Source organism: Tenacibaculum finnmarkense (assembly GCF_900239185.1).
GTDB classification, from domain to species: Bacteria; Bacteroidota; Bacteroidia; order Flavobacteriales; family Flavobacteriaceae; genus Polaribacter; species Polaribacter finnmarkensis.
This window is the reverse complement of the sequence record NZ_OENA01000054.1, coordinates 1-57,671: the sequence shown is the minus strand read 5'-3', so window position 1 is coordinate 57,671 and position 57,671 is coordinate 1. Positions and strand designations below refer to the sequence as shown.

At 31.7% G+C, this 57,671-nt stretch carries 54 protein-coding genes and 3 tRNA genes (1 of these 57 running past the window's edge); 33 read left to right on the top strand and 24 right to left on the bottom strand.

The window, feature by feature from the left end:
• Positions 1 to 1,010, bottom strand: the 5' end (the start) of a protein-coding gene (locus tag AQ1689_RS07800) for a TonB-dependent receptor (RefSeq protein WP_101955718.1). The gene continues 1,324 nt to the left of window position 1, outside the view; 1,010 of the gene's 2,334 nt are visible here — the first part of the coding sequence; it begins with the start codon at positions 1,008 to 1,010; its stop codon lies beyond the left edge, outside the window.
• Between the two features lie 140 nt (positions 1,011 to 1,150).
• On the opposite strand from AQ1689_RS07800, the gene AQ1689_RS07795 reads away from it, so the two are divergent.
• From AQ1689_RS07795 to AQ1689_RS07745, 11 genes are all read left to right on the top strand, one after another.
• Complete coding sequence (locus AQ1689_RS07795) at positions 1,151 to 1,807, top strand: metal-dependent transcriptional regulator (protein WP_101914606.1); 657 nt, start codon at positions 1,151 to 1,153, stop codon at positions 1,805 to 1,807.
• 1 nt (position 1,808) lies between these two features.
• Positions 1,809 to 2,720, top strand: a complete 912-nt coding sequence (locus AQ1689_RS07790) for a metal ABC transporter solute-binding protein, Zn/Mn family (protein WP_101955717.1) — start codon at positions 1,809 to 1,811, stop codon at positions 2,718 to 2,720.
• Positions 2,721 to 2,756: 36 nt separating this feature from the next.
• Positions 2,757 to 3,497: a metal ABC transporter ATP-binding protein gene (locus AQ1689_RS07785; RefSeq protein ID WP_058884152.1), complete on the top strand. Its 741-nt coding sequence runs from the start codon at positions 2,757 to 2,759 to the stop codon at positions 3,495 to 3,497.
• Positions 3,497 to 4,618, top strand: coding sequence for a metal ABC transporter permease (locus AQ1689_RS07780; RefSeq protein WP_101955716.1), 1,122 nt, complete (start codon positions 3,497 to 3,499; stop codon positions 4,616 to 4,618). The genes AQ1689_RS07785 and AQ1689_RS07780 overlap by 1 nt, the downstream gene beginning before the upstream one ends.
• Positions 4,619 to 4,622: 4 nt before the next feature.
• Positions 4,623 to 5,783, top strand: a complete 1,161-nt coding sequence (locus AQ1689_RS07775) for a metal ABC transporter permease (RefSeq protein ID WP_101955715.1) — start codon at positions 4,623 to 4,625, stop codon at positions 5,781 to 5,783.
• 378 nt (positions 5,784 to 6,161) lie between these two features.
• Positions 6,162 to 9,287, top strand: a complete 3,126-nt coding sequence (locus AQ1689_RS07770) for a UvrD-helicase domain-containing protein (protein WP_101955714.1) — start codon at positions 6,162 to 6,164, stop codon at positions 9,285 to 9,287.
• Between the two features lie 113 nt (positions 9,288 to 9,400).
• Positions 9,401 to 10,594, top strand: coding sequence for a glycine C-acetyltransferase (gene kbl, locus AQ1689_RS07765; protein ID WP_101955713.1), 1,194 nt, complete (start codon positions 9,401 to 9,403; stop codon positions 10,592 to 10,594).
• A 122-nt stretch (positions 10,595 to 10,716) separates the two neighbouring features.
• Positions 10,717 to 12,090, top strand: a complete 1,374-nt coding sequence (locus AQ1689_RS07760) for an OmpA family protein (protein ID WP_101914599.1) — start codon at positions 10,717 to 10,719, stop codon at positions 12,088 to 12,090.
• 180 nt (positions 12,091 to 12,270) lie between these two features.
• Positions 12,271 to 13,782 carry a F0F1 ATP synthase subunit beta gene (atpD, locus tag AQ1689_RS07755; RefSeq protein WP_101914598.1) on the top strand — a complete coding sequence of 504 codons (1,512 nt, stop codon included), beginning with the start codon at positions 12,271 to 12,273 and terminating at the stop codon, positions 13,780 to 13,782.
• Positions 13,783 to 13,815: 33 nt separating this feature from the next.
• Positions 13,816 to 14,109 (top strand): FoF1 ATP synthase subunit delta/epsilon, encoded by a 294-nt coding sequence (locus tag AQ1689_RS07750; protein ID WP_058884159.1) that lies wholly within the window; start codon positions 13,816 to 13,818, stop codon positions 14,107 to 14,109.
• A 74-nt stretch (positions 14,110 to 14,183) separates the two neighbouring features.
• Positions 14,184 to 14,465 carry a Sec-independent protein translocase subunit TatA/TatB gene (locus tag AQ1689_RS07745; protein ID WP_058884160.1) on the top strand — a complete coding sequence of 94 codons (282 nt, stop codon included), beginning with the start codon at positions 14,184 to 14,186 and terminating at the stop codon, positions 14,463 to 14,465.
• A 3-nt stretch (positions 14,466 to 14,468) separates the two neighbouring features.
• Here AQ1689_RS07745 and AQ1689_RS07740 read toward each other — a convergent pair whose 3' ends face one another.
• The gene (locus tag AQ1689_RS07740; RefSeq protein WP_101914597.1) at positions 14,469 to 15,110 is read right to left on the bottom strand and encodes an O-methyltransferase; all 642 of its coding nucleotides are present in this window, start codon (positions 15,108 to 15,110) and stop codon (positions 14,469 to 14,471) included.
• A gap of 572 nt (positions 15,111 to 15,682) precedes the next feature.
• Here AQ1689_RS07740 and panB point away from each other — a divergent pair.
• The 3 genes from panB to AQ1689_RS07725 all read left to right on the top strand — a co-directional run bounded on the left by panB (position 15,683) and on the right by AQ1689_RS07725 (position 18,000).
• Positions 15,683 to 16,501 (top strand): 3-methyl-2-oxobutanoate hydroxymethyltransferase, encoded by an 819-nt coding sequence (gene panB, locus AQ1689_RS07735; protein ID WP_058884162.1) that lies wholly within the window; start codon positions 15,683 to 15,685, stop codon positions 16,499 to 16,501.
• 45 nt (positions 16,502 to 16,546) lie between these two features.
• Positions 16,547 to 17,485 (top strand): 2-hydroxyacid dehydrogenase, encoded by a 939-nt coding sequence (locus AQ1689_RS07730; RefSeq protein WP_101955712.1) that lies wholly within the window; start codon positions 16,547 to 16,549, stop codon positions 17,483 to 17,485.
• Positions 17,486 to 17,607: 122 nt separating this feature from the next.
• Complete coding sequence (locus tag AQ1689_RS07725) at positions 17,608 to 18,000, top strand: hypothetical protein (protein WP_101914595.1); 393 nt, start codon at positions 17,608 to 17,610, stop codon at positions 17,998 to 18,000.
• 71 nt (positions 18,001 to 18,071) lie between these two features.
• On the opposite strand, the gene bioB is transcribed toward AQ1689_RS07725, so the two are convergent.
• Positions 18,072 to 19,172, bottom strand: a complete 1,101-nt coding sequence (bioB, locus tag AQ1689_RS07720; protein WP_101914594.1) for a biotin synthase BioB — start codon at positions 19,170 to 19,172, stop codon at positions 18,072 to 18,074.
• Positions 19,173 to 19,672: 500 nt separating this feature from the next.
• On the opposite strand from bioB, the gene AQ1689_RS07715 reads away from it, so the two are divergent.
• Positions 19,673 to 19,975, top strand: coding sequence for a hypothetical protein (locus tag AQ1689_RS07715; RefSeq protein WP_058884166.1), 303 nt, complete (start codon positions 19,673 to 19,675; stop codon positions 19,973 to 19,975).
• Positions 19,976 to 20,030: 55 nt separating this feature from the next.
• On the opposite strand, the gene AQ1689_RS07710 is transcribed toward AQ1689_RS07715, so the two are convergent.
• The 6 genes from AQ1689_RS07710 to AQ1689_RS07685 form a co-directional block, all read right to left on the bottom strand.
• On the bottom strand, positions 20,031 to 21,173 hold the full coding sequence (locus AQ1689_RS07710; RefSeq protein WP_101955711.1) for a beta-ketoacyl synthase N-terminal-like domain-containing protein: 1,143 nt from the start codon (positions 21,171 to 21,173) through the stop codon (positions 20,031 to 20,033).
• 54 nt (positions 21,174 to 21,227) lie between these two features.
• Complete coding sequence (gene bioA, locus AQ1689_RS07705; RefSeq protein WP_101955710.1) at positions 21,228 to 22,493, bottom strand: adenosylmethionine--8-amino-7-oxononanoate transaminase; 1,266 nt, start codon at positions 22,491 to 22,493, stop codon at positions 21,228 to 21,230.
• Between the two features lie 4 nt (positions 22,494 to 22,497).
• Positions 22,498 to 23,118 (bottom strand): dethiobiotin synthase, encoded by a 621-nt coding sequence (gene bioD, locus AQ1689_RS07700; RefSeq protein ID WP_101955709.1) that lies wholly within the window; start codon positions 23,116 to 23,118, stop codon positions 22,498 to 22,500.
• A 17-nt stretch (positions 23,119 to 23,135) separates the two neighbouring features.
• Positions 23,136 to 24,269 (bottom strand): aminotransferase class I/II-fold pyridoxal phosphate-dependent enzyme, encoded by a 1,134-nt coding sequence (locus tag AQ1689_RS07695; RefSeq protein ID WP_101955708.1) that lies wholly within the window; start codon positions 24,267 to 24,269, stop codon positions 23,136 to 23,138.
• 54 nt (positions 24,270 to 24,323) lie between these two features.
• Positions 24,324 to 24,397: transfer RNA gene (locus AQ1689_RS07690), tRNA-Asn, on the bottom strand.
• A 67-nt stretch (positions 24,398 to 24,464) separates the two neighbouring features.
• Positions 24,465 to 24,538: transfer RNA gene (locus tag AQ1689_RS07685), tRNA-Asn, on the bottom strand.
• Positions 24,539 to 24,792: 254 nt separating this feature from the next.
• Between AQ1689_RS07685 and AQ1689_RS07680 the strand changes: the two genes are divergently transcribed.
• Entirely contained in the window at positions 24,793 to 27,546 is a 2,754-nt protein-coding gene (locus AQ1689_RS07680; RefSeq protein ID WP_256444631.1) for a 2-oxoglutarate dehydrogenase E1 component, read from the top strand.
• Positions 27,547 to 27,667: 121 nt separating this feature from the next.
• Positions 27,668 to 28,879, top strand: a complete 1,212-nt coding sequence (odhB, locus tag AQ1689_RS07675; RefSeq protein ID WP_180947556.1) for a 2-oxoglutarate dehydrogenase complex dihydrolipoyllysine-residue succinyltransferase — start codon at positions 27,668 to 27,670, stop codon at positions 28,877 to 28,879.
• A 69-nt stretch (positions 28,880 to 28,948) separates the two neighbouring features.
• Here odhB and AQ1689_RS07670 read toward each other — a convergent pair whose 3' ends face one another.
• The 4 genes from AQ1689_RS07670 to AQ1689_RS07655 all read right to left on the bottom strand — a co-directional run bounded on the left by AQ1689_RS07670 (position 28,949) and on the right by AQ1689_RS07655 (position 32,503).
• On the bottom strand, positions 28,949 to 30,325 hold the full coding sequence (locus AQ1689_RS07670; protein ID WP_101955706.1) for an aldehyde dehydrogenase: 1,377 nt from the start codon (positions 30,323 to 30,325) through the stop codon (positions 28,949 to 28,951).
• A 63-nt stretch (positions 30,326 to 30,388) separates the two neighbouring features.
• Positions 30,389 to 31,075 carry an RluA family pseudouridine synthase gene (locus AQ1689_RS07665; protein ID WP_101955705.1) on the bottom strand — a complete coding sequence of 229 codons (687 nt, stop codon included), beginning with the start codon at positions 31,073 to 31,075 and terminating at the stop codon, positions 30,389 to 30,391.
• Between the two features lie 34 nt (positions 31,076 to 31,109).
• Positions 31,110 to 31,721 (bottom strand): ribosome biogenesis GTP-binding protein YihA/YsxC, encoded by a 612-nt coding sequence (gene yihA / locus AQ1689_RS07660; RefSeq protein WP_101955704.1) that lies wholly within the window; start codon positions 31,719 to 31,721, stop codon positions 31,110 to 31,112.
• Positions 31,722 to 31,738: 17 nt separating this feature from the next.
• Entirely contained in the window at positions 31,739 to 32,503 is a 765-nt protein-coding gene (locus tag AQ1689_RS07655; RefSeq protein ID WP_058884176.1) for an alpha/beta fold hydrolase, read from the bottom strand.
• A 203-nt stretch (positions 32,504 to 32,706) separates the two neighbouring features.
• On the opposite strand from AQ1689_RS07655, the gene mraZ reads away from it, so the two are divergent.
• The 15 genes from mraZ to AQ1689_RS07580 all read left to right on the top strand — a co-directional run bounded on the left by mraZ (position 32,707) and on the right by AQ1689_RS07580 (position 48,754).
• Positions 32,707 to 33,177 (top strand): division/cell wall cluster transcriptional repressor MraZ, encoded by a 471-nt coding sequence (mraZ, locus tag AQ1689_RS07650; protein WP_101914612.1) that lies wholly within the window; start codon positions 32,707 to 32,709, stop codon positions 33,175 to 33,177.
• Complete coding sequence (rsmH, locus tag AQ1689_RS07645) at positions 33,164 to 34,060, top strand: 16S rRNA (cytosine(1402)-N(4))-methyltransferase RsmH (RefSeq protein WP_101914585.1); 897 nt, start codon at positions 33,164 to 33,166, stop codon at positions 34,058 to 34,060. The genes mraZ and rsmH overlap by 14 nt, the downstream gene beginning before the upstream one ends.
• Positions 34,060 to 34,386 (top strand): FtsL-like putative cell division protein, encoded by a 327-nt coding sequence (locus AQ1689_RS07640; protein WP_058884179.1) that lies wholly within the window; start codon positions 34,060 to 34,062, stop codon positions 34,384 to 34,386. The genes rsmH and AQ1689_RS07640 overlap by 1 nt, the downstream gene beginning before the upstream one ends.
• A gap of 10 nt (positions 34,387 to 34,396) precedes the next feature.
• The gene (locus AQ1689_RS07635; RefSeq protein ID WP_239759761.1) at positions 34,397 to 36,409 is read left to right on the top strand and encodes a penicillin-binding protein; all 2,013 of its coding nucleotides are present in this window, start codon (positions 34,397 to 34,399) and stop codon (positions 36,407 to 36,409) included.
• A complete protein-coding gene (locus AQ1689_RS07630; RefSeq protein WP_101914583.1) occupies positions 36,410 to 37,876 on the top strand; it encodes a UDP-N-acetylmuramoyl-L-alanyl-D-glutamate--2,6-diaminopimelate ligase in 1,467 nt (488 codons plus the stop codon). It begins immediately after the preceding gene.
• Positions 37,877 to 39,103 carry a phospho-N-acetylmuramoyl-pentapeptide-transferase gene (mraY, locus tag AQ1689_RS07625; protein ID WP_058884182.1) on the top strand — a complete coding sequence of 409 codons (1,227 nt, stop codon included), beginning with the start codon at positions 37,877 to 37,879 and terminating at the stop codon, positions 39,101 to 39,103.
• A 1-nt stretch (position 39,104) separates the two neighbouring features.
• Complete coding sequence (gene murD / locus AQ1689_RS07620) at positions 39,105 to 40,460, top strand: UDP-N-acetylmuramoyl-L-alanine--D-glutamate ligase (RefSeq protein ID WP_101955702.1); 1,356 nt, start codon at positions 39,105 to 39,107, stop codon at positions 40,458 to 40,460.
• 14 nt (positions 40,461 to 40,474) lie between these two features.
• On the top strand, positions 40,475 to 41,665 hold the full coding sequence (locus AQ1689_RS07615; RefSeq protein WP_101914611.1) for an FtsW/RodA/SpoVE family cell cycle protein: 1,191 nt from the start codon (positions 40,475 to 40,477) through the stop codon (positions 41,663 to 41,665).
• Positions 41,649 to 42,740 (top strand): undecaprenyldiphospho-muramoylpentapeptide beta-N-acetylglucosaminyltransferase, encoded by a 1,092-nt coding sequence (gene murG, locus AQ1689_RS07610; RefSeq protein WP_101955701.1) that lies wholly within the window; start codon positions 41,649 to 41,651, stop codon positions 42,738 to 42,740. The genes AQ1689_RS07615 and murG overlap by 17 nt, the downstream gene beginning before the upstream one ends.
• Entirely contained in the window at positions 42,740 to 44,086 is a 1,347-nt protein-coding gene (murC, locus tag AQ1689_RS07605) for a UDP-N-acetylmuramate--L-alanine ligase (protein ID WP_101955700.1), read from the top strand. The genes murG and murC overlap by 1 nt, the downstream gene beginning before the upstream one ends.
• Before the next feature lie 2 nt (positions 44,087 to 44,088).
• Complete coding sequence (locus tag AQ1689_RS07600) at positions 44,089 to 44,832, top strand: cell division protein FtsQ/DivIB (RefSeq protein ID WP_101914578.1); 744 nt, start codon at positions 44,089 to 44,091, stop codon at positions 44,830 to 44,832.
• Positions 44,819 to 46,168 carry a cell division protein FtsA gene (gene ftsA / locus AQ1689_RS07595; RefSeq protein ID WP_101914577.1) on the top strand — a complete coding sequence of 450 codons (1,350 nt, stop codon included), beginning with the start codon at positions 44,819 to 44,821 and terminating at the stop codon, positions 46,166 to 46,168. The genes AQ1689_RS07600 and ftsA overlap by 14 nt, the downstream gene beginning before the upstream one ends.
• An 85-nt stretch (positions 46,169 to 46,253) precedes the next feature.
• Positions 46,254 to 48,140 carry a cell division protein FtsZ gene (ftsZ, locus tag AQ1689_RS07590; RefSeq protein WP_101955699.1) on the top strand — a complete coding sequence of 629 codons (1,887 nt, stop codon included), beginning with the start codon at positions 46,254 to 46,256 and terminating at the stop codon, positions 48,138 to 48,140.
• Positions 48,141 to 48,212: 72 nt separating this feature from the next.
• A complete protein-coding gene (locus tag AQ1689_RS07585) occupies positions 48,213 to 48,662 on the top strand; it encodes a GatB/YqeY domain-containing protein (protein ID WP_101955698.1) in 450 nt (149 codons plus the stop codon).
• Between the two features lie 15 nt (positions 48,663 to 48,677).
• Positions 48,678 to 48,754 (top strand) — tRNA-Arg (locus AQ1689_RS07580).
• 828 nt (positions 48,755 to 49,582) lie between these two features.
• Here AQ1689_RS07580 and AQ1689_RS07575 read toward each other — a convergent pair.
• The 9 genes from AQ1689_RS07575 to AQ1689_RS07535 form a co-directional block, all read right to left on the bottom strand.
• On the bottom strand, positions 49,583 to 49,948 hold the full coding sequence (locus AQ1689_RS07575; protein ID WP_101955697.1) for a hypothetical protein: 366 nt from the start codon (positions 49,946 to 49,948) through the stop codon (positions 49,583 to 49,585).
• Positions 49,949 to 49,977: 29 nt separating this feature from the next.
• A complete protein-coding gene (locus AQ1689_RS07570; protein ID WP_101955696.1) occupies positions 49,978 to 50,238 on the bottom strand; it encodes a hypothetical protein in 261 nt (86 codons plus the stop codon).
• Positions 50,228 to 51,718: a hypothetical protein gene (locus tag AQ1689_RS07565; RefSeq protein WP_101955695.1), complete on the bottom strand. Its 1,491-nt coding sequence runs from the start codon at positions 51,716 to 51,718 to the stop codon at positions 50,228 to 50,230. The genes AQ1689_RS07570 and AQ1689_RS07565 overlap by 11 nt, the downstream gene beginning before the upstream one ends.
• Before the next feature lie 100 nt (positions 51,719 to 51,818).
• Entirely contained in the window at positions 51,819 to 52,154 is a 336-nt protein-coding gene (locus tag AQ1689_RS07560) for a hypothetical protein (protein ID WP_145993741.1), read from the bottom strand.
• Complete coding sequence (locus tag AQ1689_RS07555; RefSeq protein ID WP_101955693.1) at positions 52,151 to 52,426, bottom strand: MerR family transcriptional regulator; 276 nt, start codon at positions 52,424 to 52,426, stop codon at positions 52,151 to 52,153. The genes AQ1689_RS07560 and AQ1689_RS07555 overlap by 4 nt, the downstream gene beginning before the upstream one ends.
• Before the next feature lie 123 nt (positions 52,427 to 52,549).
• On the bottom strand, positions 52,550 to 53,248 hold the full coding sequence (locus AQ1689_RS07550) for a hypothetical protein (RefSeq protein ID WP_101955692.1): 699 nt from the start codon (positions 53,246 to 53,248) through the stop codon (positions 52,550 to 52,552).
• 181 nt (positions 53,249 to 53,429) lie between these two features.
• Positions 53,430 to 53,801, bottom strand: coding sequence for a hypothetical protein (locus tag AQ1689_RS07545; RefSeq protein WP_219618439.1), 372 nt, complete (start codon positions 53,799 to 53,801; stop codon positions 53,430 to 53,432).
• A gap of 24 nt (positions 53,802 to 53,825) precedes the next feature.
• Entirely contained in the window at positions 53,826 to 54,005 is a 180-nt protein-coding gene (locus tag AQ1689_RS07540) for a hypothetical protein (RefSeq protein ID WP_101955690.1), read from the bottom strand.
• 2 nt (positions 54,006 to 54,007) lie between these two features.
• A complete protein-coding gene (locus tag AQ1689_RS07535; protein WP_180947555.1) occupies positions 54,008 to 54,145 on the bottom strand; it encodes a hypothetical protein in 138 nt (45 codons plus the stop codon).
• A gap of 154 nt (positions 54,146 to 54,299) precedes the next feature.
• Between AQ1689_RS07535 and AQ1689_RS07530 the strand changes: the two genes are divergently transcribed.
• Positions 54,300 to 54,587, top strand: coding sequence for a helix-turn-helix transcriptional regulator (locus AQ1689_RS07530; protein WP_101955689.1), 288 nt, complete (start codon positions 54,300 to 54,302; stop codon positions 54,585 to 54,587).
• 681 nt (positions 54,588 to 55,268) lie between these two features.
• On the opposite strand, the gene AQ1689_RS07525 is transcribed toward AQ1689_RS07530, so the two are convergent.
• Positions 55,269 to 56,549 (bottom strand): tyrosine-type recombinase/integrase, encoded by a 1,281-nt coding sequence (locus AQ1689_RS07525; RefSeq protein ID WP_172505598.1) that lies wholly within the window; start codon positions 56,547 to 56,549, stop codon positions 55,269 to 55,271.
• 297 nt (positions 56,550 to 56,846) lie between these two features.
• On the bottom strand, positions 56,847 to 57,479 hold the full coding sequence (locus AQ1689_RS07520; RefSeq protein WP_101955687.1) for a Crp/Fnr family transcriptional regulator: 633 nt from the start codon (positions 57,477 to 57,479) through the stop codon (positions 56,847 to 56,849).
• Positions 57,480 to 57,671: the final 192 nt, after the last annotated feature.

The following is a 57,671-nucleotide window of genomic DNA, read 5'->3' as shown; positions in this document are numbered from 1 at the left end:
TGTAGGGCGAAATGTGGTGCGTTTTCAATCATTTCACCACCATAACGGTATTCGTTCATTTTACTGAAATTAACTTCTATTTTTTGATTATCCGTAGGTAAAAAAAACAAGTTTGTACCAAATGAATTGTTTTTCAATTCTGGAAGTTCTGAATAATTATCGCCATTATGATCGTAAATTTCACGAGTTCTGTTGTTGATAAAAAAAGAAACTCCTGCATTTTTTTCTTCATTTACAACGGTTGCATTTCCTGCGATAATATGGTCGGAAGCGCCTTTAAAATTTTGATAGGTATAGCCAATGCTATAATTGTTTTTCTTCGGAATATTGGTAATTACATTGACTGTTCCACCAATAGCGCTCGAACCATACAATGCCGAACCACCGCCACGAACTACTTCAATTCTGTCAATCATATTGGTAGGGATTTGCTCTAAGCCATACAAACCTGTTAGCGGGCTAAAAATCGGACGACCGTTAATTAATATTTGTGAATATCCGCCAGATAAACCATTCATTCTAAGTTGTGTGTAATTACAGGTTTGACAATCAGTTTCTACTCGTAAACCTGTTTGAAATTTTAATCCTTCCGATAAATTACACGCTTGTACATCGGCTAAAGTTTGGCTGTTAATTACGTTTACAATTACAGGATTTTTGGTGCTTCGTCTGTCGGTTCGTGTTCCTGTTACGGTAATTTGATCTAGTAATTCGGCGTGTTCTGTTAGGGTAAAATTTACAGTGTTTTTTTTATCCTTAGAAATAGTTATTCTTTTTTGAGAAGACATAAACCCGATAGAAGAAGCAATTAAGGTAACTTTTTTTTGCTTGATATTCTCTAAAATAAAAACGCCATTTTCATCGGAAGTGATTCCTGTGCTGCTATTTTTTATCAAAATATTGGTAAAAGGAAGTACTGCACCTTTCGAGGTGGTTACTTTTCCGGTTATAGTTTGTGCTTTACTAAAGGCTGATAGTAGTAAAAGTGTAAATAATAGTAATTTTTTCATCACTCTGTGGTTATTTTTTTAGTTTAGACTTGTTCTAAATTTAATGCAAACATAAAATAATTTTTAGACTTGTCTAAAGATTATTTTATATAAATGAAAATACATATCTTTGTAGTATCAAAAAATACGATCAAAAAAAGATGTTTAGTCAATCCGAAGAAAATTATATAAAAACAATTTATCATTTAGCCTTAGTATCTGATAAAGGAATTACCACTAATGCGATTGCCAAAATGCTGGTTACAAAAGCATCATCAGTAACCGATATGATTAAAAAATTATCGGATAAAGAGGTGGTTATCTATAAAAAATACCAAGGAGTTACTTTAACAGAATTTGGACAGAAAACTGCCGCAAATATTATTCGTAAACATCGTTTATGGGAAGTTTTTTTAGTAGAAAAGCTTAATTTTTCTTGGGATGAGGTGCATGAGGTTGCCGAGCAATTGGAACATATTCAATCGCCAAAATTAATTGATGAGTTAGCTGCTTTTTTAGGACATCCGAAAACAGATCCACATGGTGATCCGATACCTGATAAAGAAGGGAATTTACCTCAAATCCAAAAAAGTTTATTAGCAACATTACAAAAATCAGAACAAGGAGTTTGTGTTGGTGTTAATGATACTTCTTCGGAGTTTTTACGCTTTTTAGATAAGCAAGAAATCGGTTTAGGACAGCATATTGAAGTGTTAGACAAAGAACCTTTTGATGATTCTTTTTTAGTTCGAATCAATGCTAAAGAAATGACGATTTCAAATAAAGTAGCCAATAATATTTATATCCAAAAAAAATAATATGAAAAAAGTAATGCTATTATTACTTGTTTTAATAACGGTAAGTTGTAAAACATCTGAGAAAAAAACAAATGGGAAATTAAACGTAGTTACCACCACAACGATGGTTACCGATTTGGTAAAAAATATTGGTGGAGATAAAATTGATATAAATGGTTTAATGGGCGCAGGTGTTGACCCGCATTTATACAAAGCTAGCGAGGGCGATGTTGCTAAATTATTTAATGCCGATGTTATCATTTACAGTGGCTTGCATTTAGAAGGAAAGTTGGTGGAAGTTTTTGAAAAAATGGAACATCAAAATAAAAAAACCATTGAAATTTCAGATGTTATTGCTAAAGATAATTTAATTGGCTCAGCACTTTTTGCTTCAAATTACGATCCGCATATTTGGTTTGATATTACTAATTGGACAAAAATGATGGTTTATGTTGCCGATAAATTAGCTGAAATAGATGTTAAAAATGCCGATTTCTATAAAAATAATGCCAAAATATACTTAGAAAAATTGCAAGTTTTAAACAAAGAAGTTGCTCAGAAAATAAATGAATTATCCGAAGAAAAAAGAATTTTAGTAACCGCTCACGATGCGTTTAATTACTTCGGAAGACAACACAAATTTAATGTTGTTGGCTTACAAGGTTTATCAACAGCCACGGAAGCGGGGGTTCAGGATGTTCAAAAATTGGCAAAGTTTATTATTGATAACAAAGTGAAAGCGATTTTTGTAGAAAGTTCAGTACCTAAACGAACTATTGAAGCGTTACAAGAAGCCGTAAAATCGAAAGGACACGAAGTTGTTATTGGCGGAACGTTATATTCTGATGCTTTAGGAAGCGCAGGAACAATTGAAGGAACGTATATCGGGATGTACAAAGCAAACGTAAATACGATTGTAAACGCCTTAAAATAAACAGGTAAAACTTACATAATAAAAAAAAAGCTATTAATGAGTGATATAAAATACGCAGTAACCGTAGACGATTTAACGGTTGCCTATAATTATAAACCCGTACTTTGGGATATCGATTTAGCCATACCTGAAGGTGTTTTAATGGCTATTGTTGGGCCAAATGGCGCAGGGAAATCTACCTTGATAAAATCTATTTTAGGGATTATAAAACCCATTGCAGGAAGTGTTTCTATCTTTGGTAAATCGTATGAAAAACAACGTAAATTAGTAGCCTATGTTCCACAAAAAGGAAGTGTAGATTGGGATTTTCCGACCACTGCTTTAGATGTTGTATTAATGGGAACCTACGGAAGTTTAGGATGGATTAAAAGACCAGGAAGAGCTCAGAAAAAAGTCGCCTTAGAATCTTTGGAAAAAGTAGGAATGTTAGCCTTTAAAAACCGTCAAATTTCGCAACTTTCAGGAGGACAGCAACAGCGTGTTTTTTTAGCGAGAGCTTTGGCGCAAAATGCAGCTATTTATTTTATGGATGAACCTTTTCAGGGAGTAGATGCAACTACTGAAATAACTATTATCAATATTTTAAAAGAACTTCGAAAAGCAGGGAAAACAGTAATTGTAGTGCATCACGATTTACAAACTGTTCCAGAATATTTTGATTGGGTAACTTTTTTAAATGTGAAAAAAATAGCTACAGGTCCTGTTAAAGAAATTTTTAATGATGATAATTTAACCAAAACTTACGGAATTAATTATAAAGTAAGTGTGCAACAATAATGGATTTACAAGAATATTTTAAACTCGTTTTTTCAGACTATACCCTTCGAACCATTACTATTGGAACAGCAATTTTAGGTGCTATCTGTGGAATGTTAGGGAGTTTTGCAGTTTTAAGAAAACAAAGTTTACTCGGCGATGCTATTTCACACGCTTCACTTCCTGGAATTGCGATTGCATTTTTAATTACAGGAACAAAAGATACGAATGTTTTATTATTAGGTGCTTTAATTAGCGGATTAATCGGTGCTTTTTGGATTCGTGGAATTGTAAAAAATACACATTTAAAAACTGATACCGCTTTAGGATTGATTCTTTCTGTTTTCTTCGGATTTGGAATGTTACTTTTAACCTTTATTCAAAAGCAACCCAATGCAAATCAATCAGGGTTGGATAAGTTTTTATTCGGTCAGGCAGCAACTTTATTAGCCAAAGATGTTTGGTTTATGGCAATTGTAACTGCTGTTTGTTTGGGAGTATTATTGCTTTTTTGGAAAGAATTTAAACTCTTATTATTTGATGCCGATTATGCCAAAACTTTAGGTTTCAATGTTAAATTTATCGATGGATTAATTACCAGTTTTATTGTATTAGCAATTGTTCTAGGATTGCAAACCGTTGGTGTTGTATTGATGAGTGCCATGTTATTAGCACCCGCAGCGGCAGCTCGTCAATGGACAAATAGTTTGAGTACCATGGTTGTTTTAGCGGCAATTTTTGGTGCGTTTGCTGGTGTTGTTGGAACAGGAATTAGTGCAAGTCAATCAAATTTATCGACAGGACCTGTAATTGTATTAGTTGCGGCTGTGTTTGTGGTGTTTTCTTTTATTTTTTCGCCATCAAGAGGTTTGCTTTTTAGTCAGATACGTTTTTTAAAGAATCGTAGAGATTTGAAATTACATAAAACCTTATCTTTTATGTTTGACCTTGTTAAAACACATGAAGATAAATCGCATCCGCATGCGATAAAAATTTTAAATAATTTTCAAGGATATACCAAAGGAACTTTAAAAAAGTTAGAAGAAAAAAAATATATCAAATTACAGGGCAGAATGTGGTCGATGACCGAAGAAGGATATCAATTTGCAGGTAATTTATACAATCAAAATATAGAAAAATAAAAAAATGAGTAGTGCTCAAATTGAAATACAATTAATTGCAAGCCTAGTGGCAATAGCTTGTGCAATACCTGGCGTATTTTTGGTCTTGCGAAAAATGGCGTTAATTAGTGATGCCATTAGTCATTCTATTTTACCAGGTTTGGTAATTGGTTTTTTTATTACGCACGATTTAAATTCGCCTTTATTAATTTTAATGGGGGCTTTATCAGGAATTTTAACCGTTGTTTTGGTGGAGTATATCCAAAAAACAAAATTAGTAAAAGAAGATACTGCAATCGGATTGGTATTTCCTGCTTTGTTTAGTATCGGGGTGCTTTTAATTGCCAAAAATGCCAATGATATTCATTTAGATGTTGATGCCGTTTTATTAGGAGAATTGGCATTTGCTCCGTTTGATAGATTGTTAATTAATGGAATTGATATAGGACCGAAATCACTGTGGATTATTGGGGTTATTTTACTAATTACCCTAAGTCTTTTAATAGCCTTTTTTAAAGAATTAAAAGTAAGTACGTTTGACTCAGGCTTGGCAACGGCTTTAGGGTTTTCGCCAATGCTAATTCATTACGGGTTAATGAGTATTGCCTCGGTAACAACGGTGGGCGCTTTTGATGCGGTGGGCGCTATTTTGGTGGTTGCTTTAATGATTGCACCCGCTGCTACGGCATATATATTGACAAATGACTTGAAGAAAATGTTGGTTTATTCGATGTTTTTTGGTGTTTTTTCGGCAATTTCAGGGTATTGGCTAGCGCATTATTTAGACGCTTCTATTTCGGGGTCGATGACAACGATGCTTGGTTTTGTGTTTTTCTTGGTGTATTTATTTGCGCCAAATAGTGGTTTAATTGCGGTTTTATATCGAAACAGGCAGCAGCAAAAAGAAGTGCAATTATTAACTTTTTTATTGCATTTAAATAATCATAAAGAAGAAAGAGAACGTCATATTAATCATTTAAATGAACATATTAATTGGCATAAAATAAAAGCTAAATCTATTGTTGAATTGGCGGATAAAAATAATCTTATTTTTATTGATAATAATATTATATCGCTTACCGAAAAAGGAAAAACATTTACCCAAAAAGCAATCGATTATATTATTACTAATGATGATTCTGAAATTGAATCAATGAAAAAAGACTTCTTTTTGTTTAGAGGATAGATTATTTTTTTTAAAAAAATCTTAAATAATAAGAGCCTGTTTAGACCTCACAGGTTTTAAAAACCTGTGAGGTCTGAGTTTAACGAAATAATTTATGTGTTTAATTCTTAAATTATTTTATACGAAAAGAGCGTAATGCTGTTAATAATCTTCGAAATTATAATTGATTTATAAAATTATCAAAAAGAGTAAAAATGCCTAGCCCCGATTGTAGCAATTGTTTGAGCTCTTTTTTGTTTTTCTTTTTAAAAAACAAAAAAAGCGAGTGCGGAAAGCGGGAAATTGCTTCAAAATATTTTTATTCTTATTAATTATATTGTTACACTTCTATCTTGTTTGATGTGCTTTAAAAAGGTATTTTGCATTAAAAACTAGGCTGTGCAAAATCCATCAAATTTTCAAGTATATAATGCCTCGGCAGGTAGTGGAAAAACGTTTACTTTAGTAAAGGAATATCTTAAAGTTTTATTGAACTCGGAAGATATTTTTAGGTTTCAAAAAATATTAGCCATCACTTTTACCAACAAAGCTGCTGGTGAAATGAAAGAGCGTGTTTTAGAAAATTTACAAGAATTTTCAGAAGGAAAAGAAAATGATTTGTTTCAAATTATTATCAAAGAAATTTCGATTGATAAAGAAAAGGTACAAGAACGAAGTCAGAAAATATTAGATGCCGTTTTACAAAATTATTCGGCTTTTTCAATTACTACGATTGACAGTTTTACACATCGAATTATTAAAAGTTTTGCCTACGATTTAGGATTACCGCTAAATTTTGAGGTAGAAATGGATGCAATTTCATTATTAAATGAAGCGGTGGATGTGTTAATTTCTAAAATTGGTACAGACACTGATTTGACTAAATTATTAATAGATTTTTCTTTAGATAAAACAGATGATGATACTTCTTGGGATATTTCGGTTGAATTAAATGAGTTTTCAAGAATTTTATTAAATGAAGATGATACCGAACATTTTAGAGCACTTGAAGATAAAAAATTAAGTGATTTTACAAATTTAAAAAGTAAATTATTTAAAAATCAACGACAAATTAAAACGCGGTTTTCAGAAATTGGAAAGAAAGGTTTAGTAATAATAGAAACGGCACAATTAGATGCTAAAGATTTTTACTATTCGATGTTGCCAAAGCATTTTTTGGCGTTGTCTGAAAATTTTTCAAAAGCAAAGTTTTTTGATGAAAATAAACTTCGAGAACATATCGAAGAAAATAATTTTTATTCAAAATCGAAATCTAACGATATAAAAAGTGCAATTGAAGGAATTTTGCCAGAACTTTTAACTTTATATATGGAATCTGAAAAACTGTATCAGCAGTTTTTAATGAATAGATTGGCTTTAAAAAGTGTGATTCCGTTAGCGGTTTTAAATTATATCAATGTAGAATTAACGAATATTAAAGAAGAAAATAATATTCGATTAAATGCCGAGTTTAATCAATTAATTTCAGATAATATAAAAGACCAACCTGCGCCGTTTATTTATGAGCGCATCGGGGAGCGATTTATGCATTATTTTATTGATGAAATGCAAGATACATCGGTGTTGCAATGGGAAAATATAATTCCGCTAATAGACAATGCACTGGCGCAAGAAAACAGTAATTTATTATTGGTTGGCGATGGAAAACAAGCTATTTATCGTTGGCGTGGTGGAAAAGCAGAACAGTTTATTTCATTGGGTTCAAGTGCTGATAATCCGTTTCATATTGAAAAAGAAATAAAAACGTTAGAAACAAACTTTAGAAGTTATACCGAAGTAATTGATTTTAACAATCAGTTTTTTCAGCACACGGCTAATTTTTTAGAAAATCAACAGTATAAAAAATTGTTTATCGATGGTAACAAACAATTAACAACAGCTAAAAATGGCGGTTTTGTGTCTTTATCGTTTTTAGATAAGGAAGAAGAAAAGGCGGATGATTTATTAAAATATCCGAAGAAAATTTTAGAGACTATTCAAAAAGTATCGGCTTCTTTTTCTTTAAATGAAATATGTGTGTTGGTTCGTAAGAAAAAAGATGGTATTGCGGTGGCAAATTATTTATCTGAAAATGGCGTTAATATTATTTCATCAGAAACTTTATTGTTAGAAAATAGTGCGAGCGTAAAATTTATGGTTGATGTATTACAGATAATTCAGCATCCGAATGATAAGGAAGCTTTGTTAGAAGTATTATATTTTTTACACAATCATTTAAAATTAGAAATAGCTAAAAATTTATTTATTTCAGAAATGATTCAACAACCTATTGATGTTGTTTTTGAAGAATTAAAAACATATCAAGTTTCTTTTGAATTGTCAAGGTTTCATCAATTGCCGTTTTATGAAAAAGTGGAAGAAATTATCCGATGTTTTAAATTAATTGATTCTTCGGATGCCTATGTACAGTTTTTTTTAGACATCGTTTTAGAACAGCAACGAAGAGGAACGAGTATTCAAGAGTTTTTAGATTTTTGGGAAGAGAAAAAAGCGAATTTAAGTATTGTAGCGCCCGAAAGTGGAAATGCAGTACAAATAATGACGATTCATAAATCAAAAGGTTTGGAGTTTCCTGTGGTTATTTTTCCGTATGATTTAGAAATTTATCGACAAATAAATCCTAAAATTTGGTTGGATGATTTACCAACATATTTTGATGATTTTAAAGAATTATTAGTGCCATATACTAAAGATTTAAAATTAATAAATGAAACAGGTTTAGAAATACACAACGAGCAACGTTCCGCCTTAGAGCTAGATAATTTTAATTTGTTATATGTTGCTTTAACACGTGCTGTTGAGCAGTTGCATATTATTACAGAATATAAAATCAGTAAAAAAGGCGAAGAGAATACTAATTTTTATTCTGGAGTTTTTATCAATTATCTAAAAGAAAAAAATTGTTGGAACGATGGACAATTAGACTATCATTTTGGGAATTCAGAAAGGGCAAGTGTGCAAAAAGAAATTTTTTCAATGGCTGAGGTTCAAGAAGTCTTTATTTCAACGCCTTGGCAAGCGCATAATATTCATATGTTGGCAAGCGCATCAAAATTATGGAATACCGAGCAAGGAAAAGCTATTGAATTTGGAAATTTGATTCATGAAATGATGGCGAAAATTATGACTCAAAAAGATATTGCAAGAGTGGTACGTCAATATGAACAACAAGGAGTTATTGATAAGCGACAAGCTGTACATATTGAAGCGGATATTAATAAAATTGTAAGTCATCCTGAGTTGCAAGAATATTTTGCCGAAAATGCAACGGTATATAATGAGCGTGAAATTGTAGATGTTGATAATCAAATTTTGATTCCTGATAGATTGGTGCTTTCTAAAAATAATGAAGTAACAATTTTGGATTATAAAACAGGAAAACCCTCTAAAAGTTATCATCAGCAATTATTAAAATATGAGCGTGTTTTAAAATCGATTCATTATAAGGTCTCAAAAAAGCTATTGATATATATTAATGAAGAAATTTTGGTTGAAGAGGTTTAAAAACTACCTTTGACTCCGCAAATATTACCTAAAAATGTTGATTTTTCTTTATAGATATATAAAGAGTAATGTTTTTAAGTAATTTAATAAATAAACGATTAGACATTTAAGATATGTACGGAAAAATAAAAGAGCAATTACAACAAGAAATTCAGGAAATTAAAGATGCTGGATTGTACAAAGCAGAACGTATTATTACGTCGTCACAAGATGCGGTAATAAAAATTTCGACAGGCGAAGAGGTAATCAATTTTTGTGCAAATAATTATTTAGGATTGTCAAATCATCCAGAAGTAATTCAAGCAGCTAAAGATGTAATGGATACCCATGGTTTTGGAATGTCATCGGTTCGTTTTATTTGTGGAACTCAAGATATTCACAAGCAATTAGAAGCAAAAATTGCAGAATTTTATACGACAGAAGATACCATTTTATACGCAGCTGCCTTTGATGCAAATGGGGGTGTTTTTGAGCCGTTATTAACAAAAGAAGATGCAATTATTTCTGATAGTTTAAATCATGCTTCTATTATTGATGGAGTTCGTTTGTGTAAAGCAGGTCGTTATCGTTACGATAATAATGATATGGAATCTTTAGAAGCGCAATTAATTGAAGCGAATAAACAAAATCACCGTTTTAAAATAATTGTAACAGATGGTGTTTTTTCTATGGATGGAATTGTGGCAAAACTAGATGAAATTTGTGATTTAGCCGATAAATACGATGCCTTAGTAATGGTTGATGAATGTCATGCAGCTGGTTTTATAGGTAAAACAGGTCGTGGAACTGTAGAGCTTAAAAACGTAATGGATCGTGTTGATATTGTAACAGGAACTTTAGGAAAAGCACTTGGAGGAGCGATGGGAGGTTATACGACAGGTAAAAAAGAAATCATTGAAATTTTACGTCAACGTTCTCGTCCGTATTTATTTTCAAACTCGTTAGCACCTGCAATTGTAGGGGCATCTTTAAAGGTTTTTGATTTAATTTCTGAAGATACCTCGTTTCGTGATAAATTAGAATGGAATACCAACTATTTTAGAACAGGGATGGAAAAAGCAGGCTTTGATTTAGCAGGAGCCGATGCCGCAATTGTACCTGTAATGTTATATGATGCAAAACTTTCGCAAAATATGGCAAATAAATTATTAGAAGAAGGAATTTATGTTATTGGGTTTTTCTTCCCTGTAGTGCCAAAAGAAAAAGCAAGAATTCGTGTGCAGTTATCGGCAGCACATGAGAAAGAGCACTTAGATAAAGCTATTGAGGCATTTACAAAAATAGGAAAAGAGCTGAGTGTAATTTAAAAAAAAAAAATTAAGAAAGTATCTTTATTATAAGTTTTTATAGAATTGCTTTTGTAGATAAGTTTTAACCACTTACATTTGCCTAATATATAAAACGAAATTTTAATTTTAAATTTATCATAATGAAACAAATCAAATTAGCTGTGATAGCTTTGTTTACGTTTGCTACTTTAGGTACAGCAAATGCACAGGATTCAGATAACCCTTGGGTTGTAGGTTTTGGTGTCAACAGTGTTGATATCAGAGGTAGTAGAAAATTCGAAAATTTAGTAAAAGATGGTTTAGGTACTAGTGACTGGAACATTCTTCCTTCTGTATCTAGAATTTCTGCTGAAAAATATTTAAGCGACGGGTTTACTGTACAAGTAGCTGGTTCTTTAAATAAAATTGAAACTTTTTTAAAGAAAGATGATTCTGATTTCTTATATTATGCAATTGATGCTAATGTAAAATATGATTTAGATCCTTTAGTAAATTTAATTTTCAAAAATACAACTCCATACTTTAATCCTTATATCTATTTAGGTGGAGGATATACTTCTATTGATTCTTCAGGTGAAGGTATGTTAAATGCTGGTGCTGGTTTTAATACTTGGTTTAATGATAACTTAGGATTAAACTTTCAAACAGGAGCAAAACATGGTTTTGGTGACAACGTAAGAGGTCATTATCAGCACTCAATTGGTTTAGTTTTCAAATTTGGAGGAACTGATACTGATGGTGATGGTGTTTTTGATAAAGACGATGCTTGTCCTGAAATTGCAGGATTAAAAGAATTTAACGGTTGTCCTGATACGGATGCTGATGGTATCAAAGATGCTGATGATGCATGTCCTGAGGTTGCTGGTTTAGCTGCTTTAAACGGATGTCCTGATACTGATGGTGATGGTATTGCTGATAAAGATGATGCTTGTGTTTCTGTAAAAGGAACTAAAGCGAACAACGGATGTCCTGATACTGATGGTGATGGTGTTGTTGATTCTAAAGATAAATGTCCTAAAGTTGCAGGTCCTGTTTCAAACAACGGTTGTCCTGAATTAGATACTGATGGAGATAGCGTTTTAGATAAAGATGATAAATGTCCTAAGGTTGCTGGTGTTGTTTCTAACAACGGATGTCCTGAGGTATTAATTACTAAGGCTGCTGAGAAAAAATTAAATGACTTCGCAAGAGCTATTTACTTTAACTCAGGAAGAACTACTTTTAAAGCTGGTGTAATTGCTAACTTAAACAGAATTGCTTCTATTATGAAGGAATATTCTAAAGCTAAATTTAGTGTTCAAGGACATACTGATAGCCAAGGAAAAGCTGCTAACAACTTAAAATTATCTCAAAAAAGAGCGAAAGCTGTTTTAGATTATTTAGCTGTAAAAGCTGGTATTTCTCCTTCTAGATTATCATCTGCTGGATTTGGTGAAGACTATCCAATTGCTGATAACAAAACTAGAGCTGGTAGAGCTGAAAACAGACGTGTTGAGATTAAATTAACAAAATAATTTAATTAAAACAGTTATAATATTAAAAGCCTCACATACGTGAGGCTTTTTTTTATGCAATAATTTTTTAAAAATAGACGTAAAGGTTTTTTAAATTCCTCTAAAAAAATTACCTTTGCTCCTTGAAAAAAGGGGCTAAAGCTCACATAGGAAATTAAATAACTTTAATTACATATAGTAATGTCTACAATAACAGGTAAAGTTTCTCAAATTATTGGTCCAGTTATCGATGTTGAGTTTAATACAGAAAATGCTGAATTACCAAAAATTTACGATTCATTAGAAATTAAAAAAGCTGATGGTTCAATTTTAGTATTAGAGGTTCAACAACATATAGGTGAAGATACAGTTCGTACTATTTCGATGGATGCAACTGATGGTTTAAGCAGAGGTACAGAAGTTATCGCTACGGGTAATCCAATTCAAATGCCAATAGGTAAAGATATTTACGGACGTTTATTTAACGTTACTGGTGAAGCTATTGATGGTTTAGGTAATTTACCTAAAACAGGAGATGATGGTTTATCAATCCACCGTCAAGCACCTAAATTTGAAGACTTATCAGTGTCAACTGAAGTTTTATTTACTGGTATTAAAGTAATTGATTTAATTGAGCCGTATGCAAAAGGAGGTAAAATTGGATTATTTGGTGGAGCAGGAGTAGGTAAAACCGTATTAATTCAGGAGTTAATTAACAACATTGCAAAAGGACACGGAGGTTTATCTGTATTCGCAGGTGTTGGTGAAAGAACTCGTGAAGGAAACGATTTATTAAGAGAGATGTTAGAATCTGGAATTATCAAATATGGTGATGATTTTATGCATTCTATGGAAGAAGGAGGATGGGATTTATCTAAAGTTGATAAACCAGGAATGAGAGACTCTAAAGCTACTTTCGTATTCGGACAAATGAACGAACCACCTGGAGCACGTGCACGTGTTGCATTATCTGGTTTATCTATTGCTGAATATTTCCGTGATGGAGCAGGAGAAGCACAAGGAAAAGATGTTCTTTTCTTCGTTGATAACATCTTCCGTTTTACACAAGCAGGTTCTGAGGTATCGGCATTATTAGGTCGTATGCCATCAGCAGTAGGATACCAACCAACATTAGCTACCGAAATGGGAGCAATGCAAGAGCGTATTACTTCTACTAAAAAAGGTTCTATTACATCTGTACAAGCAGTTTATGTACCTGCAGATGATTTAACAGATCCAGCACCAGCAACAACATTTGCCCATTTAGATGCAACTACAGTATTGTCTCGTAAAATTGCAGAATTAGGTATTTATCCTGCGGTAGATCCTTTAGATTCTACTTCAAGAATTTTATCTGCTGAGGTTTTAGGAGCTGAGCACTATGATACAGCAACAAAAGTAAAAGAGATTTTACAACGTTATAAAGAATTGCAAGATATTATTGCAATTTTAGGGATGGAAGAATTATCTGAAGAAGATAAATTAGTCGTTCACAGAGCACGTAGAGTACAACGTTTCTTATCACAACCTTTCCACGTAGCTGAACAGTTTACAGGATTAAAAGGATGTTTAGTTGATATTAAAGATACCATTAAAGGATTTAACATGATTATGGATGGTGAATTAGACCAATATCCAGAGGCAGCGTTTAACTTAAAAGGATCAATTCAAGAAGCAATTGATGCTGGTGAAAAAATGTTAACTGAAGCATAATTCAACGAATAATTAACAATAATTAATTAAATTATGTTTTTAGAAATTGTAACTCCAGAAGCTATCTTGTTTTCGTCAGAAGTAGATGCTGTTAGTGTACCAGGTATTAATGGTGAATTTCAGATGTTAAATAATCACGCCGCAGTGGTGTCTATTTTAACAAAAGGAACTGTAAAAATACATGTGCATACACAAAATCATTTAGTTTTTGATGACTTACATGCTAGTATTGTTAGTTTGCCAGAAGATGATAAAGTATTAACTTTAAGCATCAAGTCTGGAACCTTAGAAATGAAAGATAATAAGGTAATTATTCTTGCAGATTAATTACTTAATTTCATAAATTAAAAAAGCCAAACATTATGTTTGGCTTTTTTTTATTTTAAGTATCTTTGTTTCGTATGAAAGTAGCTTTTTTATTTATCGGAGGTCCAGAGATTTTTGTAATCTTGTTAATTGTTGTAATGTTATTTGGTGCAGATAAAATTCCTGAAATAGCCAGAGGCTTAGGGAAAGGTATCCGTCAGGTGAAAGATGCAACAAACGATATTAAAAAAGAAATTAATAATAGCACCAAAGAAAACGGTATAAATACCGATTTTGTTGAAGACATTAATAAAGAAGTAACAAAAGTTAAAGAAAATATTGATGACTTAACAGGTCCTATAAAACGTCAGTTTTAAAAATTATTTTACCCTACTAATTGTTAGCCCGTCACGAATTGGTAATAAAACCGTTTCTATACGAGGGTCTTCATTTAGTTTTTTATTATATTCTAAAAGTACTTTTGTATCGATGTCTTTTGGGTTTAATTCTTCTACAACTTTACCACTCCAAAGCACATTGTCAGACAAAATAACGCCACCTGGGTTCATTTTATCAATAATTAAATCAAAATAATTTAAGTAGTTCGATTTATCAGCATCAATAAAAACTAAGTCAAATTTGGTGTTTATTGTAGGGATAATGTTAATGGCATTTCCTACATATTGCTTTATTTGATGTGAATAATCTGATTTTTCAAAATATTTAATTTGAAGCTCTTCTAATTCTTCATTTTTATCAATGGTATAAAGAAGCCCGTCTTTTGATAATCCTTCGGCTAAAGAAAGTGCCGAATAACCAGTATAAGTTCCTATTTCTAAAATGTTTTTTGGCTGTATTAATTTTGATATCATCGATAAAACGCGCCCCTGAAAAGCACCGCTTAACATTCGCGGGTTTAATACTTTTTGCCAAGTTTCTTTGGTTAATTCTTGTAATATTTTAGGTTCTTGTTGTGAATGATTTACAACATAAGTATCTATTTTTTCTGGAAGAAAGTGCATGTTTTTTGTTTTAAACAAAGGTATGTAAAAACATAATTTTATTTGAAAATAAATAGGGTTTCGATATGATAAAATTGAAAAGTATATTTTTTTATTGTTTGTGCTTTCTTTTAGAGCCTGTTTAAATTTCATCTAAAAAAGTTTTGTAACATAAAAATAAGAAATCGAATCCGTCAAACTGAATTTAGTTCAGTTTCGCATCCTGATTTGCCGTATTTTTTAGCTTTTTTTTTTTGATAATTTTTGTCAATTCGAGTAATTTTAATGACTAAAAGGAATTAAAATTGTATCGAGAATTTGAATTATTTTATGTTGATGAATTTTATACAAAAAGTTCTCGATACAATTTTTTTGAAGGAAAAAAATCACTCGAACTGACAGTTTATTTAATTTTTAAACAGACTCTTAATAAAAAGCAGTAATTTCTAGCCCCGATTGTAGCAATTGTTTGAGCTCTTTTTTGATTTTTTTCAAAAAAAGCGAGTGCGGAAAGCGGGAAATAGCTCCAAAAAACACGAATGATTATTTAATTGAAAATTTCCGTATTTTTACCTTTATATAAAACATACATAATGTCAATAGCCAAAAAACAATATAAAAGAGTTACCACAAAATCATTAGTGGACATGAAAGCAAACGGCGAAAAAATTTCGATGCTTACTGCCTATGATTATACGATGGCAAAAATTGTAGACGGAGCAGGAATTGATGTGATTTTAGTCGGAGATTCTGCATCGAATGTAATGGCGGGGCATGAAACCACGTTGCCCATTACACTTGACCAAATGATTTATCATGCGAGCTCTGTAATCCGTGCTATTGAGCGCTGTTTGGTAGTCGTTGATTTGCCTTTTGGAACTTATCAAGGAAATTCTAAAAATGCCTTAGATTCTGCTATTAGAATAATGAAAGAATCGGGTGGACACGCTGTGAAATTAGAGGGTGGAAGCGAAATTGGCGAGTCTATTTCTAGGATATTAACCGCAGGAATTCCGGTAATGGGACATTTAGGATTAACGCCACAATCTATCTATAAATTTGGAACCTACACCGTTAGAGCCAAGGAAGATGAGGAGGCTGAAAAATTATTAGAAGATGCCAAATTATTACAGGAATTAGGGTGTTTTGCCTTGGTTTTAGAAAAAGTTCCCGCAGCTTTAGCCACAAAAGTAGCCGAAAGTTTAACCATACCTGTTATCGGAATTGGAGCAGGTGGTGGCGTAGATGGGCAGGTTTTAGTAACCCATGATATGATTGGAATGACCCACGAATTTAACCCGCGTTTTTTACGTAGATATTTAGATTTATATACTGAAATGACCGGCGCTTTTGAAAATTATATTGCCGATGTAAAATCAAAAGATTTTCCGAACGAAAAGGAACAATATTAATTACATAAGCCTTCTTTTTAGAAGGCTTTTTTTATTTAAAATAGCATGAAAATACTGCACTTAGATTCAAATCACGCATTACTTTTAAATCAATTAAACGATGTAGGTTTTGTAAATGAACAAGATTATACCGCATCAAAAGAAATAATAGCAGCTAAAATTCATCAATACGACGGAATTATTATTAGAAGTAGATTTACGATTGATAAACAATTTTTAGACAAAGCCACGAATTTAAAATTTATTGGAAGAGTAGGCGCAGGACTTGAAAATATAGATTGTGAATATGCCAATCAAAAAGGAATTGAATTAATTTCAGCTCCAGAAGGAAATAGAAATGCGGTTGGCGAACATGCTTTAGGAATGATATTATCGCTTTTTAATAAATTTAAAAAAGCAGATACTGAAGTTAGAAATGGTAAATGGTTGCGAGAAGATAACAGAGGTATTGAACTAGATGGCAAAACCGTTGGTTTAATTGGTTACGGTAATATGGGAAAATCTTTCGCTAAAAAATTACGAGGTTTTGATGTAAAAGTACTTTGTTACGATATCAAACCTAATGTTGGCGATGAAAATTGTACACAAGTTTCTTTAGAAGAATTACAACGAAAAGCGGATGTTTTAAGTTTACATACACCTCAAACCACATTAACTACAAATATGATTGATGCCAATTTTATCAATGCTTTTTCGAAACCTTTTTGGTTACTAAATACGGCAAGAGGAAAATCGGTAGTTACTTCCGATTTAGTGGAAGCCTTGAAATCAGCAAAAATTTTAGGAGCAGGGTTAGATGTGTTAGAATATGAAAAAAAATCTTTCGAAAACTTATTTGTAAATCAAGAAATGCCCGAAGCTTTTCAATATTTAATAAAGGCTGATAATGTATTGTTATCGCCACACGTAGCAGGTTGGACGGTAGAAAGTAAGCAAAAATTAGCACAAACTATTGTAGATAAAATAAAAGCCTTATTTTGTTAAAACTTGTAAAAAAATCGATAAAAAATAGTTAAGGTTTATTTTTTGAATTAAAATATAAAACTTTTTTAATATATTTATAAGAGATTAATTTTTGATAGATAAACACCCTAAATAAAAATAAGATGGAAGAAAATAATAATATTTCGAAAGAAAATTTAAAAGAAAAAGCATCAGGGTTTGCTGATCAAGCAAGCGAAAAAGCATCCGAAGTATTCGAAGATGTAAAAGCAAAAGTAGGTGAAGTTTTATCAGATGAATCTATTGAAAACATCAAAGGAAAAGCTACTGAATTTGCTGATCAAGCAAGCGAAAAAGCATCCGAAGCATTCGAAGATGTAAAATCAAAAGTTACTGAGGTTTTATCAGATGAATCTATTGAAAACATCAAAGGAAAAGCATCAGAATTAGCAAGTAAAGCAAGTGAAGAGCTTGCCGATTTTACTGAAGATGCTCAAGAAGAATTTAAAGAAGCAACAACAAAAGCTAAGAAATTCATCAAAGATTTATTAGATTAACACTAAAAAATAACACAAAAAAAGCATCGTTTATACAAACGATGCTTTTTTATCTTAAAAAGATGTATTTTTTATTTTCTACGTAATTCTAACGCTTCTTTCTTTTTATCTTCGTTACGTTCAATTTTATGCTCAGGTCGTGTCCATTTAGGTTTTTCGCCTAAGTTTTCAAAAGCAGAATCTTTTGCTTCTACCGTTTGAGGTTGTACCTTTTTAGTAAAAGGTTTCTGAGGATTTAAACCTAACATTTTAAACATTTTCATGTCTTGATCTACATCAGGATTTGGCGTTGTTAATAATTTATCACCAGCAAAAATAGAGTTTGCACCTGCAAAGAAACACATTGCTTGCCCTTCTCTACTCATTTGCGTTCTTCCTGCCGATAAACGAACCTGAGTTTCAGGTAAAACGATACGTGCAGTAGCTACCATACGAACCATATCCCAAATTTCAACAGGTTTTTGATCTTCCAAAGGCGTTCCTTCAACAGCAACCAAGGCGTTAATTGGCGTAGATTCTGGCTGAGGGCTTAAAGTCGATAAAGCCACTAACATTCCCGCTCTATCTTCAGCATTTTCACCCATTCCAATAATTCCACCCGAACAAACTGTTACATTTGTTTTACGCACATTATCAATCGTATCTAATCTATCTTGATATCCACGTGTAGAAATTACTTCTTTATAATATTCTTCCGAAGAATCTAAATTATGATTATACGCATATAAACCAGCTTCGGCTAAACGTTGTGCCTGATTTTCGGTAACCATACCTAAAGTACAGCAAACCTCCATATCTAATTTATTAATGGTTCTCACCATGTCTAAAACTTGATCAAATTCAGGACCATCTTTTACGTTTCTCCAAGCCGCACCCATACAAACACGCGAACTTCCGCTCGATTTAGCTCTTAAAGCCTGTGCTTTTACTTGACGTACTGACATCAAATCGTTTCCATCAACATTGGTATGATAACGAGCCGCTTGCGGGCAATATCCACAATCTTCAGAACAGCCACCAGTTTTTATAGATAACAAAGTAGAAACCTGTACCACATTAGGATCATGACTTTTTCTATGAATCGTTGCAGCTTCGTATAAAAGCTCCATTAACGGTTTATTATATATTTCAAGAACCTCTTCTTTGGTCCAGTTATGTCTTACTTCACTCATAAAATCAAGTTATTTATAATGTCAAAAATAAAAAAACTAATTGGCTTTCTATTTCTTTTTAGGAGCTATTTCCTGCTTTCACTACTCGCTTTTTTTATTTTTTAAAAAAGAAAAATAAAAAAGAGCTCAAACAAGCCGTTCAATCAGGGCTAAACTACTCAGTAAAGTTCATAGTTTAGAGCTTCTTTAAATTTCATCAGAAAAAAATATCACAAAAAAACAAGAAATCAAATCCATAAACCTGAATTTATTTCAAGTTTGCATCCTGATTTGCCGTAATTTTTAGTTTTTCTTGACAATTATTGTCAATTCGAGTGATTTTAATGACTAAAAGGATTTTGAAGGAAAAAAATCACTCGAACTGACAGTTTATTTAATTTTTAAACAGGTTCTTCATTTTTTTAAAAAAGGTTAAAAAAGTACAGTCTTAAGTATGTAATAGTAGCTTTTTTTTTAAAAAAAAAGCCTAGTTTTGGTTCAAATTATTAAAATAAATTAGAATGAAAAAAGTATTAGGATTATCAGTTGTTATGTTATTTATAGCTACAAGTTGTGGAACAGTAGGAATCGTATCTACACCATCAAACTATGTAAAAGCAGGAAAAGAAGTTAGTGCTGTAAAAAACAACACTAATATTTTAGGTTTTACAGCTATGGATACTCAAAAAGAAGCTGTAGCAAAATTAAAAGAATTAAATAATAAGTGTCCTAATGGAGTAACTAATGTTACGACTACTGTTTCGGCAAAAGGATTATTTATTTTTGGATTTGAAAAGTTAGAAATGACAGCAAATTGTAAATAATAATTATTTAAAATGGTTTTGATTAAAATCAAAACCATTTTTTATTTTAAATAGTTTATTTCGATAGTAAAACAGAAACAGCATTACCACCAAAACCAACAGCATTAACTAAAATATATTTTATTTTCTTCGGATGATTTTGTTTTTCAGCAAACGGAACTTCAATCACTTTCTGATGTTGCAACATTAATATTGCTAACTCTAAACTAAGTAATCCAGAAGTACCAAAAGTATGCCCAACTTTCCATTTATTGGTGGTTAAAAAAGGTTTTTTATCGCCAAAAACTTCTTGAATCGCATTAATTTCCGATTGATCGCCTCTAATAGTTCCAGGTGCGTGCATTACAATAACGTCAATATCATCTGTAGAAATATCAGCTAAAGCCATTTTCATAGATTTTTGAAAACAGTCAGCATTTGCAGTAACAGAGGTATTGTGTTTTAAAACTTCGGTAGCAAAACCGATGCCTTTAATAAGGGCAATTGCATTTTCTTTGATACCTTTTTCTAAACAAAAAACCGCCGATGCTTCACCCAAAACCATGGTATTTCTTTTTTTATCTAAATCAAAAGCTTTACACGGATATTGGTCATTTTCTTTCGAATACACTTTTAAAGCCTGCATTTGTGCAAAGGTAAAATCGGTCAAAGAAGCTTCACTTGCACCAATCATAAATTTTTCTGACATCCCCGATTGCAACCAAGCAATTCCGTTTAATAACGAATGCAAACCCGTCGAACAGGTAATAGAATGCGAAATTTCAGGACCGTTTGATTGTAAATCGTGCGCAATCCACGATGAAATATTTCCTAAAGTAGTGGTTGGCGAACTTAAAGTTGATGATTTTCCTGTTTCTAAAAATTCTTTATGATATTTTTCAAACAAAGAAGTCGCACCTCTTGACGAACCAATATTTATTCCAAAATTATCTTCAGATGTCCAGTTATTTTTTTCGATAGCTTTTCTTGCTACAAAAATGGTGTATAAAACCGAATCGTCTAAGTTTTTATATTTAGTATCGGAATTTCGAATTTCTTGAATCGCAATTTTATCATCAGAAGTTAATCTTCCTGCCCAAATATCATTTTCTTGCGATAAGAAATGATGGTCGTTTAAATAGTTCTCCCAAATTTGCGCAGGCTTACTTCCCAAAGGAGAAACCGAGGCAAAAGAGGTGATAGAAATAGCTTGTTTCAATACGTTTAATTTTGGACAAAAGTAACAGTAAAAATCAGAAGTAATGAAAGTTTTTTAGAAGATATCTAAAACCTTTTCAATAGTAGTATATACTTTTTTTAGTTGTTTTTCGGTAATTACATAAGGTGGCTGAATGTAAATGGTATTTCCTAGCGGGCGTAAAAAAACACCATCTTCCATAAAATATTTTAATAATTCATCGCGTAAACTTCCGTAACGATTGGCATTTGTTTTTAAACCGATCGCTAAAATAACACCTTTACAGCGCGTTGAAGCTACTTTTGAATGTTGCTTAATTTTATCTTCAAACACTTTATGAGCATTTGAAATAAACTCAATACTATCTTGAATTTCTTTAGTTTGCAATAATTCAATACTTGCCAAAGCTGCACTACAAGCAATCGGATTTGCAGAATAGGTATGACAGTGAAAAAATCCTTTGGCAATATCATTGCTTAAAAAAGTACTGTAAATTTCTTCGGTACACGAAGTAATTGCCATCGGCACTAATCCGCCAGTTAAAGCTTTACTTAGGCAAATAATATCGGGTTTTGTGGCAATTTCATCCGAAGCAAAATTGTTCCCTGTTTTACCAAAACCTGTCATTACTTCATCAGCAATTGTTAAAATATTTTTATTTTTAAGATATTTTAAAATTTCATTTAAATCGGCAGCTTTATGAATTTTCATTCCCGCAGCGCCTTGCACTAAAGGTTCGTAAATAAAACCTGCAATATCATTTTGAGAAATTATTTCTTTTAATTGCGATAAAATTTCATCATTATTTTTGCCATCAGGAACAGGAATACGTTTAATATCCATTAAAAAATCTTCAAAAGGACCATTGTAAGCCGATAAGCCAGAAACCGACATTGCGCCAAAAGTATCGCCATGAAAACCGTTTTCGAAAGCAATAAAAGTACTTCGTTTTTCGCCTTTATTAAAGTAATATTGCAACGCCATTTTAATCGAAGCTTCAACTGCCGTTGAGCCATTATCGTTAAAAAAGATTCTATTTTGATTTTTAGGAAGAATTTTAATCAGTTCTTCGGATAATTTTACAGCAGGTTCGTGCGTGAAATCACTAAACATTATTTGATCTAATGTTTGCATTTGTTGGTAAACACGGCTGGTAATAAAATCGTTACAATGCCCAAACATACAAGTGTACCACGATGAAATCGCATCAATATATTCATTGCCTTTTTCATCGGTTAAAATACATCCTTTTGCTTTTACAATTCCTAAGCTATCAGGGTGTGTTTGATGTTGTTTTAACGGATGCCATAAATGTTTTTTATCTCTTTCTTGTAGTGTCATTGGTTTATAGGTTGATTAAATTTTCTCTAAAAATATCGGCATATTCTTTAATTACACTTTTATCAAAATAAGGTTCTTCATCAATTCGACCAATTACAGGAACACCTGTCATCTTTTTGATTATTTCTTCCGTGGTTTTATGTTCATCTCCAGAAAAAAGAATGGAAACATCAAAACCTTTATTTTTCAATAAATTTACGGTTAATAAAGTGTGATTAATACTTCCCAAATAATGACGAGAAACCACAATTACTTTATAAGTTGGTTTGATAATATTTAAAATAGTATCGGTATTATTTAAAGGAACAAAAAGTCCGCCAGCTCCTTCAATAACTAAGTTTTCGTTATCAGTTTTTGGTTCGATAATTTTAGCTAAATCAATAACAATATTGTCTTTTTCGGCGGATGCGTGTGGACTCATCGGTGTTTTTAACGCATACGAATTTGGGTGGATTATTGTTTTTTTATTAGAAATAAATTTCTTGATTTTATGAGAATCAGAATCATCTAATTCACCAGCTTGTATAGGTTTCCAATAATCAGCTTCTAATGCTTCGGTAAATATTGCCGAGGCAACTGTTTTTCCTACTTCTGTAGAAATTCCTGTAATAAAATATGTAGCCATTTAAAAGGATTTTTATTTTAAACAAAAGTAGCAAGATGTTCTAAAACAGCAGTGATTTCTTCAAAAGAATTATAAGAATGTAAGCAAAAACGCAACCTCTCTTCTCCTTTATTTACTGTGGGCGATAAAATTGCTTTTACATCAAATCCTTTTTCTTGCAATTTTTTTGAAATTGCTTTTACATTTTCATTTCCCGAAATAATACAACAATGAATTGCTGAATTACTTGCTATAAAATGAAGCTGTAATCTGTTGATTTCTTGTTTGAAAAATAAAATATTTTCTTGAAGATTTTCTGTTGCTTTACTGCTGATTAATTCGGAATATGCAAATTTTATAGTTGCCAAACTATGTGGCGATAATCCTGTGGTGTAAATAAAACTTCTTGAGAAATTGACTAAATATTGCTTTAATTCTTTACTTGTTAAAATAACCGCTCCGTGGCAACCCATTGCTTTTCCGAAGGTGATTATTCTAGCAAAAACGGCATTTTCTATGTTTAATTCTTGTACTAATCCTTTATTGAAAACTCCAACAGCATGTGCTTCATCAATAATAAAATGGACATTATTTTTTTGGATGATTTCAGACATTGCTATTAAATCAGGAGCATCACCATCCATAGAAAAAACAGCTTCTGTTACTACATAAATTTCAGCATCGTTTTTTAAGCGATGTTTGCTGATTTTCTTCTCTAAATCATCTAAATTATTATGTTTGAATTTAAAAGATTGCGCATTCGATAACTGAATTCCATCACGAATAGAAGCGTGGATAAATTCATCATATAAAATAATATCGCCGCGTTGAGGTACTGATGAGAAAAAACCAATATTAGCATCGTACCCCGAATTAAAAATTAACGCTTCTTCGGTGTTATGAAATTCAGCCAGTTCTTTTTCGATACTATTATATAAAGGATGATTTCCTGAAAGTAGGCGAGAACCTGTTGCGCCATTTTGTAAAATGTTGTTATCAACTAAAAACTGATGTGTTTTATTAAAAATCACTTCCGATTTTGCAAAACCTAGATAATCATTCGAAGAAAAATCAATTAAAATAGGGGTGTTATTTACTTGGTCAAGTGTTCTTAATGCTTGATTTTTAGTTCGAACAAGTAATTTGGCACTGAGTTTTTTTGGGAATTGCATATTGTGTAAAAATAAAAAAGACTTACACGTAAATGTAAGTCTTTTCTTTTAAAGCTCCTCCTTTAGGACTCGAACCTAAGACCCTCTGATTAACAGTCAGATGCTCTAACCAACTGAGCTAAGGAGGAATGTTCATATAGAACAAAATATGTGTTGTAACTATTAAGAAAGTTACAGTTTCCTATGTTTAATTTGCTCCTCCTTTAGGACTCGAACCTAAGACCCTCTGATTAACAGTCAGATGCTCTAACCAACTGAGCTAAGGAGGAATTTAAAAACAAACGTCTTTAATTGCGAGTGCAAATTTAAGACCTTTTTTTATATCTACAAATTTTTTTTGATAAAAAATTAAATAAATTTCACTATTTATTGATTTAGTGCTGTTTATCAGTTTATTACGGTATTGGTGTTTAGAATTTAAAATAGGACTGCTTATTTGTTTAAAAAAATAAACGTATCAAATTAAGCGTAAAATAAAGTTTAGTTTTTAGTAAAAGTTGTATTTTTGTATCGATTATTCTTATTGACAGAAAAGCATAGTAAAAAAAATATGGACAAGTTTTCGTTCTTGAACGCAGCACATACAGGTTTTATAAGTGATTTATATGAACAATATCAAAAAAATCCAGACAGGGTAGAACCAAGTTGGCGGAGTTTTTTTCAGGGTTATGACCTAGCCAATGAAGATTATTCGTTAACTGATCAGGAGGTTTCGGTAGAAGTACCCGACTCAGTCCGCAAAGAGTTTTTGGTAATTGATTTAATAAACGGTTACCGCACACGAGGGCACTTGTTTACTAAAACAAACCCAGTTCGTGATCGTAGAAAATACACACCATCATTAGACATTGAAACCTTCGGATTAAACAAAACTGATTTAGCAACGGTTTTTAATGCAGGTGATATTTTAGGTATAGGTTCAACAACCTTAACTGAAATAATTAAACACTTAAAAGCAATTTTTTGTGAAAGTATTGGGGTGGAATACATGTATTTACGTAACCCTGATGAATTAAACTGGTGGCAAACTCGTTTGAATAAAAACGATAACCAGTCTAATTATGATGTAGAAGCAAAAAAATACATTTTAACAAAATTAAACCAAGCATCAACTTTTGAAAGTTTTTTACAAACAAAATATGTTGGGCAGAAACGTTTTTCTGTAGAAGGTGGTGAAACATTAATTCCTGGAGTTAGTGTAGCACTTCGTGATGCTGCCGAGAAATACGGCGTAGAAGAATGTGTATTAGGAATGGCACATCGTGGTCGTCTAAATACCTTGGTAAACATCTTTAAAAAACCAGTTCGTGATTTATTCAGTGAATTTGAAGGGAAAGATTTTGAAGATCAAGATATTGACGGTGATGTAAAGTATCACTTAGGTTTAACCCTAAGTAAAGCCTACAAAGGCGGTCAGAAAATGAAGATGAATTTAGTACCAAATCCATCGCATTTAGAAACCGTAGCTGCTGTTGCCGAAGGAATTGTTCGTGCAAAAGTAGATTTAGATTACAAAGGAGACAATAGTAAAATATTACCTATAATAGTACATGGAGATGCCGCAATTGCAGGGCAAGGAATTGTATATGAAATGGCGCAAATGATGACCTTAAACGGTTATAAAACAGGCGGAACAATTCATGTGGTTGTAAACAATCAAGTAGGTTTTACGACCAATTATTTAGATGCCCGTTCGAGTACCTATTGTACCGATGTTGCAAAGGTAACTTTATCGCCAGTATTACACGTAAATGCTGATGATGCCGAAGCGGTTTGTCATGCAATGGAAATGGCTGTTGAATATCGAATGAAATTCAAAAAAGACATTTATATTGATTTATTAGGATATCGTAAATATGGGCATAATGAAGGTGATGAGCCTCGTTTTACACAGCCTGATTTATATAAAGCAATTTCTAAGCATAAAAATGCCAAAGAAATATATGCCGAAAAATTAATATCAGAAGGAAGTATTTCTGCGGATTATGTAAAAGAAATTACCGACGAATTTAAAGCACATTTAGAAGTCGAATTTACAGAATCGAAGAAGAAAACAACCTCTAAGATACAAGAATTCATGCCAGAGGTATGGGATGGGTTTGTACGCAAGCAACTACAAGACATGCTACAATCAACAGATACTACGTATTCAGTTGAAGCATTAAAAGATATCGCAGAAGTAATTTCAACAACGCCACAAGGACATAAGTTTGTTCGTAAAGCGGAGCGTATTTTACAAGGGCGTAAAAAAATGGTTTTTGAAGAAAACCTATTAGATTGGGGAACGGCAGAAAACTTAGCCTACGGAACTTTACTAGAAGAAGGATTTAATATCCGTATTTCAGGAGAAGATGTAGAAAGAGGAACTTTCTCGCACCGTCATGCAATTATGCGTGATGAAGAAACTTTAGAGCGTGTTAATTTATTAAACACTAACACCAAGAATAAAGGAGAAATGACAATTTATAATTCTCATTTATCGGAATATGGTGTTTTAGGTTTTGACTACGGATATGCTATGGCAGCGCCAAATACCTTAACTATTTGGGAAGCTCAGTTTGGTGATTTTGCCAACGGAGCACAAATTGTATTTGATCAATATGTTTGTTCAGCCGAATCAAAATGGAAACTACAAAACGGTTTGGTAATGTTATTACCTCACGGATATGAAGGGCAAGGACCTGAGCATTCATCTGGTAGAATAGAACGTTTCTTACAGTCTTCAGCAACTGATAACTGGACAATTGCAAATTGTTCAACACCTGCAAATATGTATCATATTTTGCGTCGTCAAATGAAGCGTGAATTTAGAAAACCTTTAGTTGTTTTTACTCCTAAAAGTTTATTACGTTTACCAAAAGCAGTAAATACTATTGAAGATTTAGCAAACGGAACTTTCCAAGAAGTTATTGATGACACTATTGATACAGCTAACGTTAAAAAAATGGTTTTTTGTACAGGTAAGTTTTATTATGACATGTTAGAAGAACGTGAAAAGTTAAATAGAAATGATGTTGCTTTAATTAGAATAGAACAATTATTTCCATTACATAATGATAAAATTAAAGAAGTAATGGATAAGTATCCGAATGTAACTCGTTATGTTTGGGCACAAGAAGAACCTAAAAATATGGGGTCTTGGAGTTTTATGTTAGAGCGTTTTGACTTGGCTAAATTAGAATGTGCATCAAGAGGTTATCATTCAGCACCAGCTGCAGGTTCAAGTACACGTTATAAACAACGTCATCAAAAAGTATTAGATAAGGTTTTTGATTAAAAAATTTTAGAAAAGAGATACTTATAACGTTTAATATTATATTAAGCGTTTAAGCTTAACTAGTTAAGCTTAATATTGAAAAAAAGAAATAAAATAATTCAGATATAAAAAGTTAGAACTGATGGTTTTAGAAATGAAAGTTCCTTCTCCGGGGGAATCAATTACAGAAGTAGAAATAGCAACGTGGTTAGTTGAAGATGGTGATTATGTTGAAAAAGATCAGCCAATTGCCGAAGTAGACTCTGACAAAGCAACGTTAGAATTACCTGCGGAAGAAAGCGGAATTATCACTTTAAAAGCAGAAGAAGGAGATGCGGTAGAAGTTGGTGCAGTAGTATGTCTTATTGATATGAGTGCAGCAAAACCAACAGGTGAATCTTCATCTGAAACAAAAACAACTGAAGCTCCTAAGGTAGAAGCTCCTAAAGCAGTTGAAGCTAAGGCTACAACATATGCTACAGGAACTGCTTCTCCAGCAGCTAAAAAAGTTTTAGCTGAAAAAGGAATTCCTGCTGGCTCTGTAAAAGGAACAGGAAAAGATGGTCGTGTAACTAAAGAAGATGCTGTAAAAGCTGTACCTTCTATGGGAACGCAACCTACAAACGGTTCTCGTGGAACTGAACGTAAAAAAATGTCAATGTTGCGTAGAAAAGTAGCGCAACGTTTGGTAGCTGTAAAAAGCGAAACTGCAATGTTAACTACGTTTAACGAAGTAAACATGCAGCCAATTTTTGATTTACGTAAAGAATATAAAGAAGACTTTAAAGCAAAGCACGGAGTAGGATTAGGATTTATGTCTTTTTTCACTTTAGCAGTTGTTAGAGCTTTAGAATTATATCCTGATGTAAACTCTATGATTGATGGAGATTACCAAATTAAAAATGAATTTCAAGATATTTCTATTGCAGTTTCTGGTCCTAAAGGATTAATGGTTCCTGTAATTAGAAATGCTGAAGATTTATCTTTTAGAGGTGTTGAAAGCGAAGTAAAACGTTTAGCATTACGTGCTAGAGATGGACAAATTACTGTTGATGAAATGACTGGTGGAACATTTACTATTACAAATGGTGGTGTTTTTGGTTCTATGTTATCAACTCCAATCTTAAATCCTCCACAAAGTGGAATTTTAGGAATGCACAACATTGTAAACAGACCAATGGCTGTTAATGGTGAAGTAGTAATTCAACCAATTATGTATGTTGCATTATCTTATGACCATAGAGTTGTTGATGGTCGTGAATCTGTTGGATTCTTAGTAGCTGTTAAAGAAGCTTTAGAAAATCCAATGGAGTTATTAATGGATAACAATCCTAAGAAAGCTTTAGAAATGTAAATTAAGTTTTATATATATTAAAAAATCCCAAGTTTTATACTTGGGATTTTTTTTGGGTTAAAAGAAGTGTTAAGAACCTATTTTTAGTAACATTTTTAATTGTTTTAACTTGCCTTTATAAGGAGCGTATCGCACGGGAATATCTAGCCAATTGGCTCTTTTAATGATTCCTTTTTGATGCGAAAAAGTGTTAAAAGTTTGTTTTCCGTGATAATTTCCAATACCACTTTCGCCAACGCCACCAAAGGGTAAACGATGATTGGCAAAATGAACCATAGTATCGTTAATTGTACCGCCACCAAAAGAATATCTTGCAATTATTTTTTTAGCAAAATGATTGCGTGTTGTAAAAACATATAAGGCTAAAGGTTTTTCATATTTAAAAATAATAGCGTCTAAATCAGTTTCTTTTTCGTACGAAATTAATGGAAATATAGGACCAAATATCTCCTCTTTCATAACTTCACTATCTAAGCTTGGCTCGTTAATTAGTGTTGGCGCAATATATTTTTCTTGCCTGTTAGTTTGTCCGCCAATTAGGCAATTTTCATCTTTTAAAAGCAGGGCTAACCGATCAAAATTACGGGTGTTTATAATCCGTGGAAAATCTGTCGAATTTTGAGGGTTTTCGGTATAAGCATTTATTATTTCTTGCTTAAAATGTTTTATAAAATCTTCTTTAACTGATTGATGAATTAATAAATAATCAGGCGCAATACAGGTTTGTCCAGCGTTGATAAATTTCCCCCAAACTAAGCGCTTTGCTGCTAGTGGAATATTGGCAGTTTGATCAATAATACAAGGGCTTTTTCCACCGAGTTCTAAAGTGATTGGTGTAAGATGTTCTGCCGCTGCTTTTGCTACAATTTTACCCACGGGAACACTTCCTGTAAAAAAAATATAATCCCAGCGTTGGGCTAATAATTTTTGTGAAATAGCCACGCCACCTTGAATAACCGCTACATGATTTTTATCAAAAACAGCATTTATAATTTCTTGGGTAATTTTACTTACGTTTGGTGTTAATTCTGAAGGTTTTAAAACAACGGTATTTCCTGCTGAAACAGCTCCTACAAGTGGCGCAAAAGCTAATTGATGTGGATAATTCCAAGGAGCAATAATTAAGGTTGTTCCGTAGGGTTCTTTATATATTTTTGCTGATGAAGGAAAGTTTAAGAGCGATGGTAAAACTCGTTTTGGTTTGCTCCAAGAATGGCAATTTTTAATCGCCATTTTTAATTCAGCTAAAACAATGGAGGTTTCAGTTAGTACTGCTTCGTATTCTGATTTTTTAAAATCATTATACAAAGCTTTAATAATATCATTTTCTCTTTTGATAAGTTCTTTCTGAAGCTTTTTTAAGGCATTTATTCTGAATGAAATATCTTTGGTTTGCTGTGTTGCAAAAAAGTTTTTTTGCGCTTGTATTAATTCAGGAATATTCATTGTTAGAATTTGTTTAAAGATACAAATTTAACTGATTATTCAAGTTATTTAAAGATTTTAGGTTTATGAACAAGAGTCCCAAATTGGGTCTTTTGGCGTTGGCGCTGTAACTTTGATAAGTTCTTTATTTACAGGATGAATAAATTCAATTTTGCGAGCATGTAAATGAATACCTCCGTCTTTGTTACTTCTTTTAGAACCGTATTTTAAATCACCTTTTATGATACAACCGATGTTTGATAATTGTACTCGAATTTGATGATGACGACCTGTTTCTAAATCAATTTCTAATAAAGAATAATTGTCTAAATTTTTAAGTGTTTTATAATGAAGAATGGCTTTTTTACTGCCGTCAATTTCCTTCGGATATGACGTAGATTTGTTATTCTTCGGGTTTTTCTTTAAAAAACTAATAAGAGTGTCGGCTGTTTTTTCGGGTTGCTCTTTCACAACCGCCCAATAGGTTTTTTTGATAACTTTATCACGCAACATTTTATTCAAACGCTCTAAGGCTTTTGAGGTACGGGCGTAAATAACAACGCCCGATGTTGGTCTGTCTAATCGGTGAACTGTACCTAAATAAACAGCACCAGGTTTGTCGTATTTTTCTTTAATATATTCTTTAACAACATCAGAAAGCGGTTTGTCGCCCGTTTTATCACCCTGAACAATATCACCAGCTCTTTTATTGATAATCATTAAGTGATTATCTTCATGTAAAACCTGTAAATTGTTTTTGGTAGAGTGCATTTTTTTTGATGTATGGAAATATGATTGCTGTAAATTATTCGAAATCTTTAAGAACCGTTTCATTCGTGCTTTCTAAGAAAGCTAAAAATTCATCACGCCCTAAGCCTGTTTCCGAAGAAGTAAGAAAAGAAGTAGGAAGTATTTCCCAATGTTTTAATAATTTCTTTTTGTAGTTGGCTATTTGGTTGTTTATTTTAGAAGAACCTAATTTATCGGCTTTTGTAAAAACGATACCAAAAGGAATTTGATTTTCACCTAAAAATTGCATAAATTCTAAGTCAATCTTTTGCGGATCGTGGCGAGAATCGATTAAAACAAATGTAAAAACAAGTTGTTCTCTTTCTTTGAAATAGTTTTCAATAAAAAATTGAAAAATAGTTCTTTTCTTTTTAGAAATTTGAGCATAACCATACCCTGGTAAATCGACTAAAAACCATTCTTCGTTTATTTTGAAGTGATTTATTAGTTGTGTTTTTCCTGGTTTACCAGAAGTTTTGGCTAAATCTTTACGTTGCATCAACATGTTGATTAACGAAGATTTACCCACATTTGAGCGACCTATAAAAGCGTATTCAGGAATTCTATCCTTTGGGGCTTTCATAACATTACTGTTGCTCATTACAAAATCTGCAGATCTTATTTTCATAAATATAAGTTGTGCTGTTATATATTTCTTTTAGAAAGCCAAGCTTCTAAAATTTCATTAAATTCTTTAGGAGTTTCCATCATTGCTGCGTGTCCACATTTATCAATCCAAAATAAATCTGAATCTGGTAATTTTTTGTGGAAATCTTCTGCTGCCTCTGGTGGTGTTACACCATCTTGTTTACCCCAAATAAGACAGGTTGGTTGGTGCATGTTTGGCAAATCATTTGCCATATTATGACGGATCGCACTTTTAGCAATAGACAAGGTTTTTAATGCCTTAATTCGGTCATTTACAATGTCATAAATACCATCAACGAGTTCTTTTGTTGCTATTTCAGGGTCGTAAAAAACCTCTCTAGCTTTGTTTTCAATATACTGGTAATTACCTCTTTTAGGGTAACTATCTCCCATTGATTTTTCATATAAACCAGAACTACCTGTTAACACAATTGCTGCTACATCTTCAGGGTAACACTTTGTGTAATATAAAGCGATATGACCACCCAATGAATTTCCTAAAAGAACCACGTCTTTTAGTCCTTTATATTCAATAAAATCATGAACATAATCCGCTAAATTTTTTACGTTTGTTTTTAGTAAAGGTAGTGTGTATAAAGGAAGTTCAGGTATTAAAACCCGATATCCTTTTTTAGAAAAATGTTTAAATGTTTCATCGAAATTACTTAACGCTCCCATTAAACCATGTAGTACGATTAGCGTCCTTCCTTCTCCTGCTTCAGCATATGTAAAACCGCCTTCTTTCTTTAAAAAATCACCCATTAATTTATCCGTTTGACTTAACCACAAATGTAGTTCTTTTTTGTGATATTTTCAGTTTTATTATAGGGGGCTTCTTGTAGGTGTTAAAAGGGCTAGTAATCAGTTTTTTAAATGGTCTGTTAAAACTTATGAACAAAGTGGAGCAAAGTGGTAAGAAGTGGTATTTTTTTTTTATTTTTGATGCAAACTACAGAATTTTAAAATTGATAAATTTAACCGGAACATATCAATGTAAAATAGATGCTAAAGGTAGGCTAATGTTGTCATCAGTATTCAAAAAGCAACTCTTTGCAGTGTTAAAAAATGGGTTTATTATTAAAAGGTCTGTATTTCAGCCTTGCTTGGAGTTATATCCAATGGAAGAATGGAATTTAGTAATGCAAAAAATTCACAAATTAAATAGGTTTGTGAAAAAAAATAATGATTTTATCCGAAGGTTTACCGCTGGTGTAAAAACACTAGAAATAGATGCTTCAGGAAGGTTGTTAATACCAAAAGATTTGTGCTTGTTTGCAGGTGTTGAAAAGCAGGTAGTGCTTTGTTCAGCTGTTAATATCATTGAAATTTGGGACAAGGAAAGATACGAAAAAGTAATTGATGACGCTGTTGTTGATTTTGCTGATTTGGCAGAAGAAATAATGGGAAATATAGAAGATGTAGATGAATTATCATAGTCCAGTTTTGTTAAAGGAAAGTGTCGATGCTCTTAATATTAAAGAGGATGGAGTGTATGTAGATGTAACTTTTGGTGGCGGTGGTCATTCAAAAGAAATATTAAGTAGGTTGGGCGAAAATGGAAGGCTGTTTGCTTTTGATCAAGATCCTGATGCTGCACAAAATGTAATAGACGATAGTCGTTTTGTTTTAATAGGTGAAAATTTTAGATTTATTTCTAGATTTTTGCGTTTTTATGGTATTCGAAAAGTAGATGGTATTTTAGCCGATTTAGGCGTGTCTTCTCATCAGTTTGATGAAGCTGATAGAGGTTTTTCTACTCGTTTTGATGCTGATTTAGATATGAGAATGGATCAGAAATCTGATTTATCTGCTAAAAAAATTATCAACAAATATAGCGAAGAGCGTTTGGCGGATATTTTGTTTTTATATGGCGAATTAAGAAATGCCAGAATGTTAGCTAAAAAAATTGTAGAGGCTAGGAAAGAAGAAGCAATTGATACGAGTTTTCAGTTGAAAGAGGTATTAAAAGAATTTCTTCCTGAAGCGAAAGAACATAAAATATTAGCGCAAATATTTCAAGCTGTTAGAATTGAAGTAAATCAAGAACTAGAGGTTTTAAAAGAACTTTTAGAGCAAATGCCTGGTTTGTTAAACGAGCAAGGTAGGTTAAGTATTATTTCATATCATTCACTAGAAGACCGATTGGTAAAACGTTTTATAAGAACAGGGTTGTTTGTTGGTGAGCCAGAAAAAGATTTTTATGGGAATTTTACGGTTCCTTTGAAAAAAATAGGCAAGTTAATTATACCGACTTGGGAGGAAATAAAAGTAAATAATAGAGCGCGAAGTGCCAAACTTCGAATAGCAACACTAAAATAATGTCAAAAGTAAAGGAGGGAATTTACGATGTTTTACGAGGGCGATTTTTAACAGATGATAATTCGTTTAATAATTGGGGTATCTTAATTTTTGTAGTGAGTTTACTATTAATTATGATATCGAGTTCTCACCGTTTAGATGCCAAAGTAGTGAAAATAGCAAAACTAAATAGGAAAAAAAGAGAGCTCAGAGCCGAAGATTTTGATACCAGTACAGAGCTAACTAAAATGAGGTTAGAAAGTAGTATTCGAACAAAAGTAAAGTCAAAAGGCTTGTTTCCGGCAAAAAATCCGCCTCAAAAAATAAAAGTAACAACTAAAAAATAATAGATTAAAAATGGTTATAAAAAAAAGCATATTAAACAGGCTCTATGTGGTGGTAGTTTTAATGACGCTTTTTTTATTGTTTATTATTTTTAGGGTTATTAAACTTCAATATTTCGATGGCGACAAGTATCGTAAGCTTTCTTTAGAAAAAACAGTAAAAAACGATACCATATTTGCCAATAGAGGAAATGTGTATGCAGCTGATGGAAATCTGCTAGCAACTTCGATCACAAAATATACCATTAGAATGGATGCTGTTGTGGTAAAATCGGCGGTGTTTGAAAAAAACATACGTGCTTTATCGGACTCATTATCTCAAATGTTAGGAAAACCTGCTCGTTATTATCAAGATAAAATTAGACGGGCTCGAAAACGAAAAAATCGCTATTTATTAATTGCCCGAAATGTTGGGTATAATAATTGTGCGAAAATGAGAACTTTTCCAATTTTTAACGAGGGTATTTACAGGGGTGGTTTTATTGCTGAACAAAGTACGGTTAGAGTGCATCCTATCGGTAAGATTGCTGCCCGAACAATTGGCTACGACAATAAAAAAGGAGGCGCGGGTATTGAAGGTGCTTTTGCCGATTATATGCAAGGTGAAAACGGTTGGCGTTTAAAGCAAAAAATTGCCAAAGGGCAATGGAAACCTATTAATGATGTTAATGAAAAAGAACCCGTTGATGGTAGTGATGTTATTACCACGATTGACGTTAATATTCAAGATATTACCCATCATGCGTTGCTTAGGCAGTTGAATTATTTCGAAGCAGACCACGGATGTGCCGTAGTAATGGAAGTTGAAACAGGTGAAATTAAAGCGATTTCTAATTTAGGAAGAACATCCGAAGGAAAATATTACGAAAAAAGAAATTATGCGGTTTGGGAAAGTCATGAGCCTGGTTCTACGTTTAAATTAGCGAGTTTAATGGCTGTTCTAGAAGACCGAGTTGCGGATACTTCTGACGTTGTTGATTGTGGAAATGGTAGAATTTTTATCAACAATAGAAAGGTAGAAGATAGCAAAAATGGCGGTCATGGTAAAATTTCATTGGCACGTATTTTTGAGGTTTCATCAAATGTTGGAATTGTAAAAACGATTCGAAAAAATTATGATAAAAATCCGCAGAAGTTTATAAAACGAATTGAATCTTTTGGCTTAGATAAACTTACTGATGTTAAAATAAAAGGAGAAGGAAAACCATATATTCCAAATCCTTCAGAAAAAAGTTGGAGTCCGATTTCATTAGAATGGATGGCTTGGGGGTATGGAGTTCATTTAACAGCCCTACAAACATTAACTTTTTATAATGCAGTAGCAAATAATGGAAAATTAGTGAAACCTTATTTTGTAAAAGAATTAAGGATGGGGGGTAAGGTTGAGAAACGTTTTGAAACGGTTGTTTTAAAAGAAAAAATTGCCTCTCAAAACACCATTAATAAAGTTAGAAAGGTAATGGAAAATGTGGTGAAAAAAGGAACAGCTGAAAGTATGTATTCTTCACGATTTTCTATGGCAGGGAAAACAGGAACAGCTAAAAAATGGACTCCTAAACATAAAAATAAATCGGGTAAAACGGTTTATGGGCATTATTCTAATAAAAAATATGTAGCTTCTTTTGTTGGTTTTTTTCCTGCGGATAAACCTAAATATTCATGTATTGTAGTGGTGCATAGCCCCGATAAAGATAAAGGATATTATGGCGCTAAGGTTGCTGCACCGGTATTTAAAGATATTGCTCAAAAAATTTATACTACAACGCCTATTAACAATCAATTAGTATCTGATGAAATTTCGTCAGAAAGTATTGATAAAGAATATCAAGATTATTACAATAAATTAATAAAATATAAAACGATTATGCCTAAAGTGATAGGTATGAGCGCTATGGATGCCATTGCATTATTAGAAAATATGGGGTTACATGTAGAGTTTTCAGGAATGGGGAAAGTAACAGAACAATCTATTGATAATGGTGTAAAAGTATCAAAAGGAGCAACCGTTTATTTAAAGTTATTATAATTGAAAAAATTAAAAGACATATTATATAAAGTATCTGTAAATAAAATTTATGGAACTATTCAAGCAAGTATCAATGAAGTAGTGTTTGATAGCCGCTTGGTACAAAAAAACGATGTATTTATTGCTCAAAAAGGCGGTACTGTTGATGGGCATCAATTTATAGAAAAAGCCATTGATTTAGGAGCAACAGTTATTGTTTGCCAGGATATTCCTTCGGATAAAAAACAAGACATTACCTATGTTGAGGTAACTGATTCGGATGCTACTTTAGCTATTATGGCGGCTAATTTTTATGATAATCCATCAAAAAAATTGCAATTAGTAGGAATTACAGGAACCAATGGAAAAACAACGATTGCTAGTTTATTGTATCAACTTTTTAAAAAAGCGGGGCATAAAGTAGGCTTGTTATCTACCGTAAAAATTATGGTTGATGATAAAGAGCATAAAGCAACGCATACCACACCAAATTCATTAGCGATAAACAAGTATTTATCATTAATGATTGATGCAGGAGTAACTCATTGTTTTATGGAAGTGAGTTCGCATGGAATTCATCAAAAACGTACCGAAGGTTTACATTTTGTAGGGGGTGTTTTTACCAATTTATCGCACGATCATTTAGATTATCATAAAACGTTTGCAGAATATAGAGATGTTAAAAAATCATTTTTTGATGTTTTGCCAAAATCGGCATTTGCCTTGGTAAATATTGATGATAAAAATGGGCAAATAATGTTGCAAAATACCAAAGCTAAAAAGCAAACTTATGCTTTAAAAACTCTTGCTGATTTTAAAGGAAAGGTATTAGAAAAACGTTTTTCAGGAAGTTTATTATATATAAATGCTGTTGAGGTTTGGACAAAATTAATTGGTGAATTTAACGCCTCTAATTTGTTAGCTATTTTTGGTGTTGCTAATTTATTAGGATTAGAAAAACTAGAAACATTAAGGTTAATAAGCGATTTAGAAAGCGTTAGCGGTCGTTTTGAATATGTTATTTCAGGCGATGGAGTAACTGCCGTTGTTGATTATGCCCATACGCCAGATGCGTTGAAAAATGTATTGCAAACAATTAATGATATTCGTACAGATACTCAAAATATTTTTACTGTTGTAGGTTGCGGTGGCGATAGAGATACCACAAAACGACCAAAAATGGCACTAATTGCGGCACAATTAAGTAGTCAGGCAATATTTACTTCGGATAATCCTCGAACTGAAAATCCGCAGCTAATTATTGATCAAATGGAAGCAGGAGTATCGGCTGAAAACTACAAAAAAACACTATCAGTTTTAAATAGAAAACAAGCAATAAAAACAGCATGTAAATTAGCCAAAACAGGAGATATTATATTAATTGCAGGAAAGGGACACGAAGATTATCAAGAAATAAATGGTGTAAAACATCATTTTGATGATTTGGAGGAAGTGAAAAATTGTTTTAATCAACTAAAAAAAGCATAAATGCTATATTATATATTTCAATATTTAGAAAGTGAATTTAACCTAACAGGCGCTAGTGTTTTTCAGTTTATTACCTTTCGTGCAGCAATGGCTTTTATTATGTCATTGTTAATTTCTACTATTTTTGGAAAACGAATTATCAACTTTTTAAGAACATTACAAATTGGCGAAACGGTACGTGATTTAGGTTTAGCAGGACAGGTTCAAAAAGCAGGAACACCAACAATGGGAGGGCTTATTATTATCCTTGCTACTTTAGTTCCGGTATTATTATTGGCAAAATTAGAAAATATCTACATCATTATTTTATTGATAACCACTATTTGGATGGGGCTTATTGGTTTTACAGATGATTATATAAAAGTATTTAAAAAGGATAAAGCAGGTTTAAAAGGGCGCTTTAAAGTGTTAGGACAGGTTGGTTTAGGTATTATTGTTGGGTCTATGTTGTATTTTCACCCAAATGTTACCATGAAAGAACAGCTTCCTGCTAGTCAGCAAACAGAACAAGTTAATGGTAAGATAAAGGTATTTGGAGAGGCGCATAAATCAACAAAAACTACCGTTCCTTTTTTAAAAAATAATGAGTTAGACTATGCAAAAGCACTTAGTTTTTTAGGTGATGATTATCAAAAATACGGTTGGATTGTATTTATATTCGTCGTTGTTTTTATTGTAACAGGAATTTCAAACGGTGCTAATTTAACCGACGGAATAGATGGGCTTGCCGCAGGAACTTCTGCAATTATGGTAATTGCTTTGGCAATATTTGCTTGGGTTTCAGGAAATATCATTTTTGCCGATTATTTAGATGTCATGTATATTCCTAATTCTGGTGAAATGACGGTTTTTATATTCGCTTTTGCGGGTGCTTTAATCGGTTTTCTTTGGTATAATACCTATCCTGCCCAAGTTTTTATGGGCGATACAGGAAGTTTAACAATCGGTGGAATTATAGCCGTAATTGCTATTGCTATTCGTAAAGAATTGCTATTGCCAATATTAGCAGGTATTTTTGTAGTGGAAAATTTATCGGTAATACTTCAAGTTTTTTACTTTAAATATACAAAAAAGAGGTTTGGCGAAGGAAGACGTATTTTTAAGATGGCACCATTACATCATCATTATCAAAAATTAAATTACCACGAAAGTAAAATAGTAACTCGTTTTTGGATTGTTGGAATTTTACTAGCAGTTTTAACCATTGTAACCTTAAAATTAAGATAATATGAAAAGGTTGGTTATTCTTGGCGGTGGAGAAAGTGGTGTTGGAACGGCATTATTGGGCAAGCAAAAAGGTTTTGAGGTTTTTGTTTCTGATAAAGGAACGATTGCTGAAAAATATAAAAAAGTACTTTTAGAGCAGCATATTAATTTCGAAGAAAATAAACATACCGAATCGGCAATTTTTAATGCAGATATTGTTATGAAAAGCCCAGGAATACCTGATAAAATAGCGCTAATACAAGCGTTAATTTTAAAAGGTATAAAAGTGGTTTCTGAAATTGAATTTGCCGCAAAATATACCGCAGCTAAAATAATAGGAATTACAGGTTCAAACGGAAAAACTACGACCACATTATTAACAGGTCATTTGCTTAAAAATGCTGGTTTAAATGTTTGTATTGGTGGTAATATTGGCGATAGTTTTGCGCAGTTAGTGGCTGAAAAATCACCTGAAAATTACGTGTTAGAATTGAGTAGCTTTCAGCTAGATGGAATTATTGATTTTAGCCCACATATTGCAATTATTACCAACATATCACCCGATCATTTAGATAGGTATGATTATAAGTATGAAAATTATATCAATTCAAAATTTCGCATTACAAAAAATCAAAAAGTAACCGATTTTTTAATTTATGATGCCGATGATAAAGCTATCGAAAGCTGGTTAGGTAATAACCATACAGCAGCTCAAAAAATTCCGTTTTCAATAGAAAGAGAATTAACTTATGGGGCTTTTTTAAGAAATGATACCGTTATTTTAAAGGTAAACTCATCCGAAGAAAAAAAGGATGAAGAAGCAGTTTTAATTAAAATAGACAAGCTTGCATTAAAAGGAAAACATAATATCAAAAATGCAATGGCAGCTGCAATAACTGCAAAATTATTAGCAGTAAGTACTGATGGAATAGCTAAAAGTTTGTCAAATTTTAAAGCTGTTGAGCATCGCTTAGAATATGTAGAAAAAATAAACGGTGTACAATTTGTTAACGATAGTAAAGCAACCAATGTGAATGCTGTTTTTTATGCACTAGAATGTGTGAAAACTCCAATAATTTGGGTTGTTGGTGGTGTTGATAAAGGAAATGATTATACGGAGTTATTATCTTTGGTAAAAGAAAAAGTAAAAGCGATTGTTTGCTTAGGAGAAAATAATCAAAAAATTATAGAAACATTTGATAATCTTGTTGCTGTTATTATTGAAACTAAAACAGCCGATAAAGCAGTAGTAGTTGCAAGTGAATTAGCAAATTCAGGCGATACTGTTTTGTTATCGCCAGCATGTGCGAGTTTTGATTTATTTAAAAACTATCAAGATAGAGGCACAAAATTTAAAGAAGCAATTAAAAATTTATAAAACCAAACTGATTGATTAAAACTATTTTTAAGCAAATAAAAGGAGACAGAACTATTTGGGCTATTGTGGCATTGCTAGCAATATTTTCATTTATGCCTATATATAGCGCAAGTACGAACCTAGTTTACGTGGTTGGTAATGGCTCTACGCTAGGACATTTGATGAAACATGTTGTCTTATTAATAACTGGTTTTGCCGTTATTTATGGCGTTCATAAAATTCCGTACAGGTATTTTAGTGGTGCGGCAGTTTTAATGCTTCCCGTAGTTGTTTTATTATTGATATTTACCTTGGCACAAGGAAAAATAATAGGCGGTGCAAATGCTAGTAGATGGATTCGGATTCCGTTTGTAGGCATCGGTTTTCAAACTTCTACTTTAGCAGGATTGGTATTGATGACCTACGTTTCAAGGTATTTGGCAAAGAATAAAGAAAAATTTATAAACTTTAAAGAAAGTTTGTTGCAATTATGGCTGCCTGTTTCTTTAATTTTATTTTTAATACTTCCGGCAAACTTTTCAACAACAGCACTTCTGTTTTTAATGGTATTGCTATTAACTTTTATTGGAGGATATCCATTAAAATATATTGGTAATGTGATTGGTATAGGGGTTCTTTCATTGGTGTTTTTTGTACTGGTAGCAAAGGCTTTTCCTGGGGTAATGCCAAACCGTGTAAATACCTGGCAAAGTAGGATTGAAGGATTTTATAAAACAGATATAAAAGAAAATTATCAAGTAGAAAAAGCAAAAATAGCCATCGTAACAGGTGGGGCGATAGGAAAAGGCCCGGGTAAAAGTGTGCAGAAAAATTTTTTACCACAGTCTTCTTCCGATTTTATATATGCCATTATTATTGAAGAATGGGGGCTTGTAGGTGCTGTGGTAATTGTCGTTATTTATCTGGTATTATTATTAAGAATTTTAATTACCGCTAAACAAACAACGACTATTTTTGGTACACTAATGGTGCTTGCCGTTGGAATACCAATTGTATTTCAAGCAATGGTTAATATGGCAGTTGCCGTAAATATATTACCTGTAACTGGGCAAACACTTCCGTTAATTAGTAGTGGAGGTACATCTATTTGGATGACCTGTTTTGCCTTAGGAATGATATTAAGCGTGAGTGCTTCTCAAAATGAAACAGAAGAAGCTATTTTAGATGATAATCCTTTAAATATTTTACATGAAACAGTCGATTAATGTGATTATAAGCGGCGGTGGAACTGGAGGGCATATTTACCCAGCGATTGCCATTGCAAACGAAATAAAAGAGCGTTATCCATCGGCAAAAATTTTGTTTGTAGGTGCTTCAGATAAAATGGAAATGCAAAAAGTTCCGGAAGCTGGCTATGAAATTAAAGGATTATGGATTTCAGGAATCCAAAGAAAAATTACCTTTAAAAATTTACTTTTTCCTGTGAAATTAGTCCATAGTTTATGGAAAGCAAAGGTTATTATTAAAAAATTTAAGCCAGATATTGCCATTGGAACAGGTGGTTTTGCAAGTGGACCAACATTAATGGTTGCAGGTAAAAAAAACATTCCAACTCTGGTGCAAGAACAAAATTCTTACCCAGGAATTACCAATAAATTACTAAGTAAAAAAGCGCATAAAATATGTGTTGCTTACGATGGTTTAGAACGTTTTTTTTCGAAGGATAAAATTATCAAAACAGGAAATCCCGTACGACAAGATTTATTGAACATTACCGAGAAAACATCCGAAGGAAAAACTTTTTTTAAATTAGATAAAACTAAAAAAACAATTTTAATTTTAGGAGGAAGCTTAGGCGCTCGAAAAATAAATGAATTAATTGAAGCAAATTTAGATTTTTTTAAGGCTCAAAACGTGCAGTTAATTTGGCAGTGTGGAAAACTTTATATTGACGATTATAAGCGTTATAATAATTTAGAAAACGTGCAAGTTTATGCCTTTTTAAATAAAATGGATTTAGCGTATGCTGCTGCCGATTTTATAATATCAAGAGCAGGAGCAAGTTCGGTTTCTGAATTATGTATTGTTGGTAAGCCTACCGTTTTTATTCCGTCGCCAAATGTAGCGGAAGATCATCAAACTAAAAATGCCAAAGCAATTGTTGATAAAAATGGCGCGATTTTGGTGGTAGAAAAAGAACTGACAGAATTTTCAAAAGTATTGGAAATATTGTTAAAAGATACCAAAAAACAAGCCGATTTAAGTGAGAATATGAAGAAATTGGCATTGCCAAAGGCAACAAAAGATATCGTTAACCAAATAGAAAAATTAATTAATTAGTGAATTTAAAAGAAATACATAACGTCTATTTTATAGGAATTGGAGGGATTGGTATGAGTGCAATTGCGCGTTATTTTTCTGTAAACGGAAAAAACGTATTTGGTTACGATAAAACGCCAAGTCCGATTACCAAAAAATTAGCAACTATTGGCGTAAAAATTCACTTTGAAGATGGAGTGAGAAATATACCACTTTCTTGTTTAGATACTCAAAAAACACTGGTTGTTTACACACCCGCAATTCCGAGTACACATCAAGAATTGACTTATTTTAAAAAGAATGGCTTTACGATTTTAAAAAGGGCTGAAATTTTAGGTGAAATCACCAAAAATACTCAATGTTTAGCTGTTGCAGGAACGCATGGTAAAACAACAACATCGGCAATTTTAGGGCATATTATGCAGCCTGAAAAAGCAACGTCTTTTTTAGGCGGAATTTCAGAAAATTACAATTCAAATTTAATTTTAGGAGAAGATAAAATATCGGTTGTAGAAGCTGATGAATTTGATAGATCGTTTTTAAAATTATCGCCAAATATTGCTTGTATTACTTCTATGGATGCCGATCATTTAGATATTTATGGTGAAAATGAAATGCTACAAGAATCTTTTAAAGATTTTGCAAATAAGGTTTCTGATACTTTAATTGTAGCAAAAGGACTACCATTAAAAGGGCTAACTTATGCGGTAAATGAAGCTGCCGATTATAGGGCATATAACGTAAAAATAGGAACAGGTGCTTATGTTTTTGATGTAGATACTCCTACAGAAACTATAAAAAATATCACATTTAATTTACCAGGAAAACACAACATGATGAACGCTTTAGCTGCTTTAGCAATGGCAGATGTTCATGGTGTTACGTTAGAAGATATTAAAAATCAGTTGAAAACTTTTACGGGCGTTCAGCGTAGGTTTTCCTATAAGATTAAAACAGAAAATTTAGTATTGATAGATGATTATGCGCATCATCCAACGGAAATAAATGCTGTAATTAGTTCAGTAAGAGAAATGTATCCGAATCAAAAAATATTAGGAGTTTTTCAGCCGCACTTATTTAGCAGAACAAAAGATTTTGTAACTGATTTTGCTCAGGCTCTTTCTAAGTTTGATGACTTATTGTTGTTAGATATTTACCCCGCAAGAGAATTACCTATAAAAGGGGTAACATCATCTTGGTTATTAGAAAAAGTAAAATTAAAAAATAAAATATTAATTTCTAAAGATAAATTAAGTGACGAAATTTTAAAAAAAGGGTCTAATATTATAGTTATGATTGGTGCGGGGGATATCGGTTTATTGATAGATGGTATAAGAGATGATTTAATCCAAAAACATAAAAATTAACAATGAAAACAATAGCTACATACGTATCTTTTTTCTTGTTGTTGCTTTTTTTAGGCTTTTTATATGGGTTCACAAGCAATAAAAATGGTTTAAAAGAAGTAAATAACACCGTAGTTGAATTTGAAGAGGGTGATAATAACTTTTTGACACACAGTATGGTTGATAAAATGTTAATACAAAATAGTGGCTTTGTTAAAAATCAACGAAAAAGAGTAGTAAATTTACACTTTTTAGAAACGAATGTTTTAGGAAACCCTTATGTTGAAAAAGCAACTGTTTATTTGACCATTGATGGTGTATTGAAAACATTGATAAAACAGCGTAAACCAATAGCTCGTATTGTAAATGAACATGCGTCTTATTATATTGATGAATTTGGTGTCGAAATTCCGTTATCATCAAATTTTTCGGCAAGAGTGCCGTTAATATCAGGAGTGAGTAGCAATGCGCAAGATATAGCAGCGTTAATAGAGTTGATAAAAAAAATTGAAAACTATAATTTTTTTAGTAAAGAAATTGTAGCAATTCAAAAAAATAGAGAAAAGGAATATATATTTACCGTTCGTAGTGGTAGTTATAAAATAATTTTTGGAAAGTTAGAAAACGAAGCGATTAAGTTTAAAAAACTCATCGCATTTTATAATAAAGCATTGATTGATAAAACAATTAAAAAATATAAGACAATAAATGTAAAATACCACAACCAAGTTGTGTGCACAAAACAAAAGCAAGATGAAAAACAATAAAATTGCCGTTGGTTTAGATATTGGTACTACCAAAATTGTAGCAATGATTGGTCGTAAGAATGAGTACGATAAATTAGAGGTTTTGGGTATTGGTAAAGCTAAAAGTTTAGGTGTAAAACGTGGTGTTGTAAACAACATTACGCAAACAATTGAATCTATAGAGCAGGCAGTTAATGAGGCGCAAAGTATTTCAGGGCAGTCTATAGAAAATGTCGTGGTAGGTATTGCAGGGCAACATATTAGAAGTTTACATCACAGCGATTATATTACACGTGAAAAGTCTGATGTGGTAATTAGTGAAGCTGATATTGAAAGTTTGGTAGGGCAGGTACATAAATTAGTAATGTTACCTGGTGAAGAAATTATTCATGTTTTGCCACAAGAATTTAAAGTAGATAGTCAGTCAGATATTAAAGAACCTATCGGAATGTATGGCGGACGATTAGAAGCCAATTTTCATGTAGTAGTTGGTCAAATTTCTTCTATTAGAAATATTGGCAGATGTGTAAAAAGTGTTGGCTTAAATTTATCAGAAATCACTTTAGAGCCATTAGCATCGGCAGCAGCGGTACTAAGTCAAGAAGAAAAAGAGGCAGGAGTTGCTTTGATTGATATTGGTGGTGGTACTACTGATTTAGCAATATTTAAAGACGGTGTTATTCGTCATACAGCTGTAGTTCCTTTTGGAGGAAATGTAATTACTGAAGATATAAAAGAAGGCTGTTCAATTATTGAAAAGCAAGCAGAGTTATTAAAAGTGAAATTTGGATCTGCATGGCCGGGAGAAAATAAAGAAACAGAAATTGTTTCTATACCTGGTTTAAGAGGTAGAGAGCCAAAAGAAATTACCCTTAAAAATTTATCAAAAATAATTCATGCAAGAGTACAAGAAATTATAGAGCATGTATATTTAGAAATAAAAAATTATGGGCATGAAACCGAAAAAGGAAAACTAATTGCAGGAATTGTATTAACAGGTGGTGGATCGCAGTTAAAACATTTACGACAATTAGTAGAATATATAACAGGAATGGACGTTCGTATAGGATACCCAGATGAGCATTTAGCAGATGATTCTGACCAAGCTTTATCTAGCCCAGCATATGCAACCGCAGTCGGTTTGCTAATGGAAGGCTTAAAAAAGGAGGTAAAAGAAGTGCCTGAAGAGGTTATTCCTGAGGAACCAGTAACATCTGAAGATGAAAACGAAATCGATAATGAAGCGTTTTTAGAAGAAGAGGTAAAGCAAGAAAAATATAAAGCGAAAGAGAAATCTAAATCTTTTTTTGATAAATTTACAGAAAGATTTAAAGATTTCTTAGACAACGCAGAATAAGTTATTATAAAAATAAAACAAAACTAAAAACACCTTTTATCCCCTCAAAATAGAAGTGTAAATAAAAATTATAAAAAGGAAAGTTATGAGCACAGAATTCAATAACATTTCATTCGATATGCCAAAAACACAGTCGAATGCTATTAAAGTGATTGGTGTTGGTGGGGGAGGAAGTAATGCTGTAGATCACATGTTTAGTAAGCAAATTCACGGAGTAGATTTCGTAATTTGTAATACAGATGCACAAGCGTTAGAAAGCAGTCCGATTCCTAATAAAATTCAATTAGGTGCACATTTAACCTCAGGGTTAGGTGCGGGTGCAAACCCTGATGTTGGAGCGCAAGCAGCTGCCGAAAGTATTCAAGAAATTCAACAAATGCTAAGCACGCATACCAAAATGGTTTTTATTACCGCTGGTATGGGAGGTGGTACCGGTACTGGTGCAGCGCCTATTATTGCTAAAATAGCAAAAGATATGGATATTTTAACGGTAGGAATCGTTACAATGCCGTTTCAATTTGAAGGAAGAAGACGTAGTCAGCAAGCACAAGATGGAATAGATGAACTTCGCAGAAATGTAGATTCTCTTATTGTTATTAATAACAATAAATTAAGAGAGGTTTACGGAAATTTAGGTTTTAAAGCTGGTTTTTCTAAAGCTGATGAGGTTTTAGCAACAGCAGCCAAAGGAATTGCAGAGGTAATTACACATCACTACAAGCAAAATATTGATTTACACGATGCCAAAACAGTGCTTTCTAATAGTGGAACTGCTATTATGGGATCAGCAAAAGAAGCAGGTGAAAACCGTGCTAAAAATGCCATTGTAAAAGCGTTGGATTCTCCGTTATTAAACGATAATAAAATTACAGGTGCTAAAAATGTACTGTTGTTAATTATTTCAGGAGTTAATGAAGTAACTTTAGATGAAATAGGTGAAATTAACGAGCATATTCAAGATGAAGCGGGTTATGATGCCAATATTATTATGGGAGTTGGAGAAGATGAAACCTTAGAAGATGGTATTTCTGTAACCATTGTTGCTACAGGTTTTACAGCCGATCAACAAGGAACGATTACCAATACAGAGGTGCCTAAAATTGTTCATACTTTAGAAGATGAAGATGCTACAGCCCATACTATTGGAAACCGCAAACAAGGCGGATTGGGAGTGAATGAACCACTTTCTGTAAACGAACCACTTTCTACCGATAAACCTCGTAGGGTTGTTACTGTTTTAAAGGATGATGATGACGAGCAAGAAGTACCAAGGTTTAAACCAAACAGACCTACAGATAATATAGCCGCTATAAACGTAGTCTATGATGAAATTACACCAGATACGGTTTCTGAAGATGATTTTATTATTACCAATATAGCTAATCAGGCAAGTGAATATAAAGAAGTGCCACAAGAGCCTTTTGAGCAAGATTTATTGTTTGATTTGCCTACAAATTCTTATGATGAGGTAGCTCCAAAAACGGAAGCTCCTAGTAACGAACCAAAGGAGATTAAAAATACAAATCCTACTGCTTCAGAAGCAAACCAGCAAGTTGAAAAACGCTATGTTTTAGATACTTTTGATGCAGAGCCAACAATTAGAAAAAGTTCAAATCCTGTAGTTAAAGAAGAAGTTGAAGAAGCATTGAGGTTTCAGGTGAGAACAAAAAAAACACAAGATATTAATGAAAATGATGCTACTGCTGAAGAAATATCACCATTAAGCATTACCATTTCGGAATTGCAAAAAAGAACGCAAGAACGACGTGATAAAATGAAAGGATATAATTACAAATTTAACGATCAGGTAAGCAAAAATATTGATGAAATAGAGCGTCAGCCTGCTTATAAACGATTAGGTGTCGATATTAATACTGATTCATCAATTAGTAAATCAGACACGAAATTAAATACAGAAAATAACAATTTATCGCGTTCTAATAATTCATTTTTACACGATAATGTAGATTAATAAAGATATCTTTTGAAAATATTTAGAAATTCCCGTTTAATCGGGAATTTTTTAACTTTAAAAAAATAAAAAATGGGATTGCAAAAACAAGTTATAGAACAAATGAAAGTAGCTATGAAAGCAAAAGATACCGTTGCATTAACGGCGCTTAGAGCTTTAAAATCTGCTTTTATGATTGCAAATACTCAAACAGGGACAGCTACAGAAATATCAGAAGAAGAAGCGCTTAAAATCATTCAAAAACAAGTGAAGCAACGTAAAGATAGTGCCGCTGTTTTTACCGAGCAAAAAAGAGATGATTTAGCAAAACCAGAACTTGAAGAAGCAATAGTTTTAGAGCAGTTCTTGCCTGAAGCTTTATCCGAAGAAGAAATTGCAAAAGTAGTGACTGAGGTTATTGCCAAAACAAACGCAACAGGAATGAAAGATATGGGTAAAGTTATGGGAATGGTATCAAAACAATTAGCAGGAGTTGCCGATGGCGCAACAATATCAGCAATTGTTAAAAAAACATTGGCTTAAATTTTAAGTTAAAATGGCCTCGTAGTTCAACTGGATAGAATATCAGATTTCGGCTCTGATGGTTGGGAGTTCGAATCTCTTCGAGGTCACCACTCAAGTACCTTAACCGACTGTAATACAGCGGTTAGGGTTTTTTAAATTTCGTATTATTCCGAAATAGTTCCGAAAAAGTCCGAAGCTTTGAAAAAAACACTAAAAAACGAACTGTAAAAGAAATCTTGACTGTTTAAAATTTTAAGTCCTATGCAAAGAAATTTTGCACACGGTAAAAAAATAAAGTTCCATCTTAAAACCTCATCTAAAATAAATACATTGATACTGCCAAGGGCTTTAATAAATCATAACAGCAAAATATACTATTGCGTTTTTACAATTGCTTAAATCGTTTGTTTTGATGAGGTTTTTAAATGAAGCTGAACCAATCAAAGTTTTATCTTAAAACCTCATCTAAAATAAATACATTGATACTGCCAAGGGCTTTAATAAATCATAACAACAAAATATACTATTGCTTTTTTACAATTGCTTAAATAGTTTGTTTTAGATGAGGTTTTTAAATGAAGAAGAAGCAATCTAAGTTTTATCTTAAAACCTCATCTAAAATAAATACATTGATACTGCCAAGGGCTTTAATAAATCATAACAACAAAATATACTATTGCTTTTTTACAATTGCTTAAATCGTTTGTTTTGATAAGATGAAAACATTTGTAAATTAAAATATCATTACAATAAATTATCATAATTAACACAAACAAAGGGCGGACACGCTAAAAATGATAATTAAAATTAACATTGAATTACGCTAAATGATGATTAAAGCATTTTAAAGCCCTGTATTTGTGTTTTGATATTCTTTATTTTCTAATTTAATAAGAGGGCTAAGAGTAGCCAAAAAAGCAATAAAAACAGGTAAAACACTACTCTTTGTTTTCAATATCTTTTATACTTTCTAACAAATCAAATTGATATTTTTTTTCACTAATCAGCATCTTCTTAACCTTGGCAACCTTAGAGTGTGAAACGCCTGTTTTTATAGCTATTTTACGCAATGAAATACTAGGGTTCTTACTTATTGCATTTGCTATCGTTTTATTTTTCTTTAAAAATTCCGATGATGGTGTTTTAGTTCCTTTTTGTCTGCCTTTGTAATTGCTTTTTGAGTTTTCAATACTTGACGCAATAAACACACTTACACCCTTATTAGTTAAATCCGAAATTGTTTGTATTACTTCCGTAGGTGTTCGCCCTATTTCAGAAACAGAATTAAATATTTTTGTTTTCATTTTCTTACAAAGTGTATTTTTTTATAATCCTAAATATTTACATTTTTACTACTAAAAAGATTAGGCGTTTCTTTTTTTACGGATAAATTATTTTCTAATTTCTTTAATTCTCTTTTTGCGGGTGTTCCTAAATACGTGTGAAACGTTCTGTAAGAAATTAAAAACTCGGGTTGTATAAACTTCCAATAAAGTTCCTTGTAAGTTATATCTTCATTTTCGTATTGTTTCTGTAACACAATTGTCTGAACTCTTATAATTCTTTTTAACAGGTTCTTTTGATTATATGCCATTTCTTGTATTTATTTCAGATAATAATTTTCTTGCACGATAACTATTTAATATAATTGGCGGGGCATTTTTTCGGTGTTCCGTTACTAAAACTTTTTGTACTGATTTAATCCAATCTTTAGAGGTTTTTATTTCTGATTGTTTTAAAGTATCGGTATAAATTCCCGAATCTGTTTTATAGCTAATCATTAGCCATATTTTATTTTTAGGGAGTAATTTTAGTAATCTTATTAAATCCTGTTTTTCTTGTATTATTCTTTTTCTGTTTTTCATAGTTCTAATAATTCCGTTAGATATATTATTACATTTCTTATTGCAGTATTTCGCATTTACTCTTTTGTGTGAAATATCATTTTTACAACTTTTACAAATACGTTTTTTTACTATTGCTTTTTGGGGGCTTTTAGGTGTTTTATTTGTAGTATTAGTTTTACTATTAATATCCACTTTGTAACCGTGTATATTATCTGTTAAAAAGTGGACATTTATATTTTTTTGTTGCTGACTTTTATCAGTTGCACCCCCTGTTAAAAAGTGGACATTTTCGGCTGTTAATTCATTCCATTTATTAGCGATTAATACAGATATTTCTTTTTGAGTAGTTGAGCCGTGCTTATCCATTAGCCGTGCTAATCGTTTCTTTGCTAGTCGCCTTTGCTCTTTGTTGTAGTCAATCCAATTTCTAGGGTTTCCTAGATAAATATAGCGTCTTCTTTTTTCTTCATTAGATAGGTTTCTTATATTAATACTCTTATCATAGTAGATAATTTCTAGCCACCTATCAACAAGGCAATTTATAAGAGGTTTTACCTTACTTAAATCAGCTAAATCAGTAAGGTTTTTAATTTCGTATAATTGCGGTACTGCCTTGCTTTTAACAAGTGAACTTATAGCATCTTTAACTCCTTGCATACGGTTAAATGATAACTCAAAACGAGCAAGGTTTTTACTTTTTAAATTAAATTCTTTGCCTTTGTCGTAGTATTTTTGGGTTTGGCGTTGTTGTTCTATTATTTTGCCAACTGTTTGCCGTCTGCCTTTTGAACCAATACGCATTGGTATAAATTCATTGTTTTTAAATACTACTAAATTTTTAAGTAACTCGCTTACTGCAATTGGTATATGAATATTTACGCCAATTTCAAAACCGTGTAATATTACCGTATTAGAATTTATATTAAATTTAGTTTCTAAATCTACTAAAACGGCTTTTAGTTGCTCGACTGTAAAATCATTATAATTATGTTTGCCTTTGTTGTAATACCGATGTAATGAGCCTTTAACATCTAATTTGTAAGGCTTTAAATCGTTTTTTTTATCCACCCACACTACAAAATGTAAACCTCGATATTTAGCCAAATAAAAAGCACCGTTATAGTTTTCAGCGTTCACGCTATCGTGGTAACTAAAATCTAAATACGAGTTTTCAAACCATTGTTGAGCGTGGCTTTTATTTACTTCTATGTTTACACCATCAATCAATTAACTATCCTTTTAAAATCGATAATTACTGCCGTTAATGGATTGTTTTCGCATATCAATACATACGGTTTATTATATTCGTTACATATTCCGTCCGTGGTTATCTTATACATTTGATGGAAGTGTTTTTTATAGCATATAATAAGCTGATTGCTATTTCATTGTTTAACTGAATTATTTGCAATGTTTCAGTATAATCATTAACACCTATCAAACATAATTTACAGGCATTGCGGACGTTAGAAACACACAAATAAGCCCCTAACAAATTAGGGTGCGGAATTATTAAGCTACCTTTTTTACAAGGTTTCTTATAAGAACCTAAAGCGTTAATAATTTGCTGTACAACGGCTTTTTTAAGTTCCTTTGTATGGTAATTAAATGTTGCCGTTTCATCCATTACGGACTGAATAACCTGTATATTATTCTGTATCATTTTGACTTTTTTAAACATTCTAAAACATCGCTTTTTCTGTAGAATACTTTTGTCCCTACTCTATAAGTTTTTAAAATTCCTTTCTTATTCCAATTAAACAAAGTCACTAGAGATACACTCAAAAAGTCGGCTGTTTGTTGGCGTGTCCAAAATTCAGGCGTTTGCTCCGTTGGGGTGGTTTCTTTATTGGTTAATAATTCCTTTACTGATTTAGCTAATTGGCTTACTAAATCCGCTGATGTGATACCCTCTAAAATGATTTTTTTACTCATAACATTCAAAATTAGTCTATTGTTTTTATTCAGACACTTATTACTTAAAAATGTCTATTATTTTTATTCAGATGTTTGTTTTTTAAAAAATACACCCTTTTTAGGATGTGTTTTTTATTTACGTTATTTATTTTTTAAAAAAACTATATTATACTTACTTAATATATCTTTTTGACCGTGGAATTTTATATAGGATAAATCATACTTATAAACTAATTCTCTAGTCTTTTTGCTACCTTTTAAATAAAAATTAAAGTATTCTAACAAGTCATAAAACACCATTTTATTAAAATCATTTAGCACCTCCGTAGCTGAATAACTTAATTTATTATTTTCTATTTGTTTTTTTAGTTCCTTATTTACGTCTTTTTGTATTTCATTACTAAAAAAATCTAATATTCTAAGTGATTTTTTACCGCTAGATAAATCTTTTAAAAATAAACTATTTAAAAATTTAAAATTTAAACCATCCCACTTATAACAATATTTATCAATATCAACCATAGTAATTACAGCATCAAAACAAAAATTAGTATAAGCATTGAAAAAGGTTGTATTATATTCTTTTAATTCTCGAACCGTTAGCCTTAGTATTCGTTCAATTATACCAATTTCAAAAACAATTTTTTCTTTTATACATTCGTTTTTTTCTTTAAATTGTTCAACTGTGTAATTATTTAAAAAAACAAGGCTTTTTATTCGTGATGTTTTACGCTTTGCGTTAATCATTAAATATACAGGATAATATAATTTACCATCAACAACTGACGGCTTTAAGGTCGTGTTTAAGTAATGTTTTACGCTTACTGTATAAGTTTTCATTTGATTTATATTACTGTTTTTAATAGTATCAAAACTAATCTATATTAATTAATACACAAAATAAAATCTATTATTTTTATTCAGACACATTAACTATATTTATTTTTAAGATAAAAAAAGGCAATAAAAAAGCCTTATACAATCAACGTACAAGGCTTTTTAACTTTCAATTTGATGAGGTTCAGATTTGTTTTAATGCAATAATTTTACACGGTTTCCGACTGTTATAAATGCTTTTTGTTTGCGGTAAAATTTGCAGAATCTTATTGTATAATTCTAAGTTTTCGGTAACATATTTACATATCGCATCAATTTTGTTAATCGTTTCTTTTTGCATTTCAATGCTTATTTTATCGGTAAAAATTAAATCAGCATTATTACTAAGTCCGTTTAATAGTCTTTTATAAAAACTATTTTTTAAATCTTCACGACTGTGTAAATAGTCCACGTCCTCTACAAAATCGCCACTTTGTAGGTATTGTAATGTAGTTGGTTTAAATATCAAATTACTCTGTTTAATTTCCATCTTAAACACTCCTTTGTTGTTATTCATAATCTAAAAATTGAAATAGTTTTTTTAATTAATTTTTTGCTGATAACATTTACTTTCTTTATTTTGATAAAAGTCTAACCAATGCCACCCCATACAGTAGCTGATTGCTATTTTATTAAATACTGATATTCTCTTTTTAACCTGTACAGTATCTAGGTTTTTGCTGATAACATTTACTTTTTCTATTTTGATAATCTTTTTCATAATTATAATTTTTGTCCTGTTAAAAATCGGTTTGCTAAAATTTCTAATTCCGTGCCTGTATGCAATGTTATCATTTTGCTTTTTTCAAGTTCTTTTATAAAATCGGCTAAAGTTTCTAACATTTCTTTTTGTGTGTACATAGTATTATTATATAAAATTATCGTTTCTGTTTTATTTTTACAATGCAAATGTAACAGAAATAATAATACAGCCAAACAGAAATGATTATTTTTATTGTTTTAATTATCGTTTCTGTTTTATTTACTACTTTTGTACAACTTAAAAAATTGTACTATGAATATTCTAAGATTAAAAGATTTATTAAAAGAGAAAGGTATTACAGGCAAAGAATTAGCCCGAAAAGTTGATAAAACAGAAAACGCAATCAGTATGATTTTAAACAATAAAAGGCAACCACGATTTGAACTATTATTAAAAATTGCCGATGTATTGAATGTAGATATAAAAGAATTATTTGTTTCTACAAAAGATGGTAGCAGTAAAATACAGGTTATTATTAACGATAAATTAAAAACCTTTGCCACTATTGAAGATTTTAAAATCTTTGCAAATTCACTTTAAAAACTATTTAAAAGCTATTTCAAAAGCCTTGCACAACTTGTGCGGGGCTTTTTTATTGGTTAAAAGATTTATATCAAATGAATATCTTAAAACCTCATCTAAAATAAATACATTGATACTGCCAAGGGCTTTAATAAACAACAATAACAAAATATACTATTGCTTTTATACAATTGCTTAAATCGTTTGTTTTAGATGAGGTTTTAAAGTGTCCGTAAAAATACCCTGGTACAATGTTTTATCTGTGGGCAACAAATGAAGCTGAAGCAATCAAAGTTTTATCTTGAGTAGCTAAATGAATTTTCTGAAGTAGATGTTTTCAATATTTTATCCGTGGGCAACAAATGAAGCTGAAGCAATCAAAGTTTTATCTTGAGTAGCTAAATGAATTTTCTGAAGTAGATGTTTTCAATGTTTTATCCGTGGGCAACAAATGAAGCTGAAGCAATCAAAGTTTTATCTTGAGTAGCTAAATGAATATCTTAAAACCTCATCTAAAATAAATACATTCATACTGCCAAGGGCTTTAATAAACAACAATAACAAAATATACTATTGCTTTTTTACAATTGCTTAAATCGTTTGTTTTGATGAGGTTTTTAAATGAACTCTCGGAAGTAGATATTTATGTAATATATAAAAACCTAAAATGCTTGTAATATATTTTAACCATAATTGTAACTATTTAGCCAATCTTAGCGGGGCTTTTGTTGGATTTTCTTTTTCTTGCTGATTGTATAATTTCTGTAAATTATCAGCGTGTCTTGTTGATGTAACTTTTATATATTTTAAAAACTCTTTTTCTGTTTTATGCCCTGTTATGCCCATTATTGTACTATTGTCAATTTTACCGTATAAGTTAGTAGCAAATGAACGCCTGCAAGTATGCGAGGTTATTAATTCACACTTTGGAAAATTACCAAATTCTTTACGCTTTGTTTTTGGGTTTTGTTTCCCACCCTCTACAATTTGAGTAATACCAACCTTTAAACATATTTCTTTTATATAATCGTTAAAACGTTGGTCTGATATTGCTTTCGGAAATTCTCCATTATTTCGGGCTAAAATATATTTAACTTGCTGATGTAATGGTACTACAACTGTCGCCCCTGTTTTTTGGGTTTTAATGGTAATCATATCGTTAGCAATATCTTTTTTATTTAATCGCATAATATCAGAAACACGCAAACCTGTACGTGTGCCGATAATTAACAAGTTACGAGCGTTTAGCAGTCTTAAATTATCATTAAAATTAAACTCAAATATTTTATTAATTTCTGTATTTGTCAAATAAACATCCTTAGTTTCGTTTGTCATTCCTTTAAAATCTGACAAATCAATATTACAAAAGCCCCTTTTATTGGCATCATTCAGCCACATTTTAAGCCCTCTTATTTTCGTTCCTGTTGTATTTTGTGTATAACCTTTTTTATTAATACAGAAACTTACAAACTCCTTATAAAAGTTGTAATTTATTTCTTTTAATTGGATATTTCTTTTTAAATGTTTTTCAAAAGAAATCAATGTATTTAAAATACTTTTATTTTTTCGCTTAGTTCCGTCAGTAATTGGTTTACCTGTTTGCTTGTTTAGGGTTTCAGTAGCTATGTAGTAGTTAATCCAATCAATTAAGAATTTTTTATACTTGTCGCCATCTTCTACACGATTAAAAAACTTATCTACATTATTTTTTAACCAACCTTTATAAAAATGATTGTCATTTGCTACTGTATAATTATAAGAATCTGTTAAGTACTCGCTTAGTACCGATAATTTTTTATTTATATCGGTACGGTTCTTAATGGTACTTTTATTTTTAAGTTTTTGGTATGTATTAGAAAAATCGCCTTTATTTATTTTAAAACCTGTAGAAGTACTCTCATCTAATTTTTTACTAATCCAAACACGGACGTATATTTTCTGATTTTGGTAATTTTCACGAACAAAAAATTTAACTTTCATAACAAACATTTTTACAGGGGCTAAATTAGTGTTATTCCGAAATAATCCCGAAAAAAATTTAACTTATTGTAATTTATGTTAATCTAACTTAATGCTTTTTTGGTTTGGAATTAACTATAAGTAGTTAATTTTACTAGGTTTGTAGTGTTTTTAGTTCAATTGCTGATTATTACAAATTAAGCGGGTTCTGTTCTCTTCGAGGTCACGAAAAAAAGCAATAATCTTATTTTAAGGTTATTGCTTTATTGTTTCCTGAAAAGAGTTGTTTTTGTGTTGAGAAACTGTTTCCTTGTGAAATTAAAACTCTAATATTTTTATTTGATTTCGATGTAATTTAATTTTTGATTCTCTTTCTAGCGCTTTTAAAAGTCGAGAAATTACAACTCTTGAGGTGTGTAAATCGTTGGCAATTTGTAGGTGAGTAACATTTAAAACATCATTTCCAATAACCATTGCTTTATCTTTTAAGTATTTTAATAAACGGTCGTTCATGTTTAAAAAAGCGATAGAATCGACTGCTTCAATAAATTCATTAAGCCTTGAATGATAGCTTTGTAAAATATATTCTTGCCAGCTTTTATATTTAGTAAACCATTCCGACATTTTAGTTTTCGGAATCATTAACACCGTAACATCGGTTTCGGTAACAGCTTTAATTTTACTTTTGGTTTCGCTGATACAACAGGAAAGCGTCATAGCACAGGTATCGCCTTTTTCAATGTAGTACAACACCAATTCATCGCCGTCTTTGTCTTCTCTTAAAACTTTAATTGCGCCGCTAAGAATTAACGGAATAGAAAAGATAGCGCTATCGGCATCAATGATTACCGTATTTTCTTTAAACTCTTTATATACCGCTACGCTGGCTATTTGTTCAAGCAAAGCATCTTCAAATAAATAGCCGTAATGTTGTTGTAGTTTTTCTATCAATTTTAATGATTTTTTAGCCGATAATTTACAAAAAAATAAAAGAATAATAGCTGATTTTAGTTTGCTTTTAAATTGATTTAATTGCTGAAATTTATACTTAGAGCCTGTTTAAATTTTATTCAATAAAAGTTTTATGGCGGATAATTTGGTTATATTTTCGGAAGATTCCATTAATAATTCATAGTTTCGACA

Bases quoted from the DNA above. Each gene is read 5' to 3' on its own strand.
- AQ1689_RS07575 (WP_101955697.1), bottom strand. From the start codon at position 49,948: ATGAAAACAAAAATATTTAATTCTGTTTCTGAAATAGGGCGAACACCT.
- AQ1689_RS07665 (WP_101955705.1), bottom strand. From the start codon at position 31,075: ATGCACTCTACCAAAAACAATTTACAGGTTTTACATGAAGATAATCAC.
- AQ1689_RS07635 (WP_239759761.1), top strand. From the start codon at position 34,397: ATGGTTATAAAAAAAAGCATATTAAACAGGCTCTATGTGGTGGTAGTT.
- AQ1689_RS07535 (WP_180947555.1), bottom strand. From the start codon at position 54,145: ATGTACACACAAAAAGAAATGTTAGAAACTTTAGCCGATTTTATAAAA.
- atpD (WP_101914598.1), top strand. From the start codon at position 12,271: ATGTCTACAATAACAGGTAAAGTTTCTCAAATTATTGGTCCAGTTATC.
- AQ1689_RS07780 (WP_101955716.1), top strand. From the start codon at position 3,497: ATGGATTTACAAGAATATTTTAAACTCGTTTTTTCAGACTATACCCTT.
- AQ1689_RS07715 (WP_058884166.1), top strand. From the start codon at position 19,673: ATGAAAAAAGTATTAGGATTATCAGTTGTTATGTTATTTATAGCTACA.
- panB (WP_058884162.1), top strand. From the start codon at position 15,683: ATGTCAATAGCCAAAAAACAATATAAAAGAGTTACCACAAAATCATTA.
- odhB (WP_180947556.1), top strand. From the start codon at position 27,668: ATGGTTTTAGAAATGAAAGTTCCTTCTCCGGGGGAATCAATTACAGAA.
- AQ1689_RS07745 (WP_058884160.1), top strand. From the start codon at position 14,184: ATGAAAGTAGCTTTTTTATTTATCGGAGGTCCAGAGATTTTTGTAATC.
- bioB (WP_101914594.1), bottom strand. From the start codon at position 19,172: ATGAGTGAAGTAAGACATAACTGGACCAAAGAAGAGGTTCTTGAAATA.
- AQ1689_RS07570 (WP_101955696.1), bottom strand. From the start codon at position 50,238: ATGGCATATAATCAAAAGAACCTGTTAAAAAGAATTATAAGAGTTCAG.
- AQ1689_RS07530 (WP_101955689.1), top strand. From the start codon at position 54,300: ATGAATATTCTAAGATTAAAAGATTTATTAAAAGAGAAAGGTATTACA.
- AQ1689_RS07525 (WP_172505598.1), bottom strand. From the start codon at position 56,549: ATGAAAGTTAAATTTTTTGTTCGTGAAAATTACCAAAATCAGAAAATA.
- bioA (WP_101955710.1), bottom strand. From the start codon at position 22,493: ATGACACTACAAGAAAGAGATAAAAAACATTTATGGCATCCGTTAAAA.
- AQ1689_RS07655 (WP_058884176.1), bottom strand. From the start codon at position 32,503: ATGGGTGATTTTTTAAAGAAAGAAGGCGGTTTTACATATGCTGAAGCA.
- AQ1689_RS07550 (WP_101955692.1), bottom strand. From the start codon at position 53,248: ATGAAAACTTATACAGTAAGCGTAAAACATTACTTAAACACGACCTTA.
- AQ1689_RS07540 (WP_101955690.1), bottom strand. From the start codon at position 54,005: ATGAAAAAGATTATCAAAATAGAAAAAGTAAATGTTATCAGCAAAAAC.
- AQ1689_RS07775 (WP_101955715.1), top strand. From the start codon at position 4,623: ATGAGTAGTGCTCAAATTGAAATACAATTAATTGCAAGCCTAGTGGCA.
- AQ1689_RS07740 (WP_101914597.1), bottom strand. From the start codon at position 15,110: ATGCACTTTCTTCCAGAAAAAATAGATACTTATGTTGTAAATCATTCA.
- ftsA (WP_101914577.1), top strand. From the start codon at position 44,819: ATGAAAAACAATAAAATTGCCGTTGGTTTAGATATTGGTACTACCAAA.
- AQ1689_RS07730 (WP_101955712.1), top strand. From the start codon at position 16,547: ATGAAAATACTGCACTTAGATTCAAATCACGCATTACTTTTAAATCAA.
- yihA (WP_101955704.1), bottom strand. From the start codon at position 31,721: ATGAAAATAAGATCTGCAGATTTTGTAATGAGCAACAGTAATGTTATG.
- AQ1689_RS07785 (WP_058884152.1), top strand. From the start codon at position 2,757: ATGAGTGATATAAAATACGCAGTAACCGTAGACGATTTAACGGTTGCC.
- AQ1689_RS07640 (WP_058884179.1), top strand. From the start codon at position 34,060: ATGTCAAAAGTAAAGGAGGGAATTTACGATGTTTTACGAGGGCGATTT.
- bioD (WP_101955709.1), bottom strand. From the start codon at position 23,118: ATGGCTACATATTTTATTACAGGAATTTCTACAGAAGTAGGAAAAACA.
- AQ1689_RS07545 (WP_219618439.1), bottom strand. From the start codon at position 53,801: ATGAATAACAACAAAGGAGTGTTTAAGATGGAAATTAAACAGAGTAAT.
- AQ1689_RS07725 (WP_101914595.1), top strand. From the start codon at position 17,608: ATGGAAGAAAATAATAATATTTCGAAAGAAAATTTAAAAGAAAAAGCA.
- AQ1689_RS07585 (WP_101955698.1), top strand. From the start codon at position 48,213: ATGGGATTGCAAAAACAAGTTATAGAACAAATGAAAGTAGCTATGAAA.
- AQ1689_RS07560 (WP_145993741.1), bottom strand. From the start codon at position 52,154: ATGATACAGAATAATATACAGGTTATTCAGTCCGTAATGGATGAAACG.
- AQ1689_RS07695 (WP_101955708.1), bottom strand. From the start codon at position 24,269: ATGCAATTCCCAAAAAAACTCAGTGCCAAATTACTTGTTCGAACTAAA.
- mraY (WP_058884182.1), top strand. From the start codon at position 37,877: ATGCTATATTATATATTTCAATATTTAGAAAGTGAATTTAACCTAACA.
- AQ1689_RS07760 (WP_101914599.1), top strand. From the start codon at position 10,717: ATGAAACAAATCAAATTAGCTGTGATAGCTTTGTTTACGTTTGCTACT.
- AQ1689_RS07600 (WP_101914578.1), top strand. From the start codon at position 44,089: ATGAAAACAATAGCTACATACGTATCTTTTTTCTTGTTGTTGCTTTTT.
- AQ1689_RS07555 (WP_101955693.1), bottom strand. From the start codon at position 52,426: ATGAGTAAAAAAATCATTTTAGAGGGTATCACATCAGCGGATTTAGTA.
- AQ1689_RS07795 (WP_101914606.1), top strand. From the start codon at position 1,151: ATGTTTAGTCAATCCGAAGAAAATTATATAAAAACAATTTATCATTTA.
- ftsZ (WP_101955699.1), top strand. From the start codon at position 46,254: ATGAGCACAGAATTCAATAACATTTCATTCGATATGCCAAAAACACAG.
- murD (WP_101955702.1), top strand. From the start codon at position 39,105: ATGAAAAGGTTGGTTATTCTTGGCGGTGGAGAAAGTGGTGTTGGAACG.
- AQ1689_RS07750 (WP_058884159.1), top strand. From the start codon at position 13,816: ATGTTTTTAGAAATTGTAACTCCAGAAGCTATCTTGTTTTCGTCAGAA.
- AQ1689_RS07790 (WP_101955717.1), top strand. From the start codon at position 1,809: ATGAAAAAAGTAATGCTATTATTACTTGTTTTAATAACGGTAAGTTGT.
- rsmH (WP_101914585.1), top strand. From the start codon at position 33,164: ATGAATTATCATAGTCCAGTTTTGTTAAAGGAAAGTGTCGATGCTCTT.
- AQ1689_RS07670 (WP_101955706.1), bottom strand. From the start codon at position 30,325: ATGAATATTCCTGAATTAATACAAGCGCAAAAAAACTTTTTTGCAACA.
- kbl (WP_101955713.1), top strand. From the start codon at position 9,401: ATGTACGGAAAAATAAAAGAGCAATTACAACAAGAAATTCAGGAAATT.
- murG (WP_101955701.1), top strand. From the start codon at position 41,649: ATGAAACAGTCGATTAATGTGATTATAAGCGGCGGTGGAACTGGAGGG.